The sequence below is a fragment of the Candidatus Nitrososphaera sp. 86-2 genome (assembly GCF_056726185.1).
Window position 1 is genome coordinate 547,316 of sequence record NZ_JBWZON010000001.1, and the last position, 55,464, is coordinate 602,779.

64 protein-coding genes, 3 tRNA genes and 2 pseudogenes (2 of these 69 only partly in view) are annotated in these 55,464 nt (G+C 52.5%); 28 read left to right on the forward strand and 41 right to left on the reverse strand.

Going from position 1 to position 55,464, the window contains the following annotated elements; genetic code table 11:
- The 4 genes from ACYOR7_RS03300 to ACYOR7_RS03315 all read left to right on the forward strand — a co-directional run.
- Positions 1-335: the 3' portion of a hypothetical protein gene (locus ACYOR7_RS03300; protein ID WP_479913104.1), read on the forward strand. It extends 229 nt beyond the left edge of the window; the window shows 335 of its 564 coding nt (coding positions 230-564); the start codon falls outside the window, past its left edge; its stop codon occupies positions 333-335.
- 122 nt (positions 336-457) lie between these two features.
- Entirely contained in the window at positions 458-2,590 is a 2,133-nt protein-coding gene (locus tag ACYOR7_RS03305; RefSeq protein ID WP_479913105.1) for a hydantoinase/oxoprolinase family protein, read from the forward strand.
- Between the two features lie 4 nt (positions 2,591-2,594).
- Entirely contained in the window at positions 2,595-3,212 is a 618-nt protein-coding gene (locus tag ACYOR7_RS03310) for an L-threonylcarbamoyladenylate synthase (RefSeq protein WP_479913106.1), read from the forward strand.
- Positions 3,199-3,729, forward strand: a complete 531-nt coding sequence (locus tag ACYOR7_RS03315) for a THUMP domain-containing protein (protein WP_479913107.1) — start codon at positions 3,199-3,201, stop codon at positions 3,727-3,729. Before ACYOR7_RS03310 ends, ACYOR7_RS03315 begins: the two co-directional genes overlap by 14 nt.
- On the opposite strand, the gene cgi121 is transcribed toward ACYOR7_RS03315, so the two are convergent.
- Genes cgi121 through ACYOR7_RS03330 form a run of 3 tightly spaced genes read right to left on the reverse strand, consistent with a single transcriptional unit; the run spans position 3,726 to position 5,543 of the window.
- Complete coding sequence (gene cgi121, locus ACYOR7_RS03320) at positions 3,726-4,493, reverse strand: KEOPS complex subunit Cgi121 (protein ID WP_479913108.1); 768 nt, start codon at positions 4,491-4,493, stop codon at positions 3,726-3,728. The genes ACYOR7_RS03315 and cgi121 overlap by 4 nt on opposite strands.
- Positions 4,493-4,741 (reverse strand): hypothetical protein, encoded by a 249-nt coding sequence (locus ACYOR7_RS03325; RefSeq protein ID WP_294808158.1) that lies wholly within the window; start codon positions 4,739-4,741, stop codon positions 4,493-4,495. The genes cgi121 and ACYOR7_RS03325 overlap by 1 nt, the downstream gene beginning before the upstream one ends.
- Positions 4,742-4,769: 28 nt before the next feature.
- Complete coding sequence (locus tag ACYOR7_RS03330) at positions 4,770-5,543, reverse strand: TatD family hydrolase (RefSeq protein WP_479913109.1); 774 nt, start codon at positions 5,541-5,543, stop codon at positions 4,770-4,772.
- A gap of 60 nt (positions 5,544-5,603) precedes the next feature.
- Between ACYOR7_RS03330 and ACYOR7_RS03335 the strand changes: the two genes are divergently transcribed.
- Positions 5,604-5,828: a histone family protein gene (locus ACYOR7_RS03335; RefSeq protein WP_294808153.1), complete on the forward strand. Its 225-nt coding sequence runs from the start codon at positions 5,604-5,606 to the stop codon at positions 5,826-5,828.
- On the opposite strand, the gene ACYOR7_RS03340 is transcribed toward ACYOR7_RS03335, so the two are convergent.
- Positions 5,825-6,097, reverse strand: a complete 273-nt coding sequence (locus tag ACYOR7_RS03340; RefSeq protein WP_479913110.1) for a hypothetical protein — start codon at positions 6,095-6,097, stop codon at positions 5,825-5,827. The two genes, ACYOR7_RS03335 and ACYOR7_RS03340, sit on opposite strands and share 4 nt — an antisense overlap.
- A gap of 161 nt (positions 6,098-6,258) precedes the next feature.
- On the opposite strand from ACYOR7_RS03340, the gene ACYOR7_RS03345 reads away from it, so the two are divergent.
- Both ACYOR7_RS03345 and acs read left to right on the forward strand, forming a co-directional pair.
- Complete coding sequence (locus ACYOR7_RS03345) at positions 6,259-7,158, forward strand: DNA adenine methylase (RefSeq protein ID WP_294808147.1); 900 nt, start codon at positions 6,259-6,261, stop codon at positions 7,156-7,158.
- 33 nt (positions 7,159-7,191) lie between these two features.
- Complete coding sequence (acs, locus tag ACYOR7_RS03350) at positions 7,192-9,135, forward strand: acetate--CoA ligase (protein ID WP_479913111.1); 1,944 nt, start codon at positions 7,192-7,194, stop codon at positions 9,133-9,135.
- A gap of 1 nt (position 9,136) precedes the next feature.
- Here the strand turns inward: acs and ACYOR7_RS03355 are convergent, their stop codons facing one another.
- The 3 genes from ACYOR7_RS03355 to ACYOR7_RS03365 form a co-directional block, all read right to left on the reverse strand.
- Entirely contained in the window at positions 9,137-9,601 is a 465-nt protein-coding gene (locus ACYOR7_RS03355) for a pyridoxamine 5'-phosphate oxidase family protein (RefSeq protein WP_479913112.1), read from the reverse strand.
- 109 nt (positions 9,602-9,710) lie between these two features.
- Positions 9,711-10,202, reverse strand: a complete 492-nt coding sequence (locus tag ACYOR7_RS03360; RefSeq protein ID WP_294805374.1) for a DUF192 domain-containing protein — start codon at positions 10,200-10,202, stop codon at positions 9,711-9,713.
- A 53-nt stretch (positions 10,203-10,255) separates the two neighbouring features.
- A tRNA-Leu gene (locus ACYOR7_RS03365) sits at positions 10,256-10,405 on the reverse strand.
- Positions 10,406-10,466: 61 nt separating this feature from the next.
- On the opposite strand from ACYOR7_RS03365, the gene ACYOR7_RS03370 reads away from it, so the two are divergent.
- Positions 10,467-10,643 carry a hypothetical protein gene (locus tag ACYOR7_RS03370; RefSeq protein WP_479913113.1) on the forward strand — a complete coding sequence of 59 codons (177 nt, stop codon included), beginning with the start codon at positions 10,467-10,469 and terminating at the stop codon, positions 10,641-10,643.
- 832 nt (positions 10,644-11,475) lie between these two features.
- On the opposite strand, the pseudogene ACYOR7_RS03375 reads toward ACYOR7_RS03370, so the two are convergent.
- Positions 11,476-11,535: pseudogene (locus ACYOR7_RS03375) on the reverse strand (KGG domain-containing protein); the annotation flags it as partial.
- A 117-nt stretch (positions 11,536-11,652) separates the two neighbouring features.
- Here ACYOR7_RS03375 and ACYOR7_RS03380 point away from each other — a divergent pair.
- On the forward strand, positions 11,653-11,940 hold the full coding sequence (locus tag ACYOR7_RS03380; protein ID WP_294805378.1) for an OB-fold nucleic acid binding domain-containing protein: 288 nt from the start codon (positions 11,653-11,655) through the stop codon (positions 11,938-11,940).
- Positions 11,941-11,944: 4 nt separating this feature from the next.
- On the opposite strand, the gene ACYOR7_RS03385 is transcribed toward ACYOR7_RS03380, so the two are convergent.
- The 6 genes from ACYOR7_RS03385 to ACYOR7_RS03410 all read right to left on the reverse strand — a co-directional run bounded on the left by ACYOR7_RS03385 (position 11,945) and on the right by ACYOR7_RS03410 (position 15,613).
- Positions 11,945-12,856, reverse strand: coding sequence for a proteasome assembly chaperone family protein (locus ACYOR7_RS03385; protein WP_479913114.1), 912 nt, complete (start codon positions 12,854-12,856; stop codon positions 11,945-11,947).
- Positions 12,810-13,352 (reverse strand): hypothetical protein, encoded by a 543-nt coding sequence (locus tag ACYOR7_RS03390; RefSeq protein ID WP_479913115.1) that lies wholly within the window; start codon positions 13,350-13,352, stop codon positions 12,810-12,812. Before ACYOR7_RS03390 ends, ACYOR7_RS03385 begins: the two co-directional genes overlap by 47 nt.
- 80 nt (positions 13,353-13,432) lie before the next feature.
- The gene (locus tag ACYOR7_RS03395; RefSeq protein ID WP_294805383.1) at positions 13,433-13,711 is read right to left on the reverse strand and encodes a hypothetical protein; all 279 of its coding nucleotides are present in this window, start codon (positions 13,709-13,711) and stop codon (positions 13,433-13,435) included.
- 124 nt (positions 13,712-13,835) lie between these two features.
- A complete protein-coding gene (locus ACYOR7_RS03400; protein WP_479913116.1) occupies positions 13,836-14,114 on the reverse strand; it encodes a hypothetical protein in 279 nt (92 codons plus the stop codon).
- A 157-nt stretch (positions 14,115-14,271) separates the two neighbouring features.
- The gene (locus ACYOR7_RS03405; RefSeq protein ID WP_479913117.1) at positions 14,272-14,541 is read right to left on the reverse strand and encodes a hypothetical protein; all 270 of its coding nucleotides are present in this window, start codon (positions 14,539-14,541) and stop codon (positions 14,272-14,274) included.
- A gap of 460 nt (positions 14,542-15,001) precedes the next feature.
- Positions 15,002-15,613 carry a hypothetical protein gene (locus ACYOR7_RS03410; RefSeq protein ID WP_294805388.1) on the reverse strand — a complete coding sequence of 204 codons (612 nt, stop codon included), beginning with the start codon at positions 15,611-15,613 and terminating at the stop codon, positions 15,002-15,004.
- A gap of 1,150 nt (positions 15,614-16,763) precedes the next feature.
- Between ACYOR7_RS03410 and ACYOR7_RS03415 the strand changes: the two genes are divergently transcribed.
- On the forward strand, positions 16,764-17,090 hold the full coding sequence (locus ACYOR7_RS03415) for a hypothetical protein (RefSeq protein WP_294805390.1): 327 nt from the start codon (positions 16,764-16,766) through the stop codon (positions 17,088-17,090).
- Positions 17,091-17,446: 356 nt separating this feature from the next.
- Here the strand turns inward: ACYOR7_RS03415 and ACYOR7_RS03420 are convergent, their stop codons facing one another.
- A complete protein-coding gene (locus ACYOR7_RS03420; RefSeq protein WP_294805391.1) occupies positions 17,447-17,869 on the reverse strand; it encodes a hypothetical protein in 423 nt (140 codons plus the stop codon).
- 159 nt (positions 17,870-18,028) lie between these two features.
- A tRNA-Thr gene (locus tag ACYOR7_RS03425) sits at positions 18,029-18,153 on the reverse strand.
- Positions 18,154-18,241: 88 nt separating this feature from the next.
- Here ACYOR7_RS03425 and ACYOR7_RS03430 point away from each other — a divergent pair.
- From ACYOR7_RS03430 to ACYOR7_RS03440, 3 genes are all read left to right on the forward strand, one after another.
- A tRNA-Leu gene (locus ACYOR7_RS03430) sits at positions 18,242-18,363 on the forward strand.
- Between the two features lie 634 nt (positions 18,364-18,997).
- Entirely contained in the window at positions 18,998-20,506 is a 1,509-nt protein-coding gene (locus tag ACYOR7_RS03435) for a glucosidase family protein (protein ID WP_479913118.1), read from the forward strand.
- Between the two features lie 206 nt (positions 20,507-20,712).
- Positions 20,713-21,522: a glucose 1-dehydrogenase gene (locus ACYOR7_RS03440; protein ID WP_294805395.1), complete on the forward strand. Its 810-nt coding sequence runs from the start codon at positions 20,713-20,715 to the stop codon at positions 21,520-21,522.
- Between the two features lie 177 nt (positions 21,523-21,699).
- Here ACYOR7_RS03440 and ACYOR7_RS03445 read toward each other — a convergent pair whose 3' ends face one another.
- A complete protein-coding gene (locus ACYOR7_RS03445; protein WP_294805397.1) occupies positions 21,700-21,930 on the reverse strand; it encodes a hypothetical protein in 231 nt (76 codons plus the stop codon).
- A gap of 238 nt (positions 21,931-22,168) precedes the next feature.
- Here ACYOR7_RS03445 and ACYOR7_RS03450 point away from each other — a divergent pair, with 238 nt between their 5' ends.
- Positions 22,169-22,939: a ZIP family metal transporter gene (locus tag ACYOR7_RS03450; protein WP_479913119.1), complete on the forward strand. Its 771-nt coding sequence runs from the start codon at positions 22,169-22,171 to the stop codon at positions 22,937-22,939.
- Between the two features lie 283 nt (positions 22,940-23,222).
- Here ACYOR7_RS03450 and ACYOR7_RS03455 read toward each other — a convergent pair whose 3' ends face one another.
- Positions 23,223-23,555 (reverse strand): hypothetical protein, encoded by a 333-nt coding sequence (locus ACYOR7_RS03455; protein ID WP_294805401.1) that lies wholly within the window; start codon positions 23,553-23,555, stop codon positions 23,223-23,225.
- A gap of 120 nt (positions 23,556-23,675) precedes the next feature.
- Here ACYOR7_RS03455 and wecB point away from each other — a divergent pair, with 120 nt between their 5' ends.
- Positions 23,676-24,776: a non-hydrolyzing UDP-N-acetylglucosamine 2-epimerase gene (wecB, locus tag ACYOR7_RS03460; RefSeq protein ID WP_479913120.1), complete on the forward strand. Its 1,101-nt coding sequence runs from the start codon at positions 23,676-23,678 to the stop codon at positions 24,774-24,776.
- On the opposite strand, the gene ACYOR7_RS03465 is transcribed toward wecB, so the two are convergent.
- The 8 genes from ACYOR7_RS03465 to ACYOR7_RS03500 form a co-directional block, all read right to left on the reverse strand.
- Positions 24,773-25,588 carry a class I SAM-dependent DNA methyltransferase gene (locus ACYOR7_RS03465; RefSeq protein WP_294805405.1) on the reverse strand — a complete coding sequence of 272 codons (816 nt, stop codon included), beginning with the start codon at positions 25,586-25,588 and terminating at the stop codon, positions 24,773-24,775. The two genes, wecB and ACYOR7_RS03465, sit on opposite strands and share 4 nt — an antisense overlap.
- Positions 25,585-26,544: a glycosyltransferase family protein gene (locus ACYOR7_RS03470; protein WP_294805407.1), complete on the reverse strand. Its 960-nt coding sequence runs from the start codon at positions 26,542-26,544 to the stop codon at positions 25,585-25,587. The genes ACYOR7_RS03465 and ACYOR7_RS03470 overlap by 4 nt, the downstream gene beginning before the upstream one ends.
- A gap of 40 nt (positions 26,545-26,584) precedes the next feature.
- Positions 26,585-27,754, reverse strand: coding sequence for a glycosyltransferase (locus tag ACYOR7_RS03475; protein ID WP_479913121.1), 1,170 nt, complete (start codon positions 27,752-27,754; stop codon positions 26,585-26,587).
- Between the two features lie 94 nt (positions 27,755-27,848).
- Positions 27,849-28,271: a winged helix-turn-helix transcriptional regulator gene (locus tag ACYOR7_RS03480; protein ID WP_479913122.1), complete on the reverse strand. Its 423-nt coding sequence runs from the start codon at positions 28,269-28,271 to the stop codon at positions 27,849-27,851.
- 9 nt (positions 28,272-28,280) lie between these two features.
- On the reverse strand, positions 28,281-28,658 hold the full coding sequence (locus ACYOR7_RS03485; RefSeq protein WP_294805414.1) for an SHOCT domain-containing protein: 378 nt from the start codon (positions 28,656-28,658) through the stop codon (positions 28,281-28,283).
- A 60-nt stretch (positions 28,659-28,718) separates the two neighbouring features.
- On the reverse strand, positions 28,719-29,165 hold the full coding sequence (locus ACYOR7_RS03490; RefSeq protein ID WP_479913123.1) for a hypothetical protein: 447 nt from the start codon (positions 29,163-29,165) through the stop codon (positions 28,719-28,721).
- Entirely contained in the window at positions 29,146-29,565 is a 420-nt protein-coding gene (locus ACYOR7_RS03495; RefSeq protein ID WP_479913124.1) for a type II toxin-antitoxin system RatA family toxin, read from the reverse strand. The genes ACYOR7_RS03490 and ACYOR7_RS03495 overlap by 20 nt, the downstream gene beginning before the upstream one ends.
- A 12-nt stretch (positions 29,566-29,577) precedes the next feature.
- Entirely contained in the window at positions 29,578-30,012 is a 435-nt protein-coding gene (locus tag ACYOR7_RS03500; RefSeq protein ID WP_479913125.1) for a hypothetical protein, read from the reverse strand.
- A gap of 252 nt (positions 30,013-30,264) precedes the next feature.
- Here ACYOR7_RS03500 and ACYOR7_RS03505 point away from each other — a divergent pair, with 252 nt between their 5' ends.
- Positions 30,265-30,513: a winged helix-turn-helix domain-containing protein gene (locus tag ACYOR7_RS03505; RefSeq protein WP_479914445.1), complete on the forward strand. Its 249-nt coding sequence runs from the start codon at positions 30,265-30,267 to the stop codon at positions 30,511-30,513.
- A gap of 76 nt (positions 30,514-30,589) precedes the next feature.
- Positions 30,590-31,051 carry a hypothetical protein gene (locus ACYOR7_RS03510; RefSeq protein ID WP_479913126.1) on the forward strand — a complete coding sequence of 154 codons (462 nt, stop codon included), beginning with the start codon at positions 30,590-30,592 and terminating at the stop codon, positions 31,049-31,051.
- A 153-nt stretch (positions 31,052-31,204) separates the two neighbouring features.
- On the opposite strand, the gene ACYOR7_RS03515 is transcribed toward ACYOR7_RS03510, so the two are convergent.
- The gene (locus tag ACYOR7_RS03515) at positions 31,205-31,399 is read right to left on the reverse strand and encodes a hypothetical protein (RefSeq protein ID WP_294805425.1); all 195 of its coding nucleotides are present in this window, start codon (positions 31,397-31,399) and stop codon (positions 31,205-31,207) included.
- A 161-nt stretch (positions 31,400-31,560) separates the two neighbouring features.
- Positions 31,561-32,409 carry a hypothetical protein gene (locus ACYOR7_RS03520; protein ID WP_479913127.1) on the reverse strand — a complete coding sequence of 283 codons (849 nt, stop codon included), beginning with the start codon at positions 32,407-32,409 and terminating at the stop codon, positions 31,561-31,563.
- Between the two features lie 22 nt (positions 32,410-32,431).
- On the opposite strand from ACYOR7_RS03520, the gene ACYOR7_RS03525 reads away from it, so the two are divergent.
- The 7 genes from ACYOR7_RS03525 to ACYOR7_RS03555 are packed head-to-tail and all read left to right on the forward strand — an operon-like array spanning position 32,432 to position 37,301.
- A complete protein-coding gene (locus tag ACYOR7_RS03525; protein WP_479913128.1) occupies positions 32,432-33,316 on the forward strand; it encodes a formyltetrahydrofolate deformylase in 885 nt (294 codons plus the stop codon).
- Between the two features lie 45 nt (positions 33,317-33,361).
- Positions 33,362-34,057: a creatininase family protein gene (locus ACYOR7_RS03530; RefSeq protein ID WP_479913129.1), complete on the forward strand. Its 696-nt coding sequence runs from the start codon at positions 33,362-33,364 to the stop codon at positions 34,055-34,057.
- Positions 34,058-34,113: 56 nt separating this feature from the next.
- Entirely contained in the window at positions 34,114-34,344 is a 231-nt protein-coding gene (locus ACYOR7_RS03535; protein ID WP_015019730.1) for an LSM domain-containing protein, read from the forward strand.
- A gap of 17 nt (positions 34,345-34,361) precedes the next feature.
- On the forward strand, positions 34,362-34,532 hold the full coding sequence (locus tag ACYOR7_RS03540) for a 50S ribosomal protein L37e (RefSeq protein WP_294806110.1): 171 nt from the start codon (positions 34,362-34,364) through the stop codon (positions 34,530-34,532).
- 37 nt (positions 34,533-34,569) lie between these two features.
- Positions 34,570-35,169 carry a hypothetical protein gene (locus ACYOR7_RS03545; protein ID WP_294806112.1) on the forward strand — a complete coding sequence of 200 codons (600 nt, stop codon included), beginning with the start codon at positions 34,570-34,572 and terminating at the stop codon, positions 35,167-35,169.
- Between the two features lie 40 nt (positions 35,170-35,209).
- The gene (locus ACYOR7_RS03550) at positions 35,210-36,418 is read left to right on the forward strand and encodes an asparagine synthase C-terminal domain-containing protein (protein ID WP_479913130.1); all 1,209 of its coding nucleotides are present in this window, start codon (positions 35,210-35,212) and stop codon (positions 36,416-36,418) included.
- Between the two features lie 49 nt (positions 36,419-36,467).
- Entirely contained in the window at positions 36,468-37,301 is an 834-nt protein-coding gene (locus tag ACYOR7_RS03555) for a glycosyltransferase family A protein (RefSeq protein WP_294806116.1), read from the forward strand.
- Between the two features lie 26 nt (positions 37,302-37,327).
- Here the strand turns inward: ACYOR7_RS03555 and ACYOR7_RS03560 are convergent, their stop codons facing one another.
- Positions 37,328-38,908 (reverse strand): polysaccharide deacetylase family protein, encoded by a 1,581-nt coding sequence (locus ACYOR7_RS03560; RefSeq protein ID WP_479913131.1) that lies wholly within the window; start codon positions 38,906-38,908, stop codon positions 37,328-37,330.
- 293 nt (positions 38,909-39,201) lie between these two features.
- The gene (locus ACYOR7_RS03565) at positions 39,202-39,660 is read right to left on the reverse strand and encodes a hypothetical protein (protein WP_294806119.1); all 459 of its coding nucleotides are present in this window, start codon (positions 39,658-39,660) and stop codon (positions 39,202-39,204) included.
- Positions 39,661-39,763: 103 nt separating this feature from the next.
- Here ACYOR7_RS03565 and ACYOR7_RS03570 point away from each other — a divergent pair, with 103 nt between their 5' ends.
- Both ACYOR7_RS03570 and ACYOR7_RS03575 read left to right on the forward strand, forming a co-directional pair.
- Positions 39,764-40,627 (forward strand): bifunctional 5,10-methylenetetrahydrofolate dehydrogenase/5,10-methenyltetrahydrofolate cyclohydrolase, encoded by an 864-nt coding sequence (locus tag ACYOR7_RS03570; protein WP_479913132.1) that lies wholly within the window; start codon positions 39,764-39,766, stop codon positions 40,625-40,627.
- The gene (locus ACYOR7_RS03575) at positions 40,525-41,184 is read left to right on the forward strand and encodes a 5-formyltetrahydrofolate cyclo-ligase (RefSeq protein ID WP_479913133.1); all 660 of its coding nucleotides are present in this window, start codon (positions 40,525-40,527) and stop codon (positions 41,182-41,184) included. Before ACYOR7_RS03570 ends, ACYOR7_RS03575 begins: the two co-directional genes overlap by 103 nt.
- On the opposite strand, the gene purD is transcribed toward ACYOR7_RS03575, so the two are convergent.
- Both purD and ACYOR7_RS03585 read right to left on the reverse strand, forming a co-directional pair.
- Entirely contained in the window at positions 41,181-42,470 is a 1,290-nt protein-coding gene (purD, locus tag ACYOR7_RS03580; RefSeq protein ID WP_479913134.1) for a phosphoribosylamine--glycine ligase, read from the reverse strand. The genes ACYOR7_RS03575 and purD overlap by 4 nt on opposite strands.
- Before the next feature lie 37 nt (positions 42,471-42,507).
- Positions 42,508-42,816 carry a hypothetical protein gene (locus ACYOR7_RS03585; RefSeq protein ID WP_294806127.1) on the reverse strand — a complete coding sequence of 103 codons (309 nt, stop codon included), beginning with the start codon at positions 42,814-42,816 and terminating at the stop codon, positions 42,508-42,510.
- 46 nt (positions 42,817-42,862) lie between these two features.
- On the opposite strand from ACYOR7_RS03585, the gene ACYOR7_RS03590 reads away from it, so the two are divergent.
- Positions 42,863-43,621 carry a metallophosphoesterase gene (locus tag ACYOR7_RS03590; RefSeq protein ID WP_479913135.1) on the forward strand — a complete coding sequence of 253 codons (759 nt, stop codon included), beginning with the start codon at positions 42,863-42,865 and terminating at the stop codon, positions 43,619-43,621.
- A gap of 58 nt (positions 43,622-43,679) precedes the next feature.
- Here the strand turns inward: ACYOR7_RS03590 and ACYOR7_RS03595 are convergent, their stop codons facing one another.
- The 5 genes and pseudogenes from ACYOR7_RS03595 to ACYOR7_RS03615 form a co-directional block, all read right to left on the reverse strand.
- Entirely contained in the window at positions 43,680-44,717 is a 1,038-nt protein-coding gene (locus ACYOR7_RS03595) for a radical SAM/SPASM domain-containing protein (protein WP_479913136.1), read from the reverse strand.
- 210 nt (positions 44,718-44,927) lie between these two features.
- A pseudogene (gene carB, locus ACYOR7_RS03600) lies at positions 44,928-48,186 on the reverse strand (carbamoyl-phosphate synthase (glutamine-hydrolyzing) large subunit).
- A gap of 4 nt (positions 48,187-48,190) precedes the next feature.
- Complete coding sequence (gene carA, locus ACYOR7_RS03605; RefSeq protein ID WP_479913137.1) at positions 48,191-49,414, reverse strand: glutamine-hydrolyzing carbamoyl-phosphate synthase small subunit; 1,224 nt, start codon at positions 49,412-49,414, stop codon at positions 48,191-48,193.
- A 196-nt stretch (positions 49,415-49,610) separates the two neighbouring features.
- Positions 49,611-49,814: a hypothetical protein gene (locus ACYOR7_RS03610; RefSeq protein WP_479913138.1), complete on the reverse strand. Its 204-nt coding sequence runs from the start codon at positions 49,812-49,814 to the stop codon at positions 49,611-49,613.
- A gap of 23 nt (positions 49,815-49,837) precedes the next feature.
- Positions 49,838-50,275 carry a hypothetical protein gene (locus tag ACYOR7_RS03615; RefSeq protein ID WP_479913139.1) on the reverse strand — a complete coding sequence of 146 codons (438 nt, stop codon included), beginning with the start codon at positions 50,273-50,275 and terminating at the stop codon, positions 49,838-49,840.
- Between the two features lie 303 nt (positions 50,276-50,578).
- Between ACYOR7_RS03615 and ACYOR7_RS03620 the strand changes: the two genes are divergently transcribed.
- A complete protein-coding gene (locus ACYOR7_RS03620; RefSeq protein ID WP_294808043.1) occupies positions 50,579-50,953 on the forward strand; it encodes a B-box zinc finger protein in 375 nt (124 codons plus the stop codon).
- A gap of 3 nt (positions 50,954-50,956) precedes the next feature.
- Here the strand turns inward: ACYOR7_RS03620 and ACYOR7_RS03625 are convergent, their stop codons facing one another.
- The 4 genes in view from ACYOR7_RS03625 to ilvB are tightly spaced (at most 38 nt apart) and all read right to left on the reverse strand, a layout consistent with a single transcriptional unit that may run on beyond the window.
- The gene (locus tag ACYOR7_RS03625; protein WP_479913140.1) at positions 50,957-51,991 is read right to left on the reverse strand and encodes an isocitrate/isopropylmalate dehydrogenase family protein; all 1,035 of its coding nucleotides are present in this window, start codon (positions 51,989-51,991) and stop codon (positions 50,957-50,959) included.
- 38 nt (positions 51,992-52,029) lie between these two features.
- Positions 52,030-53,541 carry a 2-isopropylmalate synthase gene (locus ACYOR7_RS03630; protein WP_479913141.1) on the reverse strand — a complete coding sequence of 504 codons (1,512 nt, stop codon included), beginning with the start codon at positions 53,539-53,541 and terminating at the stop codon, positions 52,030-52,032.
- Complete coding sequence (gene ilvN / locus ACYOR7_RS03635; RefSeq protein WP_294808051.1) at positions 53,538-54,038, reverse strand: acetolactate synthase small subunit; 501 nt, start codon at positions 54,036-54,038, stop codon at positions 53,538-53,540. Before ilvN ends, ACYOR7_RS03630 begins: the two co-directional genes overlap by 4 nt.
- An 8-nt stretch (positions 54,039-54,046) precedes the next feature.
- Positions 54,047-55,464, reverse strand: partial view of a biosynthetic-type acetolactate synthase large subunit gene (ilvB, locus tag ACYOR7_RS03640; protein WP_294808054.1) — the 3' portion only. 271 nt of this gene lie beyond the right edge of the window; 1,418 of the gene's 1,689 nt are visible here — the last part of the coding sequence; its start codon lies off the right edge, out of view; the stop codon is at positions 54,047-54,049.

A 55,464-nucleotide genomic window follows, 5' to 3' on the forward strand; every position in this document is an offset into this window, starting at 1 on the left:
GAGAACGATTGTATCAGCTATATCATACATACAGACAGGATCGTGACTTGAGTATTTACAGAAAAGGTGACGCTCCAGAGACAGTAAACACGGTCAGAGCGACTTTTGATGAGATGGGCATGATATTTTCCTATGATTCGACCGTGCAACTTCAGATTATCTCCACCCTTTGGGCACCCATAATCGAGTGCTGGATTTGCATGGAAGACTACATTCAGAATGCGCGGATGAAGGGTAATTCTCCTTTGTTCGCAAGCAGTTTTGAGGCGTTGTATAGAGAGGCTTTAGAGTTTAGAAAACAGGCACATCCGAATGATCCGTTGCGGACAGATTGATAGCGTCATGACCCGACAGTTAACAGCCCTTTAGAAATACGCCATGACCCGATAACTTACCAGAACCCCTTCGCACAGGGTTTAAATTACAAGTAGGCGGGGTTAGGTTTGCCTAACAACTTATGCAGGCGTCAGCAAGAAGAAGGATCAGGGTTGGCATAGACGTAGGGGGCACGTTCACCAAGGCCGTCGCAATTGACATGGCCAAGGGAAGCATAATCGGCAAGGTGACAGTGCCTACGACGCACTCTTCCGGCGAGGGCGTCTCTACCGGAATCGTCCAGGCATTAAAGACCTTGATGCAGAGACACGCCATCACAAACTCGGAAATCGAGCTAATATCGCACAGCACGACTCAGGCCGTAAACGCGCTGCTTGAAGGCGACACTGCCAAGGTCGGAATCGTCGGCATGGGAGTCGGCCTTGAAAAGTCAAACGTGATAAAGCGCACCAACGTCCGCGATGTTGAGCTTGCGCCAAACAAGTACCTGCACACGTGCTACAGGTTCCTCGACACTTCAAAATACCTGGAAGACGGGCAGGTCAAGGAGGCCATTTCTGAACTGAAAGGGGAGGGCGCGCAGGTAATCGTCGTGAGCGAGGCGTACGGGGTAGACGATCCTTCAAATGAATTGTTTGTCATGCAAAAGTCTGACATGCCGGCGACTGCCGGCCACGAGCTGACGGGTATCTACGGTTTAGAGATAAGGACGCTTACGGCGGCAATCAACGCCGGGATACTGCCCAAGGCGACTGGCACTGCAAAATTTGTCGAGTCTGCCGTGCGAAACGAGGGCATAACCGCCCCTGTCCTCATCATGAAGGGAGACGGCGGCGTGACCAACATGAACACGTTTCAGAGCAAGCCCATCATCACTGTATTGTCAGGGCCGGCGGCAAGCGTCGCCGGCGCGCTCTTGCACCTGCGGGTAATCGATGGCGTTTTCATCGAGGTGGGCGGAACATCAACCAACGTCTGCGTGATAAAGGACGGCCGGCCGGAGATACGGTACGTCACGATAACGCAGCATCCCACGTGCATACGGTCACTTGACGTACGGGTGGCCGGCGTCGCAGGAGGCTCGCTTGTACGCTGGTCCGGACGCAAGATAACCGACGTGGGGCCCCGCTCGGCGCACATTGCCGGCCTGCCGTACTCTTGCTTTGCGCAGCCTGACGAGCTTGAAGGCGGGCAGATTATCACGTTTTCGCCAAAGGAGGGCGACCCTATAGACTATGTGGCAATAGAGGCCGGCGGCAAGCGCTTTGCGATAACAAACACGTGTGCTGCAAACGCGCTTGGGCTCGTGCCGGAAGGCGACTATGCCCGCGCAAACGTCGAATCCGCAAAAGCAGCGCTGTCCATCCTTGCTTCTCGCATTGGCACGACGATGGAGCAGGCGGCGGGCATGATACTTGACATTTCAGCAAAGAAGGTGCTGGAGATAGTCGAGCCTATGGTAAAGGAGTACAAACTGAAACGCGAGAGGATCGTCTTTGTGGGAGGCGGAGGCGGCGCGTCGGTGCTGGTCCCGTACGTCGCCCGCAAGATGCAACTATCTCACAAGATAGCCGACCACGCGGAGGTGATTTCGTCGATAGGAGTGGCGGCGGCCATGATCCACGAAGAGGTCGAAAAGACCGTGAACGACCCAAGGCCGGAGGACATCTCTGAACTTGCAGAGCAGGTGAAAAAGACTGCTCTAGAGCGGGGCGCGCTCCCCGAGTCGATAACGATACAGTCAGAGTTCATAAGCGAGCGCTCGCTTCTCCGCGTGACTGCGATGGGCAACGTGTCGCTTGACATCGGCACAGCAAACGCGCCGGAGATAGGCGACAGCGAGGCGCACGTGCTTGCCTGCGAGCTGTTTGGCGTCAACGAGGGCGTCCAGCGGATATTTGACATGAAGAATTACCACATTTTTGCCTGCGAGATGAGCAAGAAAAAACTCTTCTTAAAATCAAAAAAGCAGCCGGTGCTAGTCCTTGACAAGTACGGACGAGTCCGGCTTTCTGTGGACAATGCCGCCATATTCAATGGGGCGCCCGACGACGTTGCAGACAAGGTAGACGAAATCCTGCACGAACACCGGGACAACGGCAAGGACCTTGCGCCGCAGGTGCACATACTGGACGGGGTAAAATTGATGGACTTTTCAAGCCTCACCGCGCCAGAGCATGTAGCCAGGGCTGTCCGAGACGAACTGAAAAAGGCGGCCGCAAAGGACGTGGCCGCAATCGTGAGGCTGCAATAGCAAGTTGACAGAGATCCTCGACTGCCCCGAAGGCGTGGTACGGTGCGCGTCTATTGTAAAAGAAGGCGGAGTGATTGTCTTTCCAACGGACACGGTCTACGGAATAGGGTGCGACCCGTACAGCGACTCTTCAGTCGCGCGGATATTTGCTATAAAGGGCAGGCAGGGGGACAAGCCCCTCCCCGTGCTTGCCGCAAGCATGAAAGACGCAGAGAAAATAGTGAAGCTGGGCAAGGCCGGCAGGGCGCTTGCAGAAAAGTTCTGGCCGGGGGCGCTTACTATCGTCGCGCCGCTTGCAGACCCCAAGATTTCTGACAGGGTGCTGGCCGGCAGGCGCAGCCTCGCTGTCCGCGTCCCGGCAAACAAGTGCACGCTGGGCCTGCTTTCGATGTGCAAGTATCTGGTAGGGACGAGCGCAAACCTGTCAGGCAGGCCGGCGCCTACGAGCGCGCAAAAAGTGGCGCTGGAAGGCTATGACGCCCTTCTCGTCGACAAGAACGCGCCCATCGGCATCGAATCCACAATCATCGACGTCACCGGCCCTCCAAAAATCACGCGACAGGGCGCAGTAAGCGCAGGCGAAATCGAAAAGGTGCTTGGACAAAAAAATGAACGACTTTAACCTGCTGGTCTCCAGTCCGCGTTTTCGAGAAGAAGACGCGTCTGATGAAATCCTTGACCTCCTTGATGCCTTTGGCGATCCAGACGCCGAGGTCGAGATAACCAGAGTCGCCGGAATCATCCTTGCCCGGACGTCAATCCATCCCGTGACTGTTGTCGAAAAACTAAAGGGGCTGGTGGCTTCCGAGCCGTGGGAGGTCCGCTACGTCATGCGCGTACTCCCGATAGAAAAGGTCGTGCCTGCGGAGCTTGAGGACATCTCTGGCGCGGTGGGGTCGATGGCTGCAAGGATTCCAGAAGACGCGTCGTTCAAGGTGATGGTGGAAAAGCGCCACTGCGACCTGCACTCGCGGGAAATAATCGACTATGTCGCGCAGGAGGTAAAGAGAAAGGTCGACCTTGAAAACCCTGGCTGGATAGTGCTCGTTGAGATAGTGGGCAGGCACGCCGGCATATCTGTCGTGACGCCGGACAAGTTCTTTAGCTCCGTTGTGGAAAAACGAGAGTCTGGCGACTAGCTTTTTACAAGTATCGCCGCGCGCTCTAGCAGCAGGTCAAGGAACTCGCCGTCGCCGGCTTTTGGAGAGATGCCCGTCGTCTTTGCAAGCGCCTTCTTTTTTTCGCCGCTTGGCAGGATGACGGAGTCATCGAGAGCAAATTCCTGCGAGATTTGCTCGCCGAATTTTTTCAGCGCCTGCGCGTCGGGTGAAAACGCGATAAAGCATCCCGGCGAGCCTTCCCTCAGGCGCGCCCTCTTCATGGCCTCTGCTATCTGGTCGGTGCAGGCAAGGCGCAAAAGCATCTCGGTTTCCGGCCTGTTTGCAATCATTATTCTTCTTGCCATCGCTTCAAGGGCGATGCCAAGCACGCCAAGCACGTGCTCTCTGCCATAGACTACGGCCGCGTCGGCCGCCTGCACCAACACACCAGGGTTTTCAGCCCGCAGCCTGTCAAGCAGCTTGCCGGCATCCTTGCTGTCTATGTTGCGCACGCCGGCCACAAGCACGCTATAATTATTATCATCATCCATCCCGCCGTGTACCACCGTGACTATGGTCACCGTGTCGCCTTTTCTGGCGACGGTGTCGGGGCCGGACAGCGCCTGCGAGTCGACGCCGTTTACCGCTATTATGAGGTTACCTGCCTGCAAGAGCCTCGGCTCCTGCGAAATGCCTTGCAAAAACGTCAAGACCTCGGAGACAGACGCCTGTTCCCTGTCGAGGTCGAGAGAAGGTCTGCCGACGGCCTTTTTTGCGCCGCCCAGCAGCCTGATTCTTATCATTATTCTTCGGTCGATTCTTCTTCTGTCTCTTCTTCGACTTGCTCTTCAGCCATCGCAGAAGATGCCTTTTCCTGGGCAGCCTTTTTGCGAAGGTGGGAGGTTATGTAGCCAGCAAGCTCGTTTCTCAGGACCTTGGACTTGACTACGGCAACCTCGTTGAGAGCCTTCTTGTTAGCGTCAAACTCTAGGCCGAACTTGTTAGGGTGCTTCTCAAGAAGCTCGGCGGAAATGCGCTTTATTCGGTTCATTAGACAGAGGAGGCGAGTGCGACATAATTTATAATTGTTGTGACCCAAGGAACGCTTCCGTGTTTCTGGCCGTAATTGCGGCCGCCTCGCCGTACGAAACGCCCAGGACCGCGGCCGCAGATGCCACGACGCTTGGGAGAAACGAGGTGGGAAGCGCCGGCTTGTTCTCAAAGCACCTGGAATACCTGATAGGCCCGTCTGTCTCGACGAGCAAGCGGTCCCTGTGCGTATGCCCAAGCAGCACCTTCTTGTCGTCTGAGTAGACAAGCGCCGGGCCGTACGACACGTACAAGCCTATTTCCATAGACCGGGCAAGCTGTTTTTTGCTTCCTGCAAACCAGTGCAGGAGAGCGCCCCTTAGCCGGTAGGATGGCAGGATTGCAAGTATGTCGTCAAGGGCGCGCCGGGAGTGTATCGACACCGGTTTGCCCGCGGATTCTGCAAGCGCAAGCATGGCGTAGAATACCTTCTTTTGGCGTTCGTACGGGACGCCCCTTTCAGCCTCGTACGTGCCGTCCAGCCCTATCTCGCCTATTCCGTCGACTGACGCCATGTTCTGCCTTGCCACATGTACGAACTTTTCTAGATCTTCGCTTGCCGCAAACTCTGGGTGGATTCCAACAAACTGCTTTACTGCTTTTCTATGGCTGTTGAACAGCTGGAAGCTTTTCTGTGTAGTCGCAAGGTCGACTGCGACAGAGCACGCGACAATGTTCATGGCATAGAGCGAGGAAACTACGTTGCCTATATAGCCAGAATACTCGCCGTCTGTCAGATGCACATGCGCGTCGTACAGCAGCAACAGCTGCATCCCGGCAGAAAGGAATTAAAACTTTTAACAGGCGGCCGCCATCCCTGACCTGTGTCTTCAGGTCCAGAGTTTGGCCTCGCGGCCATGTACCGCATAATGAAAAAGTCCGGCGCCGAGCGCGTGAGCGACGACGCGGCAGACGAGCTTCGGAAGGTTCTGGAGGAGGCGGCCGAGAGGATAGCCAAGCAGGCGGCGGAACTCTCGATGCATGCCGGCAGAAAGACGATAAAACCGGAGGACATCCGGCTTGCCTCAAAGAACGTCGTCAGACTCTAGGCGCGCCCTAGTTCCCTGCGCATTCTGCTTATGACGAGCGCCGCGCCGTCCTCGCCGAGGACCGACAATGCTTGTTTCACCTGCGCAAGCGTGTAATGCGACTTGTCGTCAAACTTGACGCCGTGGCGCACAAGATCTTCCATTATGTACTCCTTGCCAGAGTTGCCAAACACGGCAAGGCCCTTTTCAAGGATCACCTTGAGCCTGTCGCCGCTTATCTGTATATTATCATCATCGTCGCCATAGTATCCGCCCACCTTCTCTGGCAAGTTTTAAAAGACTAGGTTCGTCAACGCCGTATGTATAAAAGCGTTCGTCAATTTATTCAAAGACAGACTAACTAGTGTCTACAAGTCAGAGTTTGGATAGCCCGGGATCGTACTGTTTGCACCACGGCTCTTTTAACTCTGATAACGTATCTCAACATGTCTTGGAAAGCGTAGGGCCTTTTCTAAAGTGGGCTGGAGGCAAGCGCCGGCTGGTGCACGCACTTGCACGGTTCTTTCCTGAAAGGCTCGACCGCTACTTTGAGCCGTTCCTTGGAAGCGGAGCGCTGTTCTTCCACCTTGCGCAGTCGAGGCCGCGCTTTGAAGCAGTGCTTTCAGATTCTAATCATGAACTTATCAACGTGTACCTGCAGGTCCGGGACAGGGCCGGCGAGCTGGTACAAGTTCTGGAAGAGCACCAGCAGAAATACTATGCAGGGCGGGAAAAATACTATTACTCTGTACGCGACGGCGCGCCTGCGGGCGGCGGAAGCAAGGTAGAGCAAGCCGCAAGGATGATTTTTCTGAACAGGACGTGCTACAACGGCCTCTTTCGCGTCAACCGGGCCGGCAGGTTCAATGTCCCGCATGGCACGTACGCGCGCCCGACTATATGCAACCGCGACGCGCTCTTTTCTGCCGCCGGCGTGCTTGGACGCGAAGGCGTGGGAATAGTACATGCCAAATACGCCCAGGCCACAAGGCAATGCGCAAAAGGCGACGTCGTGTACTTTGACCCTCCATACCTGCCGGCGACCAAGACCGCAAACTTTGTCGACTATACCCGCGAGAGTTTCGGCTGGCAGGACCACGTGGAGCTTGCCGGCGAATTTACGCGCCTGCACGACCTTGGGTGCACGCTGGTGCTCTCCAACTCTGACACGCGCGGAGTGCGCGACCTGTACGGCGACTTTGCAATAAAGACTGCAAGGGTTGAGCGCCTGATAAACTGCAACGCGTCGAGAAGGACTGGCCAGCGAGAGCTGATGATCTCAAACGTCGTGCGCGCAAGGAGAAGGCGCGCGCCGCGCCTTGCCGCTGCCGTGCAAGCGATCAATTTTTAAAACAAATTCGGCCTCTGGTTGGTGTAAATATATTTGTCAAGCCAGCCCTCAAAACTGTACGAAGAGTCAAGCGAAGTCAAGGTGACCGTCCGGCCCGGAATGGCGCTTGAAAAGATGTCAAAAGAGGCATTTTCAGCTCCTGACAGGTTCTGGGCAGAGCAGGCCCGGGGCCTTGATTGGCACCGGCAGTGGGACCGCGTGCTTGACTGGAACCCGCCCTTTGCGCGCTGGTTTTCCGGCGGACTGCTCAACGCCTCCGTCAACTGCCTTGACAGGCACGTCACAACAGATACCAAGAACAAGGCCGCAATCATCTGGGAGAGCGAAAGCGGCGAGTCCAGGACACTCACATATTTCCAGCTTTACCGCCTCGTCAACAGGTTTGCAAACGTCCTCAAGAGCCTCGGCGTGCAAAAGGGCGACAGGGTCACGATATACATGCCGATGGTGCCCGAGCTCCCGGTGGCGATGCTTGCGTGCGCAAGGATAGGGGCGACGCATTCCGTGGTTTTCTCTGGTTTCAGCTCGCAGGCACTAGTCGACAGGGTGAACGACGCCCAGTCAAAGGTGATAGTGACGGCAGACGGCGGCTTTCGCAAGGGAAAACTGGTCGACCTGAAAAAGGTGGTTGACGAGTCGCTTGCGCAGACTCCCTCCGTCCAGAGCGTGGCGGTGTTCAGGCGTGCAGGAAACGAGGTAAAAATGGGTCCAAAGGATGTGTGGTGGCACGAGGCGATGGAAAAGGCACCGGCATTCTGCGAGCCAGAGATGGTGGAAAGCACACACGCGCTCTACATACTGTACACTTCTGGAACCACTGGCAAGCCAAAGGGCGTGATGCACGGGACGGCCGGCTATCTCGTGCATCTGTACGCGACAGCAAAATGGGTCTTTGACTTTAAAAAAGACGACATATTCTTTTGCACCGCCGACATCGGCTGGGTGACTGGCCATAGCTACATGGTGTATGCGCCCCTGATGCACGGAGTCACGGAAATAATGTACGACGGCGCGCCAGACTACCCAAAGCCGGACCGGTACTGGGCCGTCGCAGAAAAGCACGGCGCAACAATACTGTACACGACTCCGACTGCGCTGCGTATGTACATGAAGTACGGCAACGCGGTGCCAAACTCGTTTGACCTGTCTTCGCTGCGCCTGCTCGGCACGGTGGGCGAGCCGATAAACCCCGAGGTATGGCAGTGGTATTTCAAGACGATAGGAAAGGAGCGCCTTCCGATAATCGACACATGGTGGCAGACTGAAACCGGGGGCATCATGCTCTCTGCGTGCACCGGCGTCGACTTTGTGCCCATGAAGCCCGGCTCGGCGACCTTTCCTGTGCCCGGAGTCGACGCAGTGGTAGTCGACGACAGTGGCAGTCCTGTTCCTCCGGGGACAAAGGGCTACCTTGTTGTGAGAAAGCCCTGGCCGGGGATGCTCCTTTCACTGTGGGGCGACGACGAGAAGTACAAGAAAACCTACTGGAGCAGGTTTGAAGGCGCCTATTACCCTGGTGACTATGCGCTCGTGGACAAAGATGGCTACCTGTGGCTCCTTGGCAGGGCAGACGACGTGCTAAAGGTCGCCGGCCATCGGCTCGGCACGATGGAGCTTGAAAGCGCGTTCGTGTCGCACAAGGCCGTAGCCGAGGCCGCGGTGGCAAGCAGGCCGGACTCTACAAAAGGCGAGTCGATAATCGCGTTTCTCGTCGCAAAGGAAGGAATTACAACATCTGACGCGCTGCGCAAAGAGATAGTCGAGCACATACGGAAGACCGTGGGGCCAATAGCGACGCCCGACGAGGTGTATTTCGTTGGCAAGCTTCCAAAGACCCGCTCGGGCAAGATAATGCGCCGGCTGCTAAAGGCGATTGCAAGCGGCGACAAGATAGGCGACATCACCACTCTTGAGGATGGAGCGGCGATAGACGAGGTAAGGCACGCCTACGACGAATTGAAAAAAGCCGTGGGCTAAGCTAGAACTTCCAAGTCGCCATGACTTGTGGCGTCACCTCTACCACACACGAGTCGGGGCCCATCGCAATTATCGCCTTGGCGCTATTGCTTTTTGTAGTGCCAAGGTATTTCTTTACACAACGCCTTGTGACCCCTGTCGCGTATTTCGGGTCGTCAACTACCTCTGCAGTGCCCCTACCCCGGACGCCAAGTGGCGGACTATCTGTCGGGTTTTCGTCGACAAGAAAATAGACGCCGGGGTTCTTGCGGAGGGCATCTGTCTTTCTGCCCTGCCTGCCCGTGGCAAAATAGAACCTTCCTTTGCTGTAGTAGTACCAGACAGGATGGACAACCGGCTTGCCCTTTTCATCGAGGAACGCTATTCTGAGCAGGTTCGGCCTTGCAAGAAGCTGTCCTACCTCTTTTCTGGACAATGGCTTGGCATGGCTGTCTGCAAGTGCATACTCCACATTCTGAAATGACACTCGTACGTTAATTAATACTGCACGCGGATTGTATGGTGTTTCTTGATTTATTGACCATCGAGGTCGTTGTCAAGTTCGACAAGTGCCTATGTCGTTGCAAAACTCGATTTTACGCCGAAATGATGTTCATCTTGGTGTCGATGTCTATCTTGTGAGCGTCTGCAAACCCTGCCGTTCCAGCCAGGATGTACATCGCCGGCTCGGTATTCTTGTACGTGCAGCCCTGCTGATCAAGCACGCTACCGCACGGAGGAACATCCTTTTTCATGTACACCGCGTTGCCGTCCTGGTCGAACCATATCAGGTCGAGGTTGTAGTTCACGTTGAGCATCCAAATGTCGTAGAGGTCCGGCTTGTCGTACTTCATCAGCATGGCATTGTCAACTGGCAACTTGTCCTGCCTGAACGTGAGCCAGCGCTGCTTTTCTGCAACAGAGTGCGCCACCTCTACCGTTATCACGTCGTCGTTGATGCGCACCGTGCCCCTTGGAAAATCGGGGCTCCTGTTCTTGATGTCCTGCGGCATGAATGCAAGCCCGAGCCCACCTATCGCCACGGCCGCGATTATGACGGGGATGAGGACTGCCGACTTGCGCGCCACGTTTTTGGACGCCCAAAAAAAGGATTTGAACCTTTGGTTTAAGGATAATAATGTGGTGGAGGGGGTGGGATTTGAACCCACGAACCCCTAAGGGACGGGATCACTCATCCCGCGCTCTTGTGGATGTTGCGGGAGTAAATGATGTGCCGTATGCGCATCTGATCTTGAGTCCTGCGCGTTTGACCGGGCTTCGCTACCCCTCCACACAAATGGTAATTGCCCTGCCCCGCCGTCCTTATTTCATGCTTGCGCCTTAAAGTTAATGTGGCAGTACATACAACCGTTACCGGGAGAATGGCAAAACCCGAGACCGTAAACAGGCTTTGCATAAAGTGCCACACAAAGACTGTACACGAGGTTCGCGACAGGACGGTCGCAGGCACAAAGGTAGTGTGCACGGACTGCGGATTTTCACAGGTTGTGACGAAACTTGAAACCTGACCTTTATTTTATAAAATGACGGAAACATTCTCATAACCACAGGATTACGATAAACGTCGATGCACATTTGGTTTTGATTGCGGCTTTAAAGTGGCAAGAGACTAGCTTGAGCGATAAGGATGCTTCTTGAAACAATCGGCGCGGTCTAGCCAATCACGAGTCATGAGGCCAATACTGAGGTGGGGCGGTTTTGATGTGTATGTGCGCTTTTCTAACAGATGGTGTTTTGATTTACCGAGGATTATTTAGCGACAATTTCGTTATCTAATAACTGCTCCTTACTTGCGTGATAATGCTGTAAAAAACACTGCTCACAAAACCTGAAAAGGATGTAATGGTCTTTTCTTTCTCTGATTACCTCAATGCTTGCCCTTGCAGTACAACATCGGCAATGAGGCGGAGGGTCGTATTTCTGCATCATTATGTATCTTATCATGTCACATGAAGACGGCATTCATATACAAGAATGCATTTACAGACTAATATATGCATTTTTTGGATACATTGTAGTGCATTGCAACCACAACTGTTTTAGATTCTAAAATAGAAAATGTTTTGCCTTATACCCCAAAGGCATCCTCACAGCATCGGTACTGTCCACACAGGACGGGCAACGGCGTCCTGTTCCTTTCGCCGTTGCCCATATGAGGTGGACTAATGACGCTTGAAAATGGAATGTAAAATCTGTTAGAATTATCTCTGTCGCTCAGGGGTAACCGATGTCGTATTGAAAAACACACACACAATAAAAAGGAAGGGAAAAGGAATGTGAGGATAAGTGTAGCTTTGATGTCTCTCGCACTGGATGAGTGATGCTGTTGTTTTTTGCTCTTTAGTGTTGTCCGCCTTTGCTTGCTATGTGCTTTCTTTCCTCTTCTGACATGGAGGCAAAGCCGCGCTTCGCTGAACCGCCTAGTGGTGTATGCCTGCACGGTCGGCAATGCCTCCGTTAGGGTACTAGTTTTCGCTGTCGTTACCTTTATTACGAGAATATTCTCATCCTTCTGGCATGAAGATAAGTGAACTGAAGCCCGGTATGCGCAACGTCAGCGTCACCGCCAAGGTGGACTCTGTCGGCCAGCCAAGGACCGTGAACCTGAAGGCAGGCGGCACAAACACCGTGGCCGATGCCATAATCTCTGACGACAGCGGCAGTATAAAGCTGTCCCTGTGGGGCGACGACATCAACAAGATTCAGACCGGCGACAGGATCTCGGTAGAGAACGGCTACATCAACACGTTCAAGGGCGAAAACAGCATCAGCGTCGGCAAGTTCGGCAAGCTGACAAAAGCCTAGTCAACTAACTGATGTATCCCGTGTTGCGCGGCTTTTGAGGCTGCTGTTGCTGCTGGCCTTCCTGGCCTGGCGGCCCTCCTCCTCTTCCTGCCGCCATCTGCTGCTCTATCGTCTGTATGAGCATCTCTGTGTCCTTTGCGCGTTTTTCAAGATTTGCCATGTCCACGCTGACGTTTATCATGGAAAGTAGGGTCTCTAGCACCGCTTTTGACGCCTTGGCGTCAACTACATAGCCGGACGTCTCGCCGAGAAGGCACGTGCCTTTTATTCCGCGCAGTTTCGCTATCCCTATTACAAGGCCGTTCATCCCAGTGATGCTGCCGTTATCCATGAGGGATACGCCATGCGACGCAAAATCGCCGACAAGGGATGCGTCGGTGGCAGTTCCAAAGACGCGGGGCTTGTCCACAAAGACGCCCGTGATGTACGCCGCAAGCGTGAACACCTGCTGTGCGCCCAGCTGCGCGCCAAAGTCAAGTATGTGCTCTGCAAGCGCGTATTCCGAGTCGGGGTTTGACGGCTGCGAGTCGCCGGTGAGGAGAAGCAAGCTGGTCTCTTTGTCCTGCCACGAGAATATGCTGTTTTTCATAAGGTCAGCCGTGCCGTCGGTGCGTATCATCACCTGGGGCGGAAACGAGCTTGAATAAATGTCTGCAAGATGTGTGGCATGAAGCTCCTGTATGAGGTGGTCTACTGCCAGCTTGCCGACATAGCCCGAGCCGGGAAAGCCGCATACCAGATGGGGGTTAGTCGCAAACTTGGGCATCTCTTTGGCTGCATATACAAACTGGATTTCTCTGGCAGGCACTCTCTCTACTTTCTTGAGAGCCTCATGCTCTTTAAAGCCTTTCTTGCCTGCGTACAAATAGCTAGTCGAGGGGGGTTGAGCTGCCGTACATCCTGTCCAAAGCGGCATCAACCTGCTCCTCCGGCACGCCAAAGAAGGAAAACGCCTCTGCGGTACTTGCCGCGTACTGCTTTTGCCCTGATGATGACGACGATGTCGCCGCGACGTACGCGTTTGAGGCTTCTTCAAGCAGCAGCCTTGTGTGCCTGTTCCATTCTTCTACCATGTCGCCCGTCCTAAAGAGCGGGGCAAGCCCTGCAAAAGCCGCGATGATGCCTATCCTGTATTTCTGCAGCCGCACCTTGGCCGGGTTCCTGTCGGCAAGCGACGGAACGAGCGCGCATATCCTGCTCTGGTACTCGTCAAGGTTCTTGGCGATGCTGAACGTCTCGCCGAGCGCCGGCAGGCTTTTTCTTGCGGCCCTTGCGTCGATGGACACACCTTCAAGCACGCCTGCAAGTGGTAGGAGCACAAAGTCGGGCGATGTTATGCCGTCGCCGGCAAGAAACCTTCTACATTTTGAAGAAGAAAGGTGCACAGTTATCGAGGCGAGCGAAATAGCCATCGCGTGTATGTGTGCGTTGCGCGCAAGGCGTCAGATAAACTCTCTGCCGTCACAACGAACAAAAACTTTTTGCGGCCGGTCTATCGGCCGTCCGGGACAGCCGTCCTTGCGTTGTCTGCAAAAAACTCTAGAAGGACCATGGTGGCCCCTGCCTCGTCGGGCGTTAATGTCATCAACTTACAGTCATAGGCACCCAAGACGAGTCGCCATTCTTCAAGCGTCTGCTCCTTGGTTATCCTGCCGCGCTGTCGCGTCACGAATCTCTGGAACTGACTTGTAAACGCAATGTCGTTCTGGCACCTTTCGATGGCGTGGGCCTGCATCAGTTTTTGAATGAGCCCATTTTCTACCCACAACATTGCCAATAATGGCGACTGAGAAGAGGTTATTAACCATATTCAGTGCAAAATCTAGATAAATCATCGAGAGCCCGGGTTTTAAATGGGGTTATGCATCATCGTACCGGAGCGCAGACAACGCCAGTCATGTTAGGCGGCCGGTATTTGCGCCGGCGGCCTTGCGGTGCGCGGCGGAATAAATGAAAAGCGCAAGAAGAGCGGATATTTCCTCGCTTGACAGACGAGAAAGCGACGGATCATAGCCTGACAGAATTGCCCGCCAGTTCTCGGTCGTTTTTGGGCCGTTCTCGCCAACTGCTCTGAACAGAACCTCGGTGAATCCCGCGTTAAAAACAATATCCTCTCTGCCCATCTGCACGGCATGGACCCTTGAAAGCTTGCTTACTAACCCGTTAATTTGCATTGCACTCTACTGATATATGTGACGCTAATAGGCAATATGGCCAAAAAATATCTGATAAAAGAAAACGCGGCGGCATTTTTGAACTTTAATCTCGATTGGAGGCAAAAGCGTGAGGGATCGCGCAGGTCCATTAGCCGGTTGCACGCGCATATGATAATTAGCGCCAATCGATAGCGACCGCGTGGTTCAGGTAATAGTCAAGCAACATCACCGTTGCCTCTATCTCGTCTGTCGACAGGTCTGCTAGGGAGGACTCGAAATCAGCCAAGATCTCACGGCATCCCTGAACCGTGAGTGCTTTGGTAGAGTTGTACGATATGCTGCAAAGGAGGTATCCGCCAAAGGCGTTTGTAAAGGTAAGCTCGCCGTCGCGCCTTTCGACTGCACGCGCTTGCAGCAACTTGCCAATCAGCCCGTTGACCAGCATATCGCATTACAACGACAAAGCCTATTAACGCCCTATGACCAAAAAGCGCAATATAAAACGAGCATTCTGACTAAAAAATCTGCGTTATATGCCTCGCTAGACTCGTATATCATGACATTGTCAACATACACATGACGTGAAAAGACTTGGATAGATTTGATCTCTGCCCTGCCAAGCCCTCCAAAATGATCTTGCAAAATATCTAAACAAAGACCAAATCACCAACATAATACTTCAAAAGAACTTCGGAGGCAGGGAGAGCACCAGTCTGGTAGCTCTGTGTTACAGACAAGGGATACGAACAAACCGCTCCCCCTGACCTGTGAACATGGCACTCGCATTTCTTTTATTACTTGTGGATTGGCTGCCTAGAGACACGCTCTGCTGAAGTTGTATAACTCAATGGGCATATCTCCGCGTGTGAGGAAAAAAGCGTGTGTACGTCTGATCCTCCTCGTATTTACTTATTCTTGATGATATAGCGTTCCAGATCGGTTATTGGAGCCTTCAACCGAACTTCCGCTCCGTCAAAGCCATCCACTTCATTCTTCGGTATGTCGTATGCCATCTGGGAGCCTTGTGTTTCAACGTGGAAGCTGTCAGGATAAAGGGCTACAACATTGCCTACCGGCTCGCCATCCATCGAACGGACATTCTTGTGAATAATCCTCTCCCAGTCTAGTACTGGGAACTCTTTGGCTTCCCTTATCACTATCACCTCTTCAGAGACAGGATTTTCCAAAACGACGACTATTTTTTCATTAACGTCTGGGCGGGAATCTGGTGTTCTGTATTTTGCCATCTCTTCGTCAGTAGGTGGATTCTCACGGCCAAACTCCTGCTTCGCTCCTTCCGTGACGTTGAACCATACTCTTTTCCCATCATACCTCTCTGCCAGGGCTTTTGGGATGTAGAACTTTTCTTTGCTTGCTATGCCTTTCTTTGTAACGACGTAGGTTCTTCCAATACCTTGGATTTCTCCGAGATCCACCTTCTTGTCAACGCCACGGGCTTCTTTGCCCTTTAGCTCATTCCAATCTACAAAGTCTAATGCGTTCTTGTTATCTGACACAATATCTTTTCGTAGAACTAATAATAATGAGATTCGACAGATGCTTTTAGCAGTTATTATTTTGGATTATTATTGGCTGGCAAGAAAGTAACCTGTCTTTTGCCCTTGCTATTTCATTTAGACACTCCAGCCTTACTATCCCATTGTAACGAAAAGGCAACCTCTGCCAATTCGACCAAATCGACAGAAGAGGCTAACTACGACTTTTCTGCATGTGAGCAGCAAGTGCAATCATGTTGAACACAGCTAGCCGCAAACTCGTGGAGACATTCTAGACATATGCATTCATGGCACGTCAGTAATTCTGCCTCCTCCACAAGCATGTACGGACCTTATGTTATTTACAAGTACAGACTACCATGCAATAGTCTTGGCGCGATGTACCCTTAACTTTTTTATTTTATTAATTCAATATACGTGATGTTACGCAAATCCACTTGCGCGCCAAATGTGGTAACGGGGTCAGACTGGGACTGGCTTGCTGGTAAAGGCTAGCAATTTGAGCCAGCCACCTCTGATCTCCTTACATCACCATTCTGATGTGATGATAACAATATCTCAGTCTCCGCCGACATGATAAAATAACTACCCATTTTCATAGCAACCCTATGGAAAAAGAAAAATGTCAAAATTGCAGCGGTAGGGGTTACATCTTGATCGGTATGAATACCATGACGTGTAATACATGCAAAGGAAATGGGCGGATTAACACTAATACAATGAGCAACTATTTCGAATGACTAATCCGACAAGGATTTTCCCGTTAAAGCGGTGCCTTTCTTTTTTTGCACTCGGTGACCCAAAATATCACCGAGCTTAACGCACGAACCTTCTGTGAGACTGCGAACAATAGCCGCAGTAGTCAGTGTTTGGCCTGCTGTGGCAGATGCACTCACACCTGCCGCCTTGGGAAAAGCGCATTTTTCTACTCATCAAAATATCATACGCATTTATCGTATTTAAACAAAATTGTATAGCCAATATTGTAATATTTACAAGAGATAATCCGCGCCCTTGGCTACTCGATATCTGGTACGTGAGATAACAGACTGTTGACCAAATAGAATGTCGTCCTCTCTTCGCGCATACCCGCCTATGCACACCAACTTGAGTTCATCCTTACCAATTCTCTTACTCACAGAGTCCTGAAATGACTGGGATGGAACAGAATTCTCCGATTATTGACTTATACATCTTAACTATTTTATTCAATCCATGCGCTCTTGTAATCTATATGTCTGACAAAGGGCGCCAGAACAACAAAAAACGAGCCCGGAAGCCGAATCCTGGCAAGAGGGAAGTAAACGAGTACCCGCGCCAGGGCGACCAGGATCCCGAATTAGGTCTGGTCGGTGAAAAAGGCATTGAAGAGGTTGCTGAAAATAAAGGAGAAGCACTTGGAAAAGACATCAAAAAAAGAATGCGAAAAGGCCAAGACGAAGGGGTAACTTTCGACCCGTCAAGGTCTGAGGAATGAAACTCTTGCATCTGTTTGCTCTGTGTACCTGATGGTTTTATGATGGGCTGACAACGTTAAACTACAGTCGAGTCATGGCAGGCTCCGCCGGGCATTCTCCCTCGCGCTTCATGGTTTATCACACCCGGCGGGGCCATCAAGTTTTGGCAAGGTTCTGAAGAGTCTAATTCCGTCTGGTAATTGCAGCGACAATCACGGCGGCTACTGCGCCCCTGCCAGAATTCTTGGAATAAATCTGCAAGATACTCCAGCATGAAAAATTGCCTTTTGGACAGAATATTTGGTTACAGCTTTCTGCAACCGAATAAGGGAACCCGTATGATTCCTCCCTATTTTGACGATAACTGAAAATCCCGTCAATCGTTGCCTAGTTGTTTCTTGACCCTTCTGTTTTCTATTGCCAAGATGGCAAAGCTGAGGCCGATAAAGGCAAGCTGGAATGCTTCTGTAACGATGTCAATTGGATCTACTTCGCTCCCTCTATGGGTAATTGGATTTCCGGGCATACGGGTTATGACCCAGATTGCTACAAAGGCGATAGTCCCGGCGATGCCTATTGAGTACCACACTTTCCCCCATTTCTTTAGAATCGGGAGTACCCAAAAGACTTGGGCAAGGCCGCCGACCAAGAATAGTATGACATTGTTTCCGAAACGGTGGTGAGAGATAGAGTTAGCAGCCAAGTATAGATGGATTATTCCCGCCAAGATTGTCGTCGCTGCAGCACCAAAGTAAAGGAAGCGGTTCTGGGCGTTCGTGTTTTTATAATTGCTCTCCATTTTTTATTCTGCCGCATTTTACAAGAATGAATTTTAAGGATTTCGTACAATTGTTATGTGAGGTAGACAAGAGCCAGCTACTGCCAAGTCTTTTTGGTTAGTCAAACTCTTTCTCCCCCTGCGGTACTGGACCATTCCATTAGTGATATGAAGGAAAAGAGCCTTGGGTGGGATTTGGACCCACGACCTCTACCTCTTTGGGTAGCCGAGGAAATAGTCCTAATTTCTTACTAACTTCCTCTACCTTACCAAGGTAACGCTCTACCAGGCTGAGCTACCAAGGCTCAACGTTCAACAAAACACGAGGGTTTGATTAAGGTATCGAAGGAACAGCCAAGATTTAATTACTGACGGCGCATCTTTGCGCTGTGCGCGGGGGTTGTAGAGCCCGGCCAAATAGGGAGAACAACAACCTTGGAGACGCGGGACTTAAGATCTCACAATGGGTCATCCCGTCCCTTAGGGGTCCGTGGGTTCAAATCCCACCCCCCGCACTATTTTACTAGGATTCTGTCAAGAATTCGTCGGATAGAAGAATATGATGTGAAACTAGATCCGACGATTATTTGACAGTACTCTAAAAGATGTAAAATAAAACCTAGTCGAACGATAAAGAAATCATTTGCAGAATATAGAAGTACATTGTTTGAGCTTAGACTAGCGAATTGATAGGAGTGACTATTTTGGAAGAGACGACAAAAACCACTTTTGATGCCGTTTTGCATTTTGCAGTTCATGCGAGATTTAGATTTGACGGCTCTAATTCTGTTGGCCTAACACGGTCCGTCATTCCATGGACATATTTCCTGTTCCGTATCTACTGTTAGACCTCTATACATATAGCGGCTGATTCGTCGTTTCCCGGGCAAAACTGTTATCAGATGTGTCTGGGATATTTCTGTTGTACATCCTTATGAGCGGCGTTGAAGATGGTGGCAAATCCGCAAACAGAAACGCTGCAGAAACAAGCTGCCCAATTTGCGGAAAAAGGTTCGATAGTATTGCCGAAGTGCAAAGACATCTAACGGTGGAGCACATGCAAAAAGGCGAGATCCCAAACAAAGAATCTCATGAGGACGCTCCTTCGAGCAAGGGGAGTTAGCAAGATAGTGAGGAGAAATTTGTAGATTGGTTCAACAAAAAGAAGGCGGCACTCTCTATAGCTCGGATTGGAAGAATTTTCGCATCAAGGCAAACAAGTTCTTGCAAAAAACAGAAGAAAATGCAATGCAAGGTATCAATCCTGGCGGCTATTACTATGCGATCTGGTGCAGAGACGCGTCTTATATCCTCCGGGACTGGTTCCTCTCTGGCCACGTCCATGAAGTCCTTCGGCACCTCTACCTGATATGGTCTCATCAAGTGGGCGATGATAATGATGACAGTAATGATAAGAGCAGAGAACCGCAAGAGAAAGAGAAGATCGTATATGGCCGGGGTTCGCCAGAAGAAAAGTTCAAGACTGCTACCTTGCAGGAGGATCTGAGGAAATCCTTTGATGGCGCACTTCCAACAACAATTTACCAGGCAGGCTATTCGGAGATATATGGAAAGAATCCTGATATTGATTCTACCGCATTGATGATTTCCACGACTGCGTGGGTACTTTCACATGTATTGGACGAGCATAATAAACAAAAGCAGGCGCATAATCGCGTAAAAGATATCGACCAGCCAATTCGCATGAAGGTGGCATCTCATCGTACAGCTTCTTTGGATCCCGTGGAGAGCAGGAGTATTTTGCAAGACCCAATTGCACTTGCCGACCACCTAAGTGAGAAGATGTCTAGAGCCGTTCGCTATCTTTCCAGCAGGGATTCAGACGGCGACGGTTTGCTTGAACAGGGGCCAAATGAAGATTGGATGGACACCGCAATGCGCTCTGGAAAGATCGTCTACAGTCAAGCGGCATGGATAATGGCGCTAAATAATTTCACCATGCTGTTATCCAAAATGAATTCTCCCACCCGCGGCAATGACGCTGGCATGATGATGATGACTGCCAAGGACACTGCAAGTCTCGCGAATCAAGCTATCCAAGCTGCAGAAGATATACTATGGTCAGAGGAGGAAGGCAGTTACGTCGATATTCACGCCGGATACCATATTGGCAAGGTATACAGATTATTGACTCAAGACGTATTGTTGTACTTGGTGGCCATAACAGAAAACACCGGCAACGACCCTCTTCGGGCATCTGAAACAACAAAAGGAAGAACCAAGAATTCCGGTGCAGAAAAGTTACATATTTCCCAGAACAAATTACACAGACGATCACTGTCCGCCCTGAATGAAGTCAAAAAAAGGGTATGGAAAGAAAAATGGCCGCTAATCACGGAGGCCCTTTTGGACACGACAGGACCCTGGGTATTGAAGCCGTTCCAATACCACAACCATACCTTCTGGCCTTGGATCACGGGGATAGAAATGCTCGCAAGAAGCAGATTTGAAATGGTAGAGGATTGCAATATGCTGCTTTCAACCTTGGCTTCAGACGGCCATCCTCATACACATGCTTTTTACGAATGGATTAATCCATTAAATGACAAAGGCGATGGTGCCTTTCCTTTTAGAACAGGTATTGCAGAAGTACGACTAGCCCTCACAGACATACTCGCCAGTACGTCAGAAGTCTGAAAGCAGATCGGCTGATATCTTGTTAAAGGAATTGAATTTTTTGTCGTATTATGTGCTAGCGAGATAACGTGGCCCCCATTCTTAAATTGGTCCATTCTACTAGCTTCGGGAAACAGCATACACGTATCTGCTATCGAACGGACCGCCATTCTGGTTAAAAAACTCGTTAATATTTTCCAGATCATATCATAACGATAACAATACACATGACTACTGTGCGACAGGGAAAGAAAATTGCAATAGTGACAGGCTCTAGCAAGGGAATCGGCAAGGCGATAGCAATGGCCTTTGCGACAAGTGGAGAATACGTCGGAATCGTAATAAACTCTAGAAACTATGAAGAGGCAGAGCCCGTCGCGAAGAAAATCAGGCAACTTGGCAATCATTGCGATGCCCTTACAATAGAGGCGGATGTTTCGATTGAAAGTGATTGCCAGCGACTTGTTAACGATGCTGCAAAACATTACGGCAGAATTGACGTCCTAGTTAATAACGCCGGAATTCAGAAGGAAATTCCATTTGAAGAAACATCTATTGAACAATGGTATCGAACTATAAGCGTAGACCTAACCGGCCCCTTCATCTGTAGCAGAGAAGCGATCAAGCACATGCTAAAACAGGATCCGCAGGGAGGATGTATCATAAATATATCGTCCGTCCATCAGATTATTCCAAAGCCGCTGTACATCCCATATGCTACTTCCAAGGCAGGCATTGAGATGATGACAAAGACCATGGCCTTGGAGCTTGCCAAACACAACATAAGGGCAAACCTAGTTGCGCCCGGAGCCATTGAAACGGACATGAACAGCGACCTCAAGAATAATGTCGAAGAATTTGAAAGGACACTCGAAAGGATTCCAGTTGGGAGAATAGGAACGCCTGAAGAAGTCGCTAACGTAGCAGAATTTCTGGCATCAGACAAGGCGAGTTATGTCACCGGCGCAACCTTCTTTGTAGACGGAGGTATGACCCTTTATCCAAGCTTTCAGCCTACTTTTGGACAGGAGCGTTAGTCCAAGTATCTCAATGATTGTTTAGGCAATGTCGAGTTCGATATCGCTCTCCCCTTCTTCCTCTCTGATAATCTCCATCACTCGAACACATTAAAGGAATTTCCTTTCATAGATTCAAAATCTATCGTTTGAAGCAAGACGTTGCATGGTTTTATGTAATATAATCAGAATACGCGCTTAACGAGACTTTATTACGGCATCCAGCTTCATGCCATCCTCTATCTTTAGTATTCTTCCGGAGGATACCCTCTCTCCCGTGTTTAGAAAGCGAAGCTCATACTCCAATGGGTCAAGTCCTGCTCTTTCTAGAATCTGTTCGGCAACAAGGGATTCTTCGCGTATTGGGATCTCTTTGAATCCGACAGTGACGTTCTTTGCGCCTGGACCGCCAGTTACATCTGAGGCCATGTGTATATATATTAAATACCTTGAATGATTCAAATGATTTTCCAAGGATGCAAACACGTCATGTGCATATCTATCTAGATGGTCATAGTCATATCCTCAATCGCTTCTACTGCCATACGTTTCTTATGTGAAAGAAAGGAAGAGAAACAGGACAGAATTGACAATCATTCCGTTGCCTCATTTCGCTATCATCTCTTTTAGATTAGCTGCGAGATAAAGTTGTATAGGCATTGGCACATTGGCAGGAAATAATATTCTTGAATCTCTGCTGTGGGGCTTTGTAGCAAGTCTCCCTTTGGTACTGGGCGCGATACTTGCTTCCTTCGTTAGCCTGCCAAGAAAAGTGATTGCCTCAATAATGGCCTTTGGCGCTGGTGTACTGGTTGCTGCTTTGACCTTTTCACTAATAGATGAAGCTTTCAGTCTTGCAAAGAACATGGTTCCGGTAATCGCTGGTTTTGCCCTCGGAGGAATTTCATACAGTGTCGCAAACCGCATAATAAACAAGAAGAATGAAGGTTTGAAGAACAGAAAGAGGTCACATGGTGAAAATGCAGGAGGTGGTGCAAACGCGTCTGGATTGGCCCTCATGGTAGGCTCCCTCATGGACAATATACCTGAGAATATGGCACTCGGGATCTCTATTGTTACTGGAGGAGTTGTAAACGTTGTATTGATTGCGGCCATCTTTATTTCCAACTTTCCAGAAGGCTTGGCTTCGACTCAGGGAATGCGGAGCCATGGCAGGAGTAAAAAACAGATACTGCTGATTTGGAGCGCGGTTGTTGTCATAGGCACGGTGGCTTCTGCGATTGGATTCTCTGTTCTTTCCAAGGCCCAGCCTGAAATTGTGTCAGCTGCCCTCTCTTTTGCCTCTGGAGCTATCCTTGTAATGCTGGCAGAATCCATGATTCCAGAAGCATTCGAGAAAGGCGGAAGCGTAATTGGCCTTGCGACAATGGCGGGATTTGCGATTGCTTTTGTTTTGGGAAAATTGAGGGGAGGCTAATACAATAACATGGTCTTGTACGAAAGGGTCTTTTTACAAATATATGAAATCAGATTCAAGTGATGTCAGATTCTCTGAAGAAGGCAGTAGACTATTAAAAAATTCGCAACAATGTAGCGAATTCTTGCCCTGCGATATTTTTACGATAACGGCTCTTTCTCATCCTGAAATTCCGAGTTTTTCAGAAAATCCGAACAACTGATACTACCCTGTCTGTGGAGCGGATGTCAATACGCATCGCCTATAGCCGGAGTCATCTACGAAATGCGTTTCAGGCACGCCATTATCTTCCAAGCGACACTCCCGCCGCCTTTAGCTGCTTCATAACATACTCTACGTTGGCTGCGGTGACGCTTCCGATAGCCGAGGTTTCGCCTGCCATGCCATGAGACCTTATCATCGAATTTACGAGCTGCGATATCATCTCTGAATCGTAAAAAGCCGTGGTTTCAGCCAAAAGCTCTACCACTTTTGCCGCATCGGTGGCGCCCGTTATCTTGCCAGACGTTATGAGTCCGCCGAACTTTTGGACTGATTCGTACACGCCGATATTGTACGCAATGAAAGCGATTTTTTCTGCCGGCAAGATTTCGTCGATTCCTTGAGGAGAATCCATATGCTGCAATCTTTATGTGCAGTCGGGATAATAGGCTTACATTCTCTCTTTCTGTATCATGCTGCATGACTAGGTGGCAAACAATAATACTGCTTTTGGCTACCTTGTCCTTGAAAGAGATTGAAAATAGCATCTGTCGTGGGGGCCCGGCCCAATTTCATAAAGCTGGCGCCTGTCCACAAGGCACTTGCCAAGAGCCCAGAAATAGAGCACACGATAATCCACACCGGCCAGCACTATGACTTTGAAATGTCCGAGATATTTTTCAAAGAGTTCAAGATCCCCGAGCCGGACGTTAACTTGGAGGTCGGGTCCGGCACCCCCGGATACCAGACGGGCGAGATGATAAAGAGGATAGAGCAAGCGCTCTTGCGTTCAAGTTTTGACCTCGTGTTAGTGTACGGGGACACCAACTCGACGCTTGCAGGGGCGCTTGCAGCCGCTGGCTCTGGGATAAAGCTTGCACACGTAGAATCTGGTCTGAGGAGCTTTGACAGGCGGATGCCAGAGGAGACAAACAGGGTATTGACGGACCACGTAAGCGACTATTTGTTTGCCCCAACGCGCACCGCAGTCGACAACCTGCGCAAAGAATCGGTCCAGGGCCGGATAATTTACAGTGGCGACCTGTCAGTTGAAATCGTCGACGAAGCAGTCAGGGCCGGCGCCCGGTCTGACGTCCTTGACCGGCTGGAGCTGGAATCCAAGTCGTACGTGCTTTTGACTATCCACAGAGTAGAAAACACTACTGCATCGCCGGACAGCCTTGCGACCATAATTCGGGCGATAGAGGCGCTTTCGGATACGATAATAGTGTTTCCCGCGCACCCCCGGACGCTAAAGGCTCTGGAAAAGAGCGGCCACATGCCGGCCGTCTCGCGCTGCAAGAACCTGAAATTGATAAAGCCCCTTGGGTACGTCGACTTTGTCAAGCTGGCGCACAACGCAGGCAAAATAGTCACTGATTCGGGCGGCGTCCAGAAGGAAGCCTTTCTGCTAAAGGTTCCATGCGTCACCGTCCGGCAGAACACCGAATGGGTGGAAACGGTCGGCATGGGCTGGAACAGGCTTGTCGACAGCAGCGATGCGCAGGCAATAGTCGAGGCAGTGCGCAAATGGGCGCCCGCAAGAAAAACGCACAGGCCGGTTTTTGGCAGGGGCAAGACCTCTGCGACAATCCGGGACAAAATCGTGTCACTGTTGCAGCGGCAAGGCCGTTAAGTTGTTCTATCTCGGGTCTTTTTGCAGATGATGAGCTCAGTCGACGGCCCTTCGCGGGTCATCGACAGGAGCAGACGCTCCAGCGGATAGATGGCGCCTCCCACGGCAGACCCTGCGGATTCGCCTCTGCTCACGAGCCTCGTAAGAGACCTCCAGCAGAATCTTCTGAACCTTGAATCTGAATTGACGGGAGCGTTCATCAGGACGAACATGGGCGCACGCTCTATTACCTGAAACCCTGTCTCTGCAAGCAGCCTCTCGATGTACCTTTTTGACCTTGTCACCTGAAAATTGGCCCTTGCCCCGTTAGAGTGCACAAAGTTCTCCGACAGGACAAAAATCCCAGCCGGCTCCAAGAGCGCATGGATGTTCTGTACCGCCCGCCTGTACTTTTCATCGCTTGTGATGTGGAAAAGGACGTCAAAGGCGGACACGACGCTGTACCTGTTCTTGCCCAGCGTTTCAAGCAGGTTGTTCTCGCCAATGTCGGCGACATAAAACTGCGAGTCGGGATACTTTGCTTTCATATTCTTTACCGCGACGTCCGTGATGTCCAACCCGTCCACCCTGCCCCTGCACAGTTCCTTCCAAAAGTCGATGTAAAAGCCCGTCCCGACACCGATGTCAAGGACTGTCGTGGCGTCGCTAAAGCGGTAGTCTAGTTTCCCGAGAGTCTTGAGCAGGACGTGCCTGCGGACCCTGTACATCCACCCATTGTAATTCTTGCCGAGGGTGGAAAAGCCCACGCCGGACAGGTCGAAATTCTTGGCAAGCCTTTCCTCCCAGTACCCCCTCGTCTCCGAGTTTTTCATAGCGCAAGCCTCCTCGTTGCGCCCCTGCTGTCCTCAAGCAGGTTCTGGTACATGCCGATAAACCTCGACGCGACTGCGGCCGGGTCGTGCTCTTGCGGAAGCCGGATGTGCACGTTTCTCTGGTAGTCTATTACTTTCAGGCCGCAGGCGAGGGCTTCAAGCGCCGTCTTGCTCAGGTTTTCAAGCACCCTGCCGTTTACGTACCTTATGTCGGCGTATGCCTCGTACCTTCCAAGAAAGGCCGGCATGTCGCCATACTTGATGGGGTTTTTGGTCCTGTCGTACACCTCCAGCTTGTAGGGCAAATTGCTTTTTTCAAAATGCCGTACGACCCGCGGTAGGTCTGCCGTCTCGGTGTTGAAGGTCAAGGCTTTGCCGTCATTGTTCTGACCTGAATTTTCTCCAGTGGACTTTGATGCCGGCCGGAAATGGTCTACGTCCACAGGATTTGAGACGTAAATCGATCCTTGCGGCGCCAGTTCTACAAGGTCGGGAGTAGCAACGATAACCATGTCGGCCATCTTCTGGGCCTGCGGGTTTATTCTCCGGTTTCTTATTCTCCTTGCCGCATAGATGGCCGCAACAGCAAGGTCCGACGCGACTGATCTGTGCGGAAGGCTGTATTTCTTCTTCAGCCCTCTGATGTCCGTGCCGTGGTAATGGAGCACGATTGTTATCTTGTTCCCAAATTTCTTGCGCAGGGCGGGCACCAGCTCTGCCCTGCTATGGACGTGAACCACGTCCGCCTTTTCCGCCCTTGTCATGCATTCCTGTACAAAATCCTGGGGGCTATCGACGACGTCTACGATGCCCTTTCCCCTGTAAAAATCATAAATCCCGAACTTGTCTGCGTTACTTGTTATTACGACCTGTGACTGGCACCCCTGCATCCTCTGGTATTTTGCCAGGACGCACGCCACGCCGGCCTGATCCCAGACATGCAGTATGTTCAGCATTTTGTTTTTTTCACGACCTTGTTTTCAGACATATCTCCATCTAGCTCGATTGGTAGGCCCTCAGTATTTCAGGCTCGAAATTCTCCCACACCAGATTTCTGCGCGCAAACTCAAACGTCCTTGTTCTTTTCTTGTAAAGCTCATCCATATTTTCGCTATAGTATTCCAACTGCGACGCCAAGTCTTTATAGCTGTCAAAAGTAGAGCAGTTTTCCTGCAGCGTCTCTGTCACGGTTTCAAAGGAGGAAGTGCACATCACGTAAAGGCCAGCGTGGGCGTATTCGTAGACCTTGTTCGGGTTGGCAAAGTAGTGTGACCAGTGCTTTCTCCACGGAAGCAACCCTGCCGAGTTGTTCGACATCTCTTTGAACATTTCTCTTCTCGGAAGGAACCCTGCAAAATCTACCCTTGAGGACGGAATGGCGGCTTGCTGCCAGCCGAGCACCCTCAGTCTCCCCGTGTTGCCGTTGTTGGAATCAAACAGGTCGTACAGGCCGTCCATGTTGCGGTTTGGCAGCGTGGAGCTGCTGCCCTGGCCGCCGCCGTCGCTTCCCGAGTAGACGGAGGACAGCCTGTCCATGTATCGGGGCTCGTCAATGTCGCTTGTCTCCTGCCTCGTTGGGTAGTTCGGGACGACTAGTACCTTGGCGCCGTTTCCGGAGGCCAGCCTGAGCTCCTTTGCAATCCTATCAGAGACGGTGATTGTCACTTCTGATGAATCCAGTACCTCCTTCTCCCACTTTGTCCACAGGCTGGTCGCGTGGCGGTTTATCGCGCTCTTTTTGGTCCGTGCCGCAATGGACCTGATGGAATGCGCCAGGCTGCTCGCGCGATGCTGCCGCTCCTGCGCTTCTTCCATCTCTCTCAGGAGAAGCGAGTGCTTTGACCACGACTCGTGGTCGTCATATACAAAGTGCTCACCGAAATCCTTGACGAGCCTTGCCGAAAAGAGGTTGTGGGCGTGCACAACGTCCGGCCTGACCTGCGCGAGGATTTTGCCGAGCTGTCCCTTTACCGAATGCCAGTAGTACGGGATTCCATAAAGCGCCTTTGCCGTCCAGTCTATCTCGTACGTCTTGCTGAATGCTTTTGGCACGTATCCGTTTGCAATCTTTTTCCCCGCAAAATACACCTCGTGGCCCTGCTTTGACGCAGTCAGAGCCGATTTTTCGACCCGCCAGTCCGGAAGACCATCGTGAGAAAGGTGCAATATCCTCATTGCTCGCCGCTATAGTTATTCCTCCAAATCTAAAATGAGTTTCACAGAAAATGACGTTTTCCTCTAGAAGCTTTTGCAGTAGTCGTTACACTAGAGGTTTCCATCTGGCCTGCCAACTGCCGATTTCCTCCATGATGGCCTCAAGCTCCTTTGCACAGTCTGAAAGCCTGTACTTGACTCCTGCCGATCTTCTTCCTCCGCCGGTCTTTTTGACCACCAGGCCCACGCGCTCCAGCTCCTTTAGGCGCTCTGACAACACTGTGCCGCTGATTCCCGCAAGGACGCGTTTCAGGTCGCCAAAGCTCGCCGGTTCTCCTGCGCTTAGGTTTTCAAGGATCAAAAGCGCCCACCTTCTGCCCAGCGTCTTTGCTATCCTTGTGGCGCCTACAAACCCTCTTCTGCCACTGCTGTTCATCCTATCTAGGGTGACATTCATGCCGGCCGCACCTCTTTTCCTTGCAGCGAACTGGCCTTGCACCAGAGCGACGATGCCTTGGCGTCTATGCATGGCAAGATCTTAGCCCTCCTGCTGTCGCAGGTCGCGCAGCATCTGCTCAAACTGCTCTTTTGTGATCTCGCCTTTTGCGTACCTCTCCCTGACAATCGACTCTGCATCCTGCCTGTATTGTTGCGGCGGGTAACGATAGTAACCCCATCCTCTTCCCCTCCAGGGCCAGAGCAGCCACCTCGCCACGATGAAGATTAGGAATATCACAAAGATGCCGCCAAGCCAGCCGAAACGAAACGGAAAGAACGGATAGTAGTAGTGGTATCCGCTTGAAAGCTGGGGAGCCAGCAACAGCGACACAACAATGGACACTCCGATCGCGGCTATCACTCCCACTATGCTCCAGCCTATGATTTTCCTTGTGCGGTCTGTTTGCCATTCGCTCATGCTACTTGGCTCGGCCTCCTGTTATAATGCGGCTTGAAAGTGATTGATTAGATTCGTTCATCATTCAACTTGCACTCCCTGTGTTCTGGTTCTGCGGATCGCAAGCACTACGAGCGCGGCTGCTGCAAGCGTTATCAGGATGGCTCCAAGGCCGATGTGGGCCGTGTGAGGAAACCCAAAGCCTATGCCGGAAGCAATGTGAATTTCATGCACGGCTGACTTGTAAAATATGCCAACTCCGATAACGCTTCCCGCGGCAATCAGCGATTTCAGAGATACGCCGGCACGCGCTGCGACTGCGATAACTATGACAAGGCCAAGGCCGTACAGCCCGTCACCTATGGGCTCAAGTGTCGCCGCGACTGAATTCAGGCCGATGGCGCCAAGCAGAATCAGCCCTTCGCCGGCAAATCCAAGTGCAAATCCTGCCAGGTGTATCCCCATGCCTATTGCGGCGTACCTGCGCGAAAGTGCCGCCAGGCTGGTGCTACTGCGCTGCTCTGGCAATCCTGTCTAGCGCCTCCTCGTTTCCTTTTGCGATGCTGTTCTTCACGTTGCCTCTGAACAACACCGGCACGCCGGGCACTTCTATGTCCCAGGAAATGTCTATCTTTGTTGCCGAGCCTCCATCAAGGGGGGTCAGCGTGATCTTCCTTCTGCCTGTCATTACGCCTTCCCTCATGACTATCTCCACAGACTTTTTGGGGTTCAGCATCACTGTCTGCCTTCCACGCGAGTCCCTAAAGCCGACCGTCACCTCTCTTTCAATGATGTTGCCATCCCTGCTAATGTTCCTGACGGAGTTAAGCCCTGGGTAGTACTTTGGCTCGCTGTCAACGTCTGCAATTATCTCCCACACCCTGTCCACCGGGGCAGGCACGTTGCGACTGGCGTTGATTCTCGACATTTTTCCTAATCATCACCTTGTTACGGTCGTTGCCGGCAACACGGCCCTTGCGCTCATCACGCCCTTTGCAACGCCGAGGCCGAATATGCCTAGGCCGATTATGACTCCGAATATGGGACCTGGGACCACGATGACTGCCAAATATCCAGTAGCTATCAGGGCAGGCATCATGAACATGGCGCCGCTAACAGCCAGCAGCCCTGCCACAAGGAACGACCTCTGCTTCCACGACACGACGAACGCCCCTGCGGACATCATGACGGCGCTCATGCCAAGCACCGGCCCAAACCATGTCGGCCCGGCTCCCGGTAAGAGCCCTGCCTGCACTATCAGCGGCGCAAGGCCTGGCTGCAACACCAGAAATCCGCCTGCAAAAAAGGGCAAGACTACTGCAAGTGTCGCAGCGGCCAGCCCCACTGCCAATACGCGTTTTAGAGTTTTTGTCATGCCCAAACATCGGCAGAAATTATTTTAACGGTTGTCAACCAAAGACACGTAACTTAGTTACCACACCCTTAATCTACTCCGCCAAAAAGCCCTTTTAGTGAGCTTTAACTATGGTGCTATTAATGATAATGCCGCTTGCTGACGACAGGTTTGCTAACCCTGTTGATCCTGTACTGACTGCCGCCAAGCCCGGAAAGCCTGGTTAAATTGGTCCACGAATACCGCGACAGGATATACATACGCAAAGACATAATGCTAAAGCTGTCAGAATACGGCGAGCTCAACCAGAGCAAGCTGATGAGCTACTGCGGGCTCAACAACGTCAAGCACAAGGTGATAATCGACGACATGGTGGAAAAAGACCTACTGACTAGATTCGAGGAGCTGTGGGGTAACAAGACGATAATAAAATACAGGCTGTCTGAAAAAGGCAGGGCAATATTGAATGAAATACTGGAGCCGTACGAGGCTCTGTTTCCCCGGGAGAGCAAATCCCAATGATGATGACGATGATAAGGATGAAGACAGGTAACTTTGTTACCAGCGTTTTTTATAACGCAAAGGGGGCATGTAGTTCGTGACGGCGCCACCGGGAAAGGATGAATCTCGCGACAGCCCATTTCGGATAATGGACGAGATAATCTACCAGATAAACAAGACCAAAAAGATGTTCATCATGATGATAGTCACCATCATGGTGATAGTGCCAGTGTCAATTGTCATCATATTTGCCACGTTTGGGCCTCCGTTTGGAGGAAGCGGCGGAGGGGGGGCATGGTGGCAGCAGCACCAAGGTGGCCCGCCGGGCCCGCCTGCCTTCAGCCCTGCATTTGACGCGGTACGCATACTGATAACAGTAGTCGTGCTCGTATGGCTGGTGCTCGGAATCAGGCAGTGGTTCGTACTTTCAAAGTGGACAAACAAGTACAAGATCTACAAGGAGCTTCAGAAAAAGATCGAATCCAAGCTGGACTTTGAAAAGGGCGAAGGCGAAGACGACGAAGAAGAAGGGCGCGGCTCCTCCGGCCGCTCGGACTAAAAGACGTTGACTGGGTGCTGGCCGGTACAAAGCCCCGTCTTGGCACGATGTGAAAACACCGCGTACGGCGAGGCTTTAATCTTGCTTGCCGTAACTCTTCAAAAAGCGTGTGTACTGCAACACACAATAGTTTCCGCAAAACAAGATGTGCTTTCAGACCGCCTTGCATTGGTTGCGGTCCTTGTGCTCGTAGTAGTGAGTCTGGCAGAAATCGTTTCCGCACTCGTAGCAATGCCAGCCGGAAAGGGTGTAGCAGACGACGCACTTGCCTATCGGCTTGTTGTAGTCATAATCCTTTCTTGAGCTCTTTGATTGCGGCTGCTTTTGGGGTTTCTGTGGTGGCCTCATGTCTGCTCAAAGTTCTGGGGTTTTAGCGGGTAGAAAACGCATTGGCTAGGGGACCTCAAAAGTACTTGCCTTTATGCAAGCCTCGACGTACAACAGGCTCCATTCGCCCCACCGTTATTTAAGGTTGATGCATGGCGGTCCTGTTGAGAAAAGAGTGTACGTCATGGCCTTGAATAGACGATGAAGGGCTGGTCGGTTATGACGTGGTCGTGGACGAGCGCCGTGTTTGTAAAGTCCTTGCTGGCTTGGTCGGTGCTATAAGTGCAAAGAAAAGCTCTGCTCCGTCCATCCCCGCTTGCCCTTGTGCGCGTATGGCTTGGCGCTCGGTCTTTTGATAATGATAATGGATGCCTGCAAAACACCAAGTTGCAGTAGGTCCTGCCGCCTGCGGTTATGTTGCCGTAGTTGTCATACTTTATCGCTCCAAACCTGCTTGCCTCTGTGTCTGCGGGCCAATGGGTGTTTGTAGGCTGGAAAAACGAGCCGAGCACCTCGTCTCTGCTGCTATAGCTATTGTGGATAAGAACCGCGTACCCGCTTCTGAGGTTGCGCACGAACCTTAGAGCCTCTGCCTTGTGGGCCAGGTAGATTATCTCCGCCGTGGAAAGGGAATTGTCTAGGTGCGGTAGGTTCCTCAGAAGGTTTGCCCTTATCTCGTGCATAAACACCTCCGACCCGTATCCGAACGTCTGGCTTATCGCCTTGGATATCAGGTCGTACCTGGTCAGCACTATGTGCCTTGGGAGCCTGCGAATCGTCGACAAGTGGTTGAGAAAGAGGCTGGAGCACGACTCTCCAAGAAGCTCAAACGCTCTGGTTATGGCGTCGTGCATTAGGTCGCTGACCATTGCACGCGGCTTGTACCCTGCATACAAAAGCGACTCGTGGATGTAATCCATCTCGCTCGTCATAAACGCACCACGATGTAGGATTACCTCATACGTGGTAAAAAGCGCCTGTTTGTTCGCCTGTACGAGCTTGTACATCATGATGTAAGATTTATTTATCATGCCCCGGCGCTATCAGTCTTGGATGGTTGCCGCTGCAAAGACCATAATCGAAGTAACGGTCGTGGGCAAGGATCGCAAGGGAGTGGTGGCCGACATTACCAACTTTATCTTCAAGAATGGCGGCAACATCGAAAAGATAAACCAGAATGTGGTGCGCGGCCTCTTTGGGATGCAGCTAGAGGCGTCGTTTGCGCAGACCAAAAGAAAAGAGCTTGACGCTGGCCTCAAGGACCTTGCCAAGAGGCTCCAGATGGAAATCAAGGTCCATTACCAAGAGCCGGACAGGCTGAGAAACGTCGCAATTTTGGTGAGCAAGGAGTCTCATTGCATAAACAGGATACTTGTCGGCCGCAAAAAGGGCGAGATAAAGGCCAACCTCGCAGTGGTGATTGGAAGCGAGCCTTCGCTCAAACTCATCGCCGACGAGGCAGGCATCCCATTCCATTCTGTATCTCATACAGACCAAGCCGAGGCAGAGAGGAACATACTTGACCTCATCGAAAAGTACAACGTAGACCTGATAGTGCTTGCGCGCTATATGCGCATCCTCACGCCAAACTTTGTCTGGCGCTACCCAGACCGCATAATCAACATACACCCGTCGCTACTGCCGGCGTTCCCCGGCGCCTACGCTTATGTCCAGGCATACGAGAGGGGCGCCAAGATAGTGGGGTGCACGGCGCACTTTGTCACAGAAGACCTCGACCAAGGACCCATAGTCTGCCAAGAGTCGTTCAAGGTGTCCGACAGCGACACGCTGGAAACGATAAAGAAGAAGGGCCAGGAGCTTGAGGCAGAGACGCTCTTTGAGGCGGTAAAGCTTTACCTTGGGAACCGCCTTGAGGTGTACTGGGGCAAGGTGCTCGTGCACAAGTCTCCCCGAGATAAGACGACGACAAGTTCTTAACGCCGGCGCCGCGCTTTTAGCTGAATAAACGTGTCCGTCTTTGGCATGAGCGACCCTGAATTCTGGGGCGCGCTCAAAAAGACTACGAGGGCGATAATCCCTGTCGGCTCGCTGGAGCAGCACGGCCCCCACCTGCCGGTGTCGACCGACGCCCTGATAGCAGAGCACGTCTCAAAGCTGGTCGCGCAAAAGGTGGGTGCGCTGGTGCTTCCTGCCATAGCCTACGGCGTCTCGTTCGAGCACGACCCGATGTTCCATGTGTCACTGCGTAACTCTACTCTGTCGGCGCTCATATGCGACACATGCGCGGCCCTTGCCGGGCACGGCACCAAGGAGATAATAATAATCAACGGCCACCACGGCAACATCGGCGCGCTGCAGTACATAGCCCAGGACCTCGTGGGCAGAATTCCTGAAGGCGTTTCCGTCCACGTGCTCCACTACTGGCACCAGATGAAAAACGACGAGCTTGGCCACGCCGGCGAGGTCGAGACGTCGCTGGTGCTTGCAATCGCGCCGGAACTGGTCAAGATGGGCAAGGCAAAGGCAGGCAAGATAAAGCCGACGACAAAATCAAAGGCCGCCTACGCAAGCATCGCAAACTCGCCCGGCTCGTTTGTGAAGATGACTGGCAACGGCGTCTGGGGAGATCCAAAAAAGGCGTCTGCGGAAACGGGACAGCATTTGCTAAAGGAAATAGTTACTGGCCTTGCCAAGACGATTTCCGAACTTGCCGATTAAACGCGTGCGAATTTTAATATATGGCATTTAGGCGCCTTACCCTAGGTAAATATCGCATGTCCGTTGATATGGCAGTTAAGGTTCTCGACGAGAGCCTTGGAAAAGTCGTGCTTATCAAGTTGAAAGGTGGCAAGGTCATCAGGGGAAACCTGCACGGCTTTGACCAGCACATGAACCTGTTGCTCGAAGACTCTGTGGAAATCCTTGAGGAAGGCAAGTCAAATGACCTCGGGACGATTGTCGTAAGGGGCGACAACGTGGTCATTATCTCTCCGCCTCCAAAGTAGGTTGAGGGTGAGCAAAGATGACGAAAGGCACAACCTCGATGGGTAATTTTACCCGCAAAAAGACCCACATTCGCTGCAGAAGGTGCGGCCACAACTCTTACCACAAGCGCCACAAGCAGTGCTCCAAGTGCGGCTACCCTGAAGCGACGATGCGCAAATACACCTGGATAAAGCGCCAGGTGCTCTAGCAAACCTTTTCTGTAAGCTCTGCCAAGTTTTGTGGGGATGTCGGGCGAGCTAGCCGTCATTGCAGGCTCTTCTGTGGCAGGCGCTATTTCTGCTGCACTAATAGACAGGGCAACAGCAAGGGCGAAAAAACCAAAAGAGCAAAAACAACAAGAGCAGCAACAGCAAAGAACCGCAAGCGATGCCAAGGCAGAACTTGCCTCGCTCGTGTTTGAAAAAACTCTGGCCGCAGAGGCGATAACCCGCGTCTACGAGGCCGCACAGGACGGCAGGATTGACCGGCTAGAGCGCGACCGCTTGCTCGTAAAATACAAGCACGAACTCGACGCCATCAACGAAAGTATAGCAACCACAAAACCCGTGGCGGAATATTCAGAGCTTGCAGACATGCGCAACAACCTCGCGTCGCTCCTTGAAAACAAGATTTCCGCCCTTGACCAGAAACTTGCCGAGATGTCAAAGGCAGGCGCGGCGCCAGTGGTTATAGAGCGCGTGCAGGTGATGCCCATACCGGAAAAGATCCGCGATGATTCTGAAAAGAAGCAGTTCAAGGCGGAGGAAAAGAGCATCGAGCAGCTGCAGAAGGAGATTGTGCAGGCCCTGACGCGCCTCGAACAGGTCGAGCTTGACAAGGACTGACTGCTAAAATAAATAAGGATGCCTTTATTTTCATGTTATAGTGCCTGCAGCAGTCGACCATGACGCAATAGCAAACATTCTCACGCTGCGCTACAACCCACGCAGGCAGCCGCCTAAAAAGCCGCTTGCAGCATCTGATTTTAAACCTGTCAAGGCCGACGGCAACGCGCAAGCGCAGGTATTGAAAATCATTGAGGGTGACCTTGCGCGCGTCAAGGAAAAGAGAATCTCTGTGCTTTTGAGCGGCGGCGTGGATTCCGTCCTCACGCTTGCCCTGCTAAGGAAATTCAGACCCGACATCGACGTCTCGTGCGTCAGCATGGGGTTTGGAGAAGGAGATGATGAGGTGTCAGCAGCGCGAAAAATCGCTGGAATCTATGGCTGCGACTTTGACGGGCTTGTTCTGGATAATGTCTTGAGCGGCCTACCGAGGCTGGTAAAAATCGCAAGAGAGCCTAGGTGGAACCTCTACCAGGCGTACGCGTTTGAGGCGTGCAGAGAAAAGACGATATTTTCCGGCGATGGGGGCGACGAGCTGTTTGCCGGCTATACTTTTCGGTACCAAAAGTACCTTTCTCTATTGACGAAAAAAGCGAGCTGGAAGGAAAAGGCAAGGCTCTACATGTCATGCCACGAGCGGGACTGGGTGCCGGACCAGGAAAAGATCTTTGGGCCAAAGGTCAAGTTCTCGTGGAACAGGATCTACGGGCTTTTGAAACACCATTTCACAAACAGGCTCGATCCGCTCGATCAGGTGTTCCTTGCAGACTGGAACGGCAAGTTGCTGTTTGACTGGCTGCCTGCCAACATGGCGTTTTCCAAAGCCTATGGAATAAAGATTCAGTCGCTCTTTCTTTCAAGCTCTATGATAAAATTCGCCACACACCTGCCTTGGCAGGCAAAATATGACAGCCAGTCAGCTACGGGCAAGCTTCCGCTGCGCGCCATACTAAAGGCCGAGCGCCTACAGATAGAACCTGTCAAGAAAGGCTTTTCTGCAAACTCTGTCTCGCTGTGGAAAAAGGCGGGGCAAGAGATCACAAAACAGTACGTCAACAACAGCGGAGACTCTCAGATTGTCCAGGCCGGCGCAATAAGCGGCGACTGGGTGCAAAAAACGACTGAAAAGCTGCAGGTGCAAGAAGAACCGGACATACGCTATATCAACAAGATGTTGCTCCTGCTTGCGCTTGAAGTGTGGTGGCGGCTCTTTGTCAGCAAGACCATGAAGGGAAGCGAGAAGCTCTAGCCGACAGGAATTTATTTATTGCAACCCTACATAATCTCGTATACACGCCTTGGGTTCTTATTTTGTGATAGTGACGTGCAGAAACTCTGAGAACAACATCGAGGAGGCGCTGCATTCGCTAAAGGCCCAGACTATCCCACCCTCCTATGTCATAGTTATAGACGACGGTTCCAAGGACCGGACGGCTGACATACTGCGGCAGCTGCAGTCGGGCTGGCCTTCTCTGCACGTGATCACGAACCCTGATCTCGGCTACAATATTGCAAGGGTGGTGAGCAACTGGAACAAGGCCATCCAGTACGCAAGAGATCACAACCTGCCTACTGTGGATTATCACATGATAGGCACGGACGACACGGTCTACGAGCGAGACTATGCCGAAAAGATGCTGCGCCACTTGGACGCGGACAAAAAGATGGCCATCGCGTCTGGCAACTATGAAGACAAGGACGCTATCGCCCCACATGGCGGCGGCAGGTTTGTCAGGATGGAATTTTTCGACAGGCACCACGGACTGTACCCCGAAAAGATGGGCTACGAATCGCTCGTGCTCTACTCTGCGGTGCGGCATGGCTATGCCTTTAAGGTGTTCAACGACGCAAGGTTTGAGCACACGCGTCCACTCGGCAAGAACCACCACTTTTACGAGTTTGGCGCAAGCATGAGGACGCTCGGCTACCACCCACTCTTTGCACTGGGCAGATTCTTTCTGTACTTTGCAAGCGGAAAACCGACAGGAAGGCTTGGCGCGGTGTACATGCTCTACTACTACCTGTCGTACAAGCCAAAGGACGCCGGCTATGACAGTATGCACGACGGCGAGATGAGGCAGTACATACGCGACTATCAGTTTGCGCGCATAAAGAAAAAGCTTGGCGTCTAGGTGTTCTGCTATCTGTACACTGCCCTTCAGCCGGCCGGTTGAATTGGTCGCCTGAAGCTCGCTGTCATCAACTCGTTTGCGCCCGGCAAGTTATCCCTGACCGCCGGTGGTGCAGAGCCGTCGTTGCCGGGAACCTGCGGCGCCCCGCGACCCTCAGATGCGCCGGCATGGTTTGCCGGCGCGTTTGCGGCAGGCGCGGCTTGCGCAGTTGTGTTCAGCAAGACCGTCACTGGGATGTTGGCCCACTGTTGGTTGCCGAAAAAGTCCGTTGCCCTTGCGATAATCACCGTATTTCCTGACTGCTTTACCTTTACGGTGGCAGTCCAGTTGGACCAGCTGCCTGATATTTCTTGCTTGGCGGCCTTGTAGCCTGTGTTGTTTGTGCGCACCTCAACCGCTTTGACTCCAGAGTCGCCGTCAGAGGCGGTCCCTTTTACCTGGATGATCGTGGTGGAAGCATTTGCACTGATTGTGGCTCCGCTTGCTGGCGCGGCGATTGTGATCGTGGGCCTGGTCTTGTCTGCAACCTGGGCCACCAACACGTACTGGATTGCAGTGGCAACGTTGCCTGCCTTGTCGGTGGCAGTCCAAGTTACCCTGGTCATCCCTTGCGCAAAGCCTGCCGCCGGGGCGTCGTTGGCCACTGCCGGGCTAGAGTCTACGTTGTCCGACACGAACGGCCTTCCGAGGTCCACACGGGTCAGGTTGGACGAGGAAACGACCGCCTTGTCGGGAGGCGGCGTAATTTCCGGAGATGCCTTGTCGATTATGGGCGGAAGCGAAACGTGGGTCGCTTCTGAAAACGACTTTGTGGAATATTTCTGGTCCTTTATCCACGTTATCAGAGTGTCGAGATCCTTTATCTCCTTCTGCGAGAGGGTTTCGGTGGGTTTGTTGCCTGCGTCCTTTACCGTGAAATCCTGCGGATGCAAAGTCACCACTGCATAGCCGTAGCTTGCAATGGTGCTGTCTATCTTTTCTTCAATCAAGGATAATGGGGTCTTTGTCGGTGGGTCGGAATCGTATGTGTAAAAGCCGACTACCTGCGGCATATGGTAGATTCCTTGCGAGTCTTTGATGTCAGAGCCAGCGGTCGCCTTGTACACCTTGTTGCCGGGGCTATCCGGGTTGTCAGGGTCGTAGATGCTTTCAATCTCTCCGTCAAATTCGGAGCTTATGATCTTCAGGCCCAGCTGGTTCATCGCCCTGAGCGTGTCGTCGTTGTACGCGTTATACGGGGTCACAAAGATGGCGCTCTCTCTGCCAAACAGTTCCTGCATCTTGGCGTTGGCTATCTGCAGCGTGTCGTGCTGCTGCTGTAAGGAGAGCTTGCTATAGTCCACGTGGTTCCACCCGTGAAGCGATGTCTCGATGAGGCCAGTTGCCAACGCCTGCCTCACCTCGTTGACTATGGCAGGGTCGTTTCCGATAGAGTTCATTATCAGAGCAATGTCGAGCGTCTCGTTTCTTTCGATGAACTTGTTGATGATGGCAGACTGGACGGGAACTATCCAAGAGTCCTGTACGTCGTCGAGCCGGAATATCACGCAGTTACACGCGCCTGAACTCTGCGCGTGCGCCTTTGTAGGCGCGTTTATGGTAGTCATTAGCAGCATAGCTGCCATCGCTGCAGAAAGAAGCAGCTTTGTACTGGCAGAAAGAAAATTCAAGTCGTAACACATTGCGCCGATGACTATATGTCAGAAACGTCCGGTCTGAAATGCCCGCTGCATTTTTAGACTGCTGTAATCAGAGCAATAATGAGTTCTTTATTCTGGCGATATAAATCGCAAGAGTTAGTATGAGCGATTCTAGAGAGGATGGCTCTGCGCAAAAGTCACAGTGAAAACATGCAGCAGCATTTCACAAGGGCCGCGCCTGTGCTCCCCTAGCACAGCCGCTAGTCCAAAGCCTTGGAAGGCGGTGTCTCGCGCTTCAGGATGTCATCGACGTAGTGACTCATGAGCGCGTCCTTCTTTTGCCTCTTTAGCACACCCTCCAAGAATTCCTTGACTAGGCGCGTCTCTTCCGGTGTCGCCTTGCCTTCTATCAGGCGGATCTCGTACATCATTATCCACGCCCACACCCAGTTCTCTTTGAGCAATGCTTCGTTCTCTACCGAGTACTGGTTCCTCTTGTGCCAGTAGCCTATGGCAACGGCAGCTGGTACGTAAATCGCGACAAATATGACGGCCCATACGCCCATGCTCGGGAACAATCCCTTTAGCACCTCAAAACGCTCTATTCCAAGGGTGTAGGTGGTGATTACAAACTGCAAAAACGCCATCGTAAAGACGAGATAAATGCTGTGGCCGTTTCTGAAATCCAGCCAGCGCCTCTGGAAAAATTTGGCGTTCATTATTATTGACTCTCCTTAACTTGGCAATTCTTATTAATTTAGTTTGTCATTTTTGCAAAGAATCGGAAAAGCAAAATAGTGCCCGGCCTTTTCCTGTCTTTGTTTGGTGGCGCAGATATTAAGCGGGCTTGCAGTCGCCCAGGACGTCAAAGAGCGCGTGAAAAAGGCAGTCGAGGAGCTGAAGGCATCGGGGATAACCCCGTGCCTTGCGACTGTGCTCGTTGGCGACGACCCGGCGTCAGCGACGTACGTCAACAGCAAGCAAAAGACCGCAAAAGAGCTTGGAATCGCTACCCGCGACCACAGGCTTGCCGCGACCTTCAAGCAGCACGAACTCTTGGAGCTCGTACAGCTCTTGAACAGCGACCCTGAGGTGCACGGCATACTGGTGCAATTGCCTCTGCCAAAACACATTGACGAGTTTGCAATAATAAACACCATTAGCCCGCTAAAGGACGTGGACGGGCTGACTCCGTACAGCGCCGGGATGCTGCAGAACGGCATGGCGCTGCTAAAGCCCTGCACGCCTTCCGGCGTGATGGAGATATTCGACTATTACAAGATAGCCCTTGAGGGCAAAGATGTAGTGATAATAAACAGGAGCAACCTTGTAGGCAAGCCGCTGGTGTTCATGCTCCTAGAGCGCAATGCCACCGTGACTGTCTGTCACTCTAAAAGCAGAGATCTTGCAGCGCGACTAAAGCAGGCCGACGTCATCATAACCGCGGTAGGAAACCGCCAGCGCTTTACCCTGACTGCGGACATGGTAAAGCAGGGCGCAGTAGTCATCGACGTTGCGACAAACAGGGTAAACGGGAAACTCGCCGGCGACTCTGACTTTGAGGCGGTGAAGAAAAAAGCGTCGTGGATAACGCCCGTTCCCGGGGGCGTGGGCCCGATGACGATAGCGATGCTGATGAAAAACACCGTCTCTGCGGCGTCGGTCTCGCGAGGGGTATCCAGCTGAACGACACGCGCAAGGAAAAGCAAAGGATACGCCGCGGGGCGCTTGCAAAGCGCGACGCTCTTTCGCCTCTGGACATAGACCGGCAAAGCGTATTAGTGCAGGAAAATGTTGCCAAGAGCAACGAGTTTGAAAAGGCGCAGGTCGTCGGAGCGTACTATCCCAAGGGCTCCGAGGTCCGCACCGTGCTTTTGATAGGAATCGCAAAGGAACAGGGCAAAAAGGTGGCTCTCCCACGAACAGAGGGAAACGACATGAGGTTGTACGAGTACGAGCCGGCAGACAAACTCGTCGAGGGCAGGTTCGGCGTAATGGAGCCGGCGCCAAAGAGGCCAGTCGAGCATGTAGACCTGCTGCTTGTACCCGGCGTGGCGTTTGACCGCAAGGGGTGCAGGGTAGGCTACGGCAAGGGCTATTACGACAGGTTCATCGCAAAGGGCGGAGCGTCGTTTTCAATGGGCCTTGCCTATTCTATACAGATAGCAGACGTGCTTCCAAGCGGGAGATTTGACAGAAAGCTGGGCGCCCTTGCCACCGAAAACGGGATATTGTACTACTAGAGGGCACGCCTTGCAATGTCGGTCCTGTAATAGTGGCCGTTTTCGCCCCAGTGTATCTTCCTGACCGCCGAATACGCGTTTTCTATCGCGTGCCTTGCGTCCTTGCCTGCCGCCGTGACGCCAAGCACCCTGCCGCCGTTTGTCACTGTCCTGCCCTGCAAGTCCTTTGCGGTTCCGGCGTGGAAGACCATCGTGTCCGGGCCAAAGTCGCCGAGACCCTCGATGACCTCTCCTTTCTTGTACGCGCCGGGATAGCCCCGGGAAGCCATGACCACGCACACGGTCGTCCCGTCGCGCCACTCTATTGCAGGCATCGAGGCGAGCCTGCCTGCTACTGCCGCGTCGATGTACTCGTAGAGGTCAGACTTCATGCGCATCATTATAGGCTGGCACTCTGGGTCGCCCATCCTCGTGTTAAATTCAAGCACGTACGGCTCGCCTGTCTTTTCATCGACCATGATGCCCGCATACAAAAAGCCGGTAAACGGCGTGCCCCTTGCGTTCATCTCTTTGAGCGCCGGCTCCATCACCCTCTTTACTATCTTTTCGTGCAACGCGCTGTCGACCACCGGCGCAGGCGAGTACGCGCCCATGCCTCCCGTGTTTGGGCCCTTGTCGCCGTCAAAGACCCGCTTGTGGTCCTGGCTTGACGCAAGCGGGACTATTGTCTTGCCGTCACACAGCGCTATGAACGACGCTTCCTCGCCGGATAGCCTTTCCTCTATCACCACCTTGCCGCCTGCAGCTCCAAATTCTTTTGCAACCATTATCTTGTCGACCGCCTCTGCTGCCTGCTGAGCGCTGTCGCACACTATTACTCCCTTGCCGGCCGCAAGGCCATCAGCCTTGACTACCAGCGGCCTGTTTTGTTTAGAGATGTAGTCCTTGGCTTGCTGCGCGTCGGAAAACGTAGCAAACGCAGCGGTGGGGATTCCTGCCTTTTGCATGAACTCTTTGGCAAACACCTTGCTCGTCTCTAGCATCGCGGCCTGCTTTTTTGGGCCGAAAAGCCGCAGGCCCTCTTTTTCAAAGGCGTCGGCGATTCCAAGGGAAAGCGACTCTTCCGGGCCCACCATGGCAAGGCAGTCTTTGCCCTGCTTTTTTGCAAACGCCACTAGCTTTTCAATCTCATTAGGCTTGATGTCGACGTTTTCAGCCGTACCGCCGTTTCCCGGTGCAAAATACACTTTTTTTACCCGGGGGCTCTGGGCAAGCTTCCACCCAAGCGCGTGCTCTCTTCCGCCGGAGCCTATCACGATGACGGTAGCTGTTGCTGCTACAGGCACAGCACACGGGTAGCAGGATTGGATAATAAATGTGTGATTAGCGCAAAAGCTGGCTGGCGCTGTCCTGAGCAAGTGCCTGCAGAAAGGCAGTGTACTCGTCATCAGAAAACTCGAATGCCATGAACTTTTCGTCCAGCATCGCCTTGTGCACGCTCTTTAGGTGGTAGCACGGCTCGCCCTTTGAGAGTGTAGAAAAGTAGAAGTCCTTGCAGGAGCAAAAACCCAGCTCCGGATCAGTCCAGTACTCGCTGTCCCTGCCCACCACTATCCACAGTCTGCGGCCGCTAGGAGCAAACCTGAGCATCTTGACGCTCCCGGACTCTACCGCGCTGTCAATTCTCGACACGTGCTTTCTCGTGTGGTTTATCTGCGAGTCGGGATATAAAACTGGCGTGAAGGTCCGCCCGCTCCACCCCCATGCAGCGCTCTTGGCAGAGGATGACAAGCGCTACGTGGTGGTGTCTGACCTGCACATAGGGCTGGAGGCAGAGCTAGGCGCAAAAGGGATAACGGTGCGGTCGAGTCTGGTGCGCGAGATGCAGAACGAGCTGCTGTCGCTCTTGACAAAGGAAAAGGCCGTCGGCCTGGTGCTCCTTGGTGACATCAAAAACACCGTGGGTGCAATTAGCAAGCAGGAATGGGACGATATACCCGCCTTTTTCAAAGGATTATCTTCTGCCGCGGATGTCTATCTGGTGCCGGGGAACCACGACAGCAACATTAGGCACCTCGTTCCTGACAGCGTCAACGTCGCGGCAAGCAAGGGCATGGTGATAGGCGACACGCTTTTTCTGCACGGCCACAGTATGCCCTCTGACGCGCGCTCGCACGTGCGCAGGATTGTCATGGGCCACGTGCACCCGGTCTTTATGAAAAAAGGGAGCGTAATAAACGGCGAACGAGTGTGGATATCGATACAGGCAAAAAAGGAGGCGCTTTTTTCTTCAGAGCGGGGCAGCGTCGACATTGTCATCGTCCCAAGTTTCAACAAGTACCTCTACTCGTCAGGCGAGCGAAGCTATCCCCGCAGGTCCACATCGCCGATTACGTCGCGGATAATGGACGCCGGGGCAGTCGAGAGATGCATGGTGATAACCTTGGACGGCTCTATCGTGGGTGACGACGAGTCCGCGCTTGCAAGCGTGCTATGAGTAGTAATAGGAATGCAGGCACGCGCACACATATATACACATGAGCATATGTGCTGTGTCAGCTGATGTTTCGAATGCAGTCAAGGCCGGTTATGATATTCTGGGAGGATAACCATATGCAGGTAAGGTGTTCGCATTCATGGCACCCCTTCAAATTTTCCCATTCCGGCATGTTCCATATCTCTTCTATGTCGTGCTCTAAAATATTGTACGACTGAGTCGGGACAGCCAGTTTCCAGCACGGGACGCGCACAGAGCCATCCGCCAGCACCGTAAGGCCCTTCCACACCCCACACTCTTTGAATACTGGCCTTCCAAAATCGACTATTTGCCTCCAGTACAGCGAAGGCACGCCTATGCGTGGCGCATCGTGTGTATTCATGTACTTCAGGATGCCCTGCGCAATCTGGCGGATGGTTTTGGCGTCCGGCGACAGAGTTTCGTACGCGACGCCTACCCTGTCTTCAACCAGCGTAGGCGTCACAAGGCCAATTCCAAATTCTTTATGGATGCGATCAAAATACTCTCCGGTTATGAACTCCTCCGCATTCCATTTTGTAATGACCGCGTTTGTGTACCTGTTGACGTTGTGTTCGTCAAGCATCTGCAAATTTCTCATCACTCTGTCGTAAACCTCGGCCGTTACCCCTCTGATCTTGCAAAAAGAGTCCTTGTGGATAGAGTCGATACTCAGGCAGAATTTGTCAACATCGTGCCGAAGGACATCGACGTCAAAATTATGGAGGAGCGAGCCGTTTGTTACTACAGTGACCGGCAGATGTATGTTTTTCAGGTGCTGGACAAGTTCTATGAAATCCTGCCGCGAAGTCGGCTCTCCTCCTTCCATGAACGACCATATGCAGTACTTGGCCGCCTTGGTCATTGCTGTCTTCCATTGTTCCGTGTTCATGTTGTGCGCTGTCGCAAACTTTAGTTGCTTGGCTTTGTCCGGATCTCCAAATGGGCACATAGGGCAGTAAAAGTTGCAGTAATGCGTCATGGAAAAAACGGCCGCCAAAGGGAGCTTTCGTCTCTGCGCCCTGTTGAGCGACCAGTTGGCAATGATCTTGAGCGCCCTGCCTGCTTCAAGTGGCATATTAATTAATTCAATGTTCCTAAAAGAGAAAAACGGTAGCCAAATATTTAACATTTGTAAACTTTATCTCGCGATTAAGAGAAAAGTATAAGGTTACTAGCGAAAATTATATATAATTTACAAGCAATTAAATTACCTTCGGATATAAGAAAAAAATCGACTCTTTCTGAAAAACAAAAGAGATCAGATTTTTTGTTCAAGAACAAAAGCCTAAAGTTTTGCGTAGTTACCGAGAGGTCCAAGAGTCGGCGTGTTTGTGCGCAGCCACTCTAGGGTCTTGATGAACGAGCTGGCAGACTCGACTGTCGTGAGCACCGGAACTCCCATCTCGACTGCCTTTCTGCGTATCAGGTACTCGTCCTGCAGCATGCCGACGTATTTTTCAAGAGTCGAAGTCGCCGGTATGTTGATGATGAAATCCAGCTTGCGCTCGTAGAGCATGTCTGCGATGTTGGGCTTGCGTCCCGGCTCGCTTATCTTGTGCACCAGTTCCACGTCCTTGACGTTGTTGTTCTCCATGAACTCGGCCGTGTGCTCAGTCGCAAGGATCTTGTAGTTCATCGATGCGAGCATCGAGATCAGTGGTAGCAGTTTCTCTTTGTTCTTTTGCCCGCCGATTGTTATCAGGACAGAGCCTGAAAGCGGAAGCGAGTACCCAGCCGCCATGTACGCCTTTGACAGCGCGTCATAGAACGTGTTGCCAAAGCACGCGACTTCGCCAGTCGACTGCATCTCTACCCCAAGGACAATGTCCGAGCCTTCTAGCTGCATGAAAGAGAACTGCGGGACCTTGACCCCAAAGCCTGGAGCCTTGAGCCACATGTCCTTAGCCTTTGCCGGCAGCGGCTTGCCGAGCATCGCCTTTGCAGCGAGGTTGATGAGGTTGACGCCGGCAAACTTGGACACAAAGGGCATCGAGCGGGACGCCCTCACGTTTGCCTCGATGACTAGCACCTGCTCGTCCTTGACTAGGTACTGGATGTTCAACGGTCCCTTGACGCTTAGCGCCCTGCCTATCTTGACAGAATAATCGGTAATCGTCTCCATGATGTGCCTGTCAAGCCTCCACGGCGGTATGCTCATCATGGCGTCGCCAGAGTGTACGCCTGCGTTGTCGATGTGCTCGATTATCGCGCCGATGAGAACGTCCTTGCCGTCTGCTACTGCGTCGACTTCGACTTCCGCCGCGTCTTGCAGGAACTTGCTAATGACGACAGGGTGCTCTGGGTTGACATTCGTGGCGTCGGTCAGGAACCGTTCCAGCTGCTGCTCTGCCCATACCACCTTCATGGCCGCGCCGGAGAGCACGTACGACGGCCTGACGAGGACGGGATAGCCGACGGTCTCGGCAAACTCTTTGGCCTCTGCAAGGTGCGTGAACTGCCTCCACGCCGGCTGCTTTATTCCAAGCGTGTCGAGGAGCTGGCCGAACTTGGCGCGGTCCTCCGCCCTGTCAACGTCCTCGCTGCTCGTGCCGATTATCTTTATGCCGTTCTTGGCCAGTTTCGGAGTCAGGTTGTTTGCTGTCTGGCCGCCGACGCAGGTCACGATGCCAGTAGGGTGCTCCTTGTCGCAGATGTCAAGCACTCTCTCCAGCGTCAGCTCTTCAAAGTACAGCCTATCGCAGATGTCATAGTCCGTCGATACCGTTTCCGGGTTGCAGTTGATGACCGATATCTCCTTCACGCCGTTTTCCTTCAGGCCCCACACCATGTTGACAGTGCCCCAGTCAAACTCGACGCTGCTTCCTATCCTGTACGGGCCGGCGCCCAGGACTACCATCCTGCTCGTGTTATTTTTGACGTCCTTTACCACTACATCATCTTCATTGCCGCCGTAGGTGAGGTAGAGGTAGTTGGTCTTGGCCGGCCACTCTGCCGCAAGCGTGTCTATCTGCTTGACTGCCGGCTTTATCCCGAGTTTTTCACGCATTGCGCGCACCTGCATCTCATCGGTGCCAAGGCACCTGCCTATCTGCCTGTCGGAAAAGCCTATCTTCTTTGCGTCCCTGACCATTTCGCCGTCAAAGCTGCCTGCCTTTTTCAGCTTCTCCTCAGTGTCGACGATGTTCTTTATCTTTGTCAGGAACCACGGATCGATTGCCGACAGCTGGTAGATGCGCTCGATGCTCATACCTACCTTCATGGCCCGGACGACGCTGTAGATTATCTCATCGTTTGGCTGCAAAAGAGACTGCTCTATGCGCTCGATGTCGTCCTCTTGCACGTCGTTTCCGTTTGCGACGAGGCCGTCCTTGCCCGTGGCAGACATCCTTATCGCCTTTTGCAAGACTTCCTCAAAGTTGCGGCCAATCGCCATGACCTCGCCGACCGACTTCATGGCACTACCAAGCTTGCGCTTGGCAAGCTCGAACTTGCTGAAGTCCCACCGGGGCATCTTTAGCACACAATAGTCAAGCGACGGCTCGAAACATGCTGTTGTTACTTTGGTTATCCTGTTTAGTAGCTCTGGCAATGAATATCCAAGGCCGATTTTTGCCGCCATGTATGCAAGCGGGTATCCAGTGGCCTTGCTTGCGAGCGCCGATGACCTTGAAAGCCGGGCGTTTATCTCGATTGCAGTGTACTGCTCTGACTCGGGGTCAAGCGCGAACTGGATGTTGCACTCGCCGACGATGCCGCAGTAGCTCGTCCCCCTGATGGCCGCCGAACGCAGCATGTGATATTCATGGTTGTTGAGCGTTTGCGACGGCGCAATCACAATGTTGTCGCCAGTGTGCACGCGCATCGCAAGCACGTTTTCCATGTTGCAAACAATCACGCTGTTTCCGTGGTAGTCGCGCATCACCTCATATTCCACCTGCTTCCAGTGGCCAACGTATTTCTCGATTAGCACCTGGTGCACCATGCTAAGGTTCAGGCCGCGCTGCGCAATCTCTTGCAGCTCTATCTCGTTGTACGCGACTCCGCCCCCGCGCCCACCGAGCGTGTACGCGACTCTGATTATAACGGGGTATTCAAGATCTTTTGCCGCCTTTAACGCGTCCGGGATTGAATTGACGGCGTAGCTCTTGAGCACCGGCACGTCGCTTTTTGCCATCGCGTCCTTGAACTGCTGCCTGTCCTCTGTTACCTCGATGCCCTTTATCTGGGTCCCAAGCACGCGTATTCCGTACTTTTCAAGTATCCCCTGCTCGTGCAGCGCGACTCCGCAGTTGAGCGCGGTCTGGCCGCCGAACCCGAGCATTATCGAGTCGGGCTTTTCCTCTTTTATCACCTGTTCGACGTACTGCGTGTTTATCGGGACTGGGTACACCTTGTCTGCAAAGCGCGTGTCGGTCTGTATCGTGGCGATGTTAGGGTTTATGAGTACGCTCTTCACCCCTTCCTCTTCTAGGGCTTTGAGGCATTGCGAACCGGAGTAGTCGAATTTGCGGCCAGTTTTACTGGCTTTCGCCCGCTTCTCCGATTTTTATTGCCCCGCTTCCTAGCACGAGGACCTTCTTTATCGACTCATCTCTTGGCGACTTTTCTCCCCTCCTTTCTTTTTCTTGTTGTCGTTGTTGTTGCTGACTTCTTCTTTTTCATCTTTGGCTTTTCTTCCTCCTTCCTTGCCTTGACGCCGTCAGTGATTTTGCCGCCGGCGTCGATTATCTGCTTGAACCTGTCGAACACAAACATGCAGTCGTAAGGTCCCGGTGACGCCTCAGGATGGAACTGAACTGCTATCACCGGCTTGCTGGCGTGCTCGATTCCCTCCACCGTGTCGTCGTCGGCGTTTGCAAACCACACCTTGAATCCCGTGCCGTCAAGGCTCTTTGGGTCGACGCCATAGCCGTGGTTCTGGCTGGTGACGTACGACTGCATGTTGCGCAAGTCCACGCAGGGCTTGTTCTGCCCCCTGTGGCCGAATTTCAGCTTGTAAGTGTCAGCGCCTCCCGCAAGCGCGAGGATCTGGTTGCCAAGACATATCCCAAGCGTCGGAGTCGACGTCTTTATCAGTTTCGTCGCCGTCTTTATCGTGCTCGTGCAGACCTTGGGGTCGCCCGGCCCGTTGCTTATGACCACGCCTTTTGGCTTGTATGACATTATCTGCTCGTACGGCGCGTCCCACGGCATACGTACCACGCGGTAGCCCGTGCGGATAATGTTGCGGATGATGCTGTATTTCGTGCCGGTGTCAAGGAGCACGACGCAGGGCTTGTCCTTGTCGCCGTACTCTTGTATCTTGGGCGTCGACACCTCAGGCATGAAATTGAGGCCCTCGTATTTCGCACCTGTCACCAGCTTTCTCATCCTTGCGTCGTCTACGGGTTCCTTGTCTGATACCGCTATTGCGCCCGTCATGACGCCGTGCACGCGCAGCTTTTTCGTCAGCTCGCGCGTATCGATGCCACAGATGCCGGGTATCTTTTGCTCGTACAGCCACTGGTCGAGGGTCTTGACGCAGCTCCAGTGGCTTGCGACATCTGACAAATCGTGAATCAAAAGGGCCTTGGCCTGTATGCTGTCTGACTCAAAGAACTTGGGCAGTCCATATTCATCCTTGACGTCAAAGCTCGGCACACCATAGTTGCCGACGAGGGGGTACGTCATGCAGAGTATCTGCCCCCGGTACGACGGGTCGGTCAGGGTCTCGGTGTAGCCCACCATGCCCGTATTGAAAACGACTTCGCCCGTAATCTCTGACGGATAGCCAAAACCTGTCCCGGCAAAAACAGTGCCGTCTTCAAGCATCAGTTTGGCCGCATAGCCTGTGTAGGTCTGTTGAAGTGTCGGAATTTTTTGACCCTCACCAACTGTTTAGATATGGATATTTTAGGTTTTGCTTTGCACGGCGTGCGCCTCTGGAGCGATCTTTGCTCCAAACCCTCCTTGATCAAGTCGGTATCATCTCGCGGTGCCGGTACACAACGTGGATGATGTATCTGTGTTATAGATCTTTATCTGAAAAACCTTTTTCCAGCCGCTCCATGATCAGTTTTGCGGCGTCTTGCCCAAACAGTACATCGATCACCCCGTGAATTTCTTTTAGAAAATAAGACTTGTTGCTGGACAGGTCTATTCCGCGCCGCTTCATCTCATCGACCAGCACATCTGTCACTGCCCTGCCGACTAGGCTTTCCAGCTTTGCCAAAGCCTCTTTCAGCTTTCTGGCGGTTATCGGCTCTTGGCCTGTGTTGTACGCAAGCACATGCAAATCCAGGATGACATTGTGGGTCTGGACAATCTGCCTTTCTCGCGGTCAAACGGGGAGGTTCCCATGAGCGATTTTGGAAACAGGCAGAGCGTCATTACGGTCTGCATCCTGATGTCCTGCCACCAGGATTCTATCATGAAGCATTCGTCAAAGTGCTTGTTACCAAACAGGCGTCCCGTCGCGTCGCCCACGTACCTCACTTTCATGTCTTTCTTCTTGCCAAGCATCCTTTCAAGTTCTTGTCCAACCTTTTTGTACAGAGTCAGGTCGTGCCTTAGCGCGGCGTCGTAGAATGGGGCAAAGTCTATAACCATCAGGTTTCCCGCCTTGACATTTTGTTCGTAATTTGTGATGCGAGAAGACATCGCCTTAAAGTATTCCCTGTCTGCTGCGCGCACCGTGCCATAAATGCACAGCTGGCCGCCTTTCAGGCCCCGTTGATGAAGCGTATTATTTCGTCATCGCGCTGCAGCTCGTCATCGTAAAAGAGCGCCATGTGCTTGCACTCTTGAAAGGCAAAAGACATGCTTTGTGTTTGCAAGAAACAAAAGTAGGGTAGAAAAACTTGCTGGTGTCTCTCTATGCTGACACACGCGCACACACACAAGCTTGCCGTTCTCCGCCGCGCCAAGCCGCGTGGGTCCTGCGGAACCGGCGACGGCAAAGGTAATATTGCATAGCCGCCAACGTTCTGGTAACCAATGGCAAACTGTTCCATATGCGGCTCGCGCTTTGCAGAAAAAAAGTGCTATTTTTGCCAGAACAAAATCTGCACCTCATGCATCGTCCCGACTGATGTGACTGGGAGCGGCACCACGGTAAAGTGCGTGACGTGCGACCGCAAAGGAATAAAAAAGATCAGCCTCGCCGCGGTGCTCAAGCGCAACAAGTTCCTCCTCGGCGTCATCTTTGGATACTGGATATTCACGATATTCCCATTGCCGTTCCTGCAGCTGGGAGGCTACGAAGCAAGCGCCATAGTTATCCAACCTGTGCTCTATACGACTGCGATCCTCACAATACCGTTCGTATTCATGATTATTGCCTGGCAAAAGCTGGCGCCAAAGGAAAACTAGCTGCTAGCTAGAAGAAAACATCTCTTTTGCCACGAGGTCTGTAAATTCCGTAGTGGACAGGCCTCCTCCGATGTCCTTGGTCTTTTTGCCCTGCTTTAGCAGGCTGACGATGGCTTCCTCTATGCGGGCGCCCTGCTCTGCCGTCTTTTTGTCCTTTTGCCTGTCTGCAAGCCATTCCAACATCATCTTGGCGGAGAGCAGTATCGACGACGGGTTTGCGGCATTTTTCCCGGCAATGTCAAACGCCGCGCCGTGGACAGGCTCAAAGAGCGCAAAGCCTTCGCCGATGTTCGCCGCCGGGCCCATGCCGAGCCCGCCTACCACCTGCGCGGCCTCGTCGGACAGGATGTCACCAAAGAGGTTGGTGGTGACGATTACATCAAACTCTTCCGGGTTGCGGATGAGGTTCATCGATGCCGCGTCGACATAGAGCTCGCTGTACTGTATCTTGGGATATTTCTTGGCTATTTCTCTGCATACTGACGCAAAGAGCCCGTCGCTCTTGCGCATCACGTTTGCCTTGTGCACCGCGACCACCTTTCGCTTGTTGTCGCGAATCGTCGCCGTCTTGAACGCATACTCTGCTATCCTCCTTGACGCCTTTTCGGAGGTTATCCTGAGGGCGACCACCGTGCCCGGGTCGGCGTTGAACTCCCATCCGAGATAGACGTCTTCTGTGTTTTCCCTCACAGTCACCATGTCCACCCTTGGAGAAAGCGCTTGGATGTTTGGGTACGATTTGGCCGGCCTGACGTTTGCATAAAGGTCAAACATGCGCCTGAGGACTATGATGACATCGGCAGCGCTTTCGCCCACAGGCCCCTTCAGGCATGCCTGTGATTTCTTGATGGTGTCGACTGAAAACTCGGGGAGCGCCTTTCCGTGCTTGGCAAGGGCCGCATCGCCTGCCTCGACCTCGTTTATTGTGAATTTCGTAGATGTGTTGTCGCTTATCGCTTCAAGGATCTTTTTAGCAGCAGCAGTCTGTTCTGGCCCTATTCCGTCCCCTCTGATGAGCGAAATGACGTACCTTGCCAACTATAGATCTCATGTCTGGTGGTGGGGAGGTGCTTATATTAGCTCTTGGAATAGAGCATTTTTTTCAGAAGTACCTTGTTGATTGCGTCCATCATTGCCTCCACGGACGCGACGACAATGTCCTCGTTGGCTTTTCTTGCAGAGACGATGTTGCCGTTCTTGTCCTCAACCTTGACCGACACCTCTGCAAGCGCGTCCGAGCCTCCAGAAATGGAGTCGAGCTTGTACTCGCGTATCTTGATGCTTGCGACGTCCGATGCTATTTTTTGTATTGCCTTCAATGCCGCGTCCACCGGGCCTACACCCGTGTCCGACGCGATTAGATCTTTGCCCTCCGCATTGAGCCTAATGACTGCCGTCGGTATGGTGTGCATACCGGTAAATATTTGAAAGTCGTAGAGCTTGAATCGCTCCTCAAACTGTGAGTTGTGCATCACCTCGCCGGCGATGTTAAGCAAGTCGGCAGTCGTGACTGCCCTGCCCTTGTCGGCGATGTCTTTTTGCTTTTCCACGATTATCTTCAATTGATCTTCTGACGGGTTTATGCCAAATTCCTCAAGCATCGCCCTGATGCCGTGCGCGCCGGCGTGCTTGCCTGCCTGGAGCCAGCGCTTTCTCCCAACAAGCTCCGGGCTGATGGGCTCGTAGGTAAGCGGGTTGTTGAGGACGCCATGGGTGTGGATTCCTGACTCGTGGCCAAAGGCATTCTCGCCGATTATCGCCTTGTTTGGCTGGACGATTATTCCCATCGTGTTGGAGACGAACTTAGAAGTCTCGTAGAGCAACTGCGTCTTGATGTTGTGCTCTTTTTTATAGAGGCACTGGAGCGCCATGACAAACTCTTCGAGCGACGCGTTGCCCGCCCGCTCGCCAAGGCCGTTTATCGTGACGTGCGCGCAAGCAGCGCCGGCGTTGATGCCTGCTATCGAGTTTGCTACCGCAAGCCCAAAGTCGTCGTGGCAGTGCATACTTATTGGAAGCCGCGTCGCTTGGTTGACCTCCTTGACAAGCTCGGTGATGTACTGCGGCGTCGAATATCCCACGGTGTCGGGTATGTCGACCCTGTCGGCTCCCGCCTGCGCTACTGCGCTGAACACCTTTATCAAAAACGCCCTGTCTGATCTGGTGGCGTCTTCTGCTGAAAATTCCACTCTGAGGCCGTGCTTTTTGGTGTACTCGACTGCGTGCACCGCTCTTTCAAGCACCTGCTCGCGGGTCATCTTTAACTTGTACTGCATGTGTATGTCGGAAGTCGCGATGAATGTGTGCACGTACTTCAAGTCGCACTTTATGGCCGCATCAATGTCTGCGTCGACTGCGCGCGCAAGGCCGCAGACCTCTGCCTTTAGCCCCGAGTTTGCTATCGTCTTGACCGCGTACATTTCGCCTGTCGATACCACCGGGAACCCTGCCTCGATTGCGTCCACCCCAAGCTCGTCGAGTTTCTGGGCAATGTGCACTTTTTGCTCCGGAGTGACTGTCACGCCCGGCGACTGCTCGCCATCGCGAAGTGTCGTGTCGAAAATCCTTACTTTTTGCGCGCCGCTCAAAGTTCAACCCCTCTTGGCAATGCCGATACGCCTGTCCTTGCCAGCTGCGTTATTCCGTATTGGTCGACCAGATTCTTAAAGGCATCTATCTTGTCAGGGGTGCCTGTTATCTCTACTGTTATCGTCTCCTTGCCGATGTCGAGTATGTTGCCCCTGAAAATGTTGGCATAGTTCATTATCTCGCTCCTAGTCGTCGGGTCGACTGCCTTCATCTTTATCAGCGCTAGCTCGCGGTACACTGTCTTGTCAGTATCGAGGACCTTGACCTCGACCACGTCTATTAGCTTTCTCAACTGCTTGACAAGCTGGTCAAGCGTCTTTTCGTCACTGTTGGTGGTTATTGTCATGCGGGAAAGGTCCTGCTGCTCGGTCGTGCCCACGGTTATCGACTCGATGTTAAAGTTGCGCGCCCTGAAAAGGTTCGTCACGCGGAATAGGACGCCGGGCTTGTTCTCGACTATTGCTGACACGATGTAGAGCTCGTTGTTGTTCTCCATGTGTTCTTCTAGCCTCCTGTTATCATGTCCTTGAGGCTTGAACCCGGCGCCACGAACGGGTACACGTCCTCGTCAGGGTCGATCGGTATGTCGATTACGGTCGCCACGTCGCTTTTTATCGCGGTCTTGATTGCCTTTTCAAGCTCTGCCATCGACTGGGCGCGGATGCCCTGCGCGCCGTACGCCTCTGCCACCTTGACATAGTCGGGGCACTGGTGCTGGTGCACGCCGCTGTACCTGCGGTTGTAGAACGTGCGCTGCCACTGCGCCACCATGCCGAGCATATAGTTGTTCATGAGAAATACAATGACCGGCAGCTTTTCAATCACCGACACTGCAAGCGAGTTTTCGGTCATGTTGAACGAGCCGTCGCCGGCAATGTCTACCACCGGCACCTCTGGCCTTGCCGCCTTGGCTCCTATCGACGCCGGAAATCCAAAGCCCATCGTGCCAAGCCCGGTCGAGCTAAAGAACGTGCCGGGCGCTATCACGTCAAAGTGGAGCGAGGCCCACATCTGGCACTGGCCTACCTCGGTTGTCACTATGCCCTGCGCTGGCAAAAGCTCGCGCAACTTTTTGAGCGACTTTTTGGCAGTTATCTCGCGGGGGTAGTCCTTGAGGTTCTCTGCGAAATACTGTACAAGCTCCTTTCTGCGCTTGAGCCAGGGGTTCTCCGGGTCTCTCTTTGTCACCTTTTTCGTAAGCAGTTTTACCAGCGTGCGGAGCGACGATTTCACGTCGCCCACTATCGCCACGTCGACCGACTTGTTCTTGCCAATCTCTGCCGGGTCGATGTCCATGTGGATGATGCTCATGCCCTTGCCAAACTCGTCAAAGCGGCCCACCGACCTGTCGGAGAACCTAGACCCGACTGCAATTATGCAGTCTGCCTCAATGATTATCTTGTTTGCCTCTGCGTGGCCATGCATACCTATCGGGCCCATCGCAAGCGGGTGGTTCTCGGGGAACGCGCCCTTGCCCTTGAACGTAGTCACCACGGGTATCATGAGGAGCTCTGCAAGCGTCTGGAGCTCGGCAAACGCGCCAGAGAGTATGACGCCGCCACCTGCCAAGATGATTGGGCGCTCGGCCTTCAAGATGAGCTCCGCGGCTTTTCCAACCTCTGAAAGGTCTGCATCCACCACGGGGTTGTAGCCTCTCACTTTGATGAGATCGGGAAACTTCATGTCCGCGCTCTGCTGCTGCACGTCTTTTGGAATGTCGATAAGCACCGGTCCCGGCCTCCCGCTCTCGGCGATGTAGAACGACTTTTTGACCATCTCGGGGATCTCGCCGGGCATCCTTGGCTGGAAAGAGTATTTCGTGCAGGGGTTTGCAATGCCGATGATGTCTGTTTCCTGAAAAGCGTCCTTGCCTATCATCGGAAGCGCCACTTGGCCCGTCACTGCCACCATTGGTATGGAAT

Coding starts and splice junctions, on each gene's coding strand:
- ACYOR7_RS03595 (WP_479913136.1), bottom strand. CDS start 44,717: ATGCCACTTGAAGCAGGCAGGGCGCTCAAGATCATTGCCAACTGGTCG.
- ACYOR7_RS03520 (WP_479913127.1), bottom strand. CDS start 32,409: ATGATAAATAAATCTTACATCATGATGTACAAGCTCGTACAGGCGAAC.
- ACYOR7_RS03415 (WP_294805390.1), top strand. CDS start 16,764: ATGACTGGGATGGAACAGAATTCTCCGATTATTGACTTATACATCTTA.
- cgi121 (WP_479913108.1), bottom strand. CDS start 4,493: ATGATAAGAATCAGGCTGCTGGGCGGCGCAAAAAAGGCCGTCGGCAGA.
- ACYOR7_RS03465 (WP_294805405.1), bottom strand. CDS start 25,588: ATGAAAAACTCGGAGACGAGGGGGTACTGGGAGGAAAGGCTTGCCAAG.
- ACYOR7_RS03395 (WP_294805383.1), bottom strand. CDS start 13,711: ATGTTGTGGGTAGAAAATGGGCTCATTCAAAAACTGATGCAGGCCCAC.
- ACYOR7_RS03515 (WP_294805425.1), bottom strand. CDS start 31,399: ATGAGGCCACCACAGAAACCCCAAAAGCAGCCGCAATCAAAGAGCTCA.
- ACYOR7_RS03390 (WP_479913115.1), bottom strand. CDS start 13,352: ATGGCTATTTCGCTCGCCTCGATAACTGTGCACCTTTCTTCTTCAAAA.
- ACYOR7_RS03530 (WP_479913129.1), top strand. CDS start 33,362: ATGAGCGACCCTGAATTCTGGGGCGCGCTCAAAAAGACTACGAGGGCG.
- ACYOR7_RS03420 (WP_294805391.1), bottom strand. CDS start 17,869: ATGGAGAGCAATTATAAAAACACGAACGCCCAGAACCGCTTCCTTTAC.
- ACYOR7_RS03305 (WP_479913105.1), top strand. CDS start 458: ATGCAGGCGTCAGCAAGAAGAAGGATCAGGGTTGGCATAGACGTAGGG.
- ACYOR7_RS03485 (WP_294805414.1), bottom strand. CDS start 28,658: ATGAGCGAATGGCAAACAGACCGCACAAGGAAAATCATAGGCTGGAGC.
- carA (WP_479913137.1), bottom strand. CDS start 49,414: ATGCTTGAAGACGGCACTGTTTTTGCCGGGACAGGTTTTGGCTATCCG.
- ACYOR7_RS03405 (WP_479913117.1), bottom strand. CDS start 14,541: ATGCTGGTCAACGGGCTGATTGGCAAGTTGCTGCAAGCGCGTGCAGTC.
- ACYOR7_RS03400 (WP_479913116.1), bottom strand. CDS start 14,114: ATGCAAATTAACGGGTTAGTAAGCAAGCTTTCAAGGGTCCATGCCGTG.
- ACYOR7_RS03380 (WP_294805378.1), top strand. CDS start 11,653: ATGAAGATAAGTGAACTGAAGCCCGGTATGCGCAACGTCAGCGTCACC.
- ACYOR7_RS03385 (WP_479913114.1), bottom strand. CDS start 12,856: ATGCCGCTTTGGACAGGATGTACGGCAGCTCAACCCCCCTCGACTAGC.
- ACYOR7_RS03560 (WP_479913131.1), bottom strand. CDS start 38,908: ATGACTACCATAAACGCGCCTACAAAGGCGCACGCGCAGAGTTCAGGC.
- ACYOR7_RS03500 (WP_479913125.1), bottom strand. CDS start 30,012: ATGACAAAAACTCTAAAACGCGTATTGGCAGTGGGGCTGGCCGCTGCG.
- ilvN (WP_294808051.1), bottom strand. CDS start 54,038: ATGGAGAACAACAACGAGCTCTACATCGTGTCAGCAATAGTCGAGAAC.
- ACYOR7_RS03445 (WP_294805397.1), bottom strand. CDS start 21,930: ATGGCCTCAGATGTAACTGGCGGTCCAGGCGCAAAGAACGTCACTGTC.
- ACYOR7_RS03315 (WP_479913107.1), top strand. CDS start 3,199: ATGAACGACTTTAACCTGCTGGTCTCCAGTCCGCGTTTTCGAGAAGAA.
- ACYOR7_RS03440 (WP_294805395.1), top strand. CDS start 20,713: ATGACTACTGTGCGACAGGGAAAGAAAATTGCAATAGTGACAGGCTCT.
- ACYOR7_RS03455 (WP_294805401.1), bottom strand. CDS start 23,555: ATGGATTCTCCTCAAGGAATCGACGAAATCTTGCCGGCAGAAAAAATC.
- ACYOR7_RS03325 (WP_294808158.1), bottom strand. CDS start 4,741: ATGAACCGAATAAAGCGCATTTCCGCCGAGCTTCTTGAGAAGCACCCT.
- ACYOR7_RS03495 (WP_479913124.1), bottom strand. CDS start 29,565: ATGTCGAGAATCAACGCCAGTCGCAACGTGCCTGCCCCGGTGGACAGG.
- ACYOR7_RS03540 (WP_294806110.1), top strand. CDS start 34,362: ATGACGAAAGGCACAACCTCGATGGGTAATTTTACCCGCAAAAAGACC.
- ACYOR7_RS03545 (WP_294806112.1), top strand. CDS start 34,570: ATGTCGGGCGAGCTAGCCGTCATTGCAGGCTCTTCTGTGGCAGGCGCT.
- ACYOR7_RS03565 (WP_294806119.1), bottom strand. CDS start 39,660: ATGAACGCCAAATTTTTCCAGAGGCGCTGGCTGGATTTCAGAAACGGC.
- ACYOR7_RS03470 (WP_294805407.1), bottom strand. CDS start 26,544: ATGCTGAACATACTGCATGTCTGGGATCAGGCCGGCGTGGCGTGCGTC.
- ACYOR7_RS03480 (WP_479913122.1), bottom strand. CDS start 28,271: ATGCATAGACGCCAAGGCATCGTCGCTCTGGTGCAAGGCCAGTTCGCT.
- ACYOR7_RS03525 (WP_479913128.1), top strand. CDS start 32,432: ATGGTTGCCGCTGCAAAGACCATAATCGAAGTAACGGTCGTGGGCAAG.
- ACYOR7_RS03505 (WP_479914445.1), top strand. CDS start 30,265: ATGCTAAAGCTGTCAGAATACGGCGAGCTCAACCAGAGCAAGCTGATG.
- ACYOR7_RS03535 (WP_015019730.1), top strand. CDS start 34,114: ATGTCCGTTGATATGGCAGTTAAGGTTCTCGACGAGAGCCTTGGAAAA.
- ACYOR7_RS03620 (WP_294808043.1), top strand. CDS start 50,579: ATGGCAAACTGTTCCATATGCGGCTCGCGCTTTGCAGAAAAAAAGTGC.